General features: G+C 70.2%; 50 protein-coding genes and 1 other RNA gene (1 of these 51 only partly in view). 18 read left to right on the top strand and 33 right to left on the bottom strand.

Features of this window, described 5'->3' with window-relative positions:
- From ACWCRB_RS03575 to ACWCRB_RS03560, 4 genes are all read right to left on the bottom strand, one after another.
- On the bottom strand, positions 1–209 hold the 5' portion of the coding sequence (locus tag ACWCRB_RS03575) for an acyltransferase family protein (protein ID WP_450994429.1). It extends 1,033 nt beyond the left edge of the window; the window shows 209 of its 1,242 coding nt (coding positions 1–209); its start codon is at positions 207–209; the stop codon falls past the left edge of the window.
- Entirely contained in the window at positions 206–2,404 is a 2,199-nt protein-coding gene (locus ACWCRB_RS03570) for a polysaccharide deacetylase family protein (RefSeq protein WP_450994428.1), read from the bottom strand. Before ACWCRB_RS03570 ends, ACWCRB_RS03575 begins: the two co-directional genes overlap by 4 nt.
- A 65-nt stretch (positions 2,405–2,469) precedes the next feature.
- The gene (locus ACWCRB_RS03565) at positions 2,470–3,201 is read right to left on the bottom strand and encodes a hypothetical protein (RefSeq protein ID WP_450994427.1); all 732 of its coding nucleotides are present in this window, start codon (positions 3,199–3,201) and stop codon (positions 2,470–2,472) included.
- Between the two features lie 461 nt (positions 3,202–3,662).
- The gene (locus ACWCRB_RS03560) at positions 3,663–4,655 is read right to left on the bottom strand and encodes a LysR family transcriptional regulator (protein WP_450994426.1); all 993 of its coding nucleotides are present in this window, start codon (positions 4,653–4,655) and stop codon (positions 3,663–3,665) included.
- Positions 4,656–4,738: 83 nt separating this feature from the next.
- Between ACWCRB_RS03560 and ACWCRB_RS03555 the strand changes: the two genes are divergently transcribed.
- The 6 genes from ACWCRB_RS03555 (at position 4,739) to ACWCRB_RS03530 (ending at position 12,600) form a co-directional block, all read left to right on the top strand.
- Entirely contained in the window at positions 4,739–6,088 is a 1,350-nt protein-coding gene (locus ACWCRB_RS03555) for an MFS transporter (protein ID WP_450994425.1), read from the top strand.
- 122 nt (positions 6,089–6,210) lie between these two features.
- Positions 6,211–7,512, top strand: coding sequence for an extracellular solute-binding protein (locus ACWCRB_RS03550; RefSeq protein ID WP_450994424.1), 1,302 nt, complete (start codon positions 6,211–6,213; stop codon positions 7,510–7,512).
- Positions 7,509–8,483 carry a carbohydrate ABC transporter permease gene (locus ACWCRB_RS03545; RefSeq protein WP_450994423.1) on the top strand — a complete coding sequence of 325 codons (975 nt, stop codon included), beginning with the start codon at positions 7,509–7,511 and terminating at the stop codon, positions 8,481–8,483. The genes ACWCRB_RS03550 and ACWCRB_RS03545 overlap by 4 nt, the downstream gene beginning before the upstream one ends.
- A complete protein-coding gene (locus ACWCRB_RS03540) occupies positions 8,480–9,304 on the top strand; it encodes a carbohydrate ABC transporter permease (RefSeq protein WP_450994422.1) in 825 nt (274 codons plus the stop codon). The genes ACWCRB_RS03545 and ACWCRB_RS03540 overlap by 4 nt, the downstream gene beginning before the upstream one ends.
- Positions 9,305–9,328: 24 nt before the next feature.
- Complete coding sequence (gene yicI, locus ACWCRB_RS03535) at positions 9,329–11,587, top strand: alpha-xylosidase (RefSeq protein WP_450994421.1); 2,259 nt, start codon at positions 9,329–9,331, stop codon at positions 11,585–11,587.
- Positions 11,587–12,600 carry a LacI family DNA-binding transcriptional regulator gene (locus tag ACWCRB_RS03530; protein WP_450994420.1) on the top strand — a complete coding sequence of 338 codons (1,014 nt, stop codon included), beginning with the start codon at positions 11,587–11,589 and terminating at the stop codon, positions 12,598–12,600. Before yicI ends, ACWCRB_RS03530 begins: the two co-directional genes overlap by 1 nt.
- An 81-nt stretch (positions 12,601–12,681) precedes the next feature.
- On the opposite strand, the gene ACWCRB_RS03525 is transcribed toward ACWCRB_RS03530, so the two are convergent.
- From ACWCRB_RS03525 to ftsE, 7 genes are all read right to left on the bottom strand, one after another.
- Positions 12,682–13,425, bottom strand: coding sequence for a hypothetical protein (locus ACWCRB_RS03525; RefSeq protein ID WP_450994419.1), 744 nt, complete (start codon positions 13,423–13,425; stop codon positions 12,682–12,684).
- Positions 13,422–17,810, bottom strand: a complete 4,389-nt coding sequence (locus tag ACWCRB_RS03520) for a ricin-type beta-trefoil lectin domain protein (protein ID WP_450994418.1) — start codon at positions 17,808–17,810, stop codon at positions 13,422–13,424. The genes ACWCRB_RS03525 and ACWCRB_RS03520 overlap by 4 nt, the downstream gene beginning before the upstream one ends.
- A 304-nt stretch (positions 17,811–18,114) precedes the next feature.
- Positions 18,115–18,517, bottom strand: a transfer-messenger RNA (tmRNA) gene (gene ssrA, locus ACWCRB_RS03515).
- 128 nt (positions 18,518–18,645) lie between these two features.
- Entirely contained in the window at positions 18,646–19,128 is a 483-nt protein-coding gene (gene smpB, locus ACWCRB_RS03510) for an SsrA-binding protein SmpB (protein ID WP_235478257.1), read from the bottom strand.
- A 57-nt stretch (positions 19,129–19,185) separates the two neighbouring features.
- Positions 19,186–20,364 (bottom strand): S41 family peptidase, encoded by a 1,179-nt coding sequence (locus ACWCRB_RS03505; RefSeq protein ID WP_450994417.1) that lies wholly within the window; start codon positions 20,362–20,364, stop codon positions 19,186–19,188.
- Positions 20,365–20,431: 67 nt separating this feature from the next.
- Complete coding sequence (gene ftsX, locus ACWCRB_RS03500; RefSeq protein ID WP_450994416.1) at positions 20,432–21,352, bottom strand: permease-like cell division protein FtsX; 921 nt, start codon at positions 21,350–21,352, stop codon at positions 20,432–20,434.
- A 27-nt stretch (positions 21,353–21,379) separates the two neighbouring features.
- Positions 21,380–22,069, bottom strand: coding sequence for a cell division ATP-binding protein FtsE (ftsE, locus tag ACWCRB_RS03495; RefSeq protein WP_044472073.1), 690 nt, complete (start codon positions 22,067–22,069; stop codon positions 21,380–21,382).
- Between the two features lie 319 nt (positions 22,070–22,388).
- Between ftsE and ACWCRB_RS03490 the strand changes: the two genes are divergently transcribed.
- A complete protein-coding gene (locus ACWCRB_RS03490) occupies positions 22,389–22,580 on the top strand; it encodes a hypothetical protein (protein WP_235478254.1) in 192 nt (63 codons plus the stop codon).
- 84 nt (positions 22,581–22,664) lie between these two features.
- Here ACWCRB_RS03490 and ACWCRB_RS03485 read toward each other — a convergent pair whose 3' ends face one another.
- The 6 genes from ACWCRB_RS03485 to ACWCRB_RS03460 form a co-directional block, all read right to left on the bottom strand.
- A complete protein-coding gene (locus tag ACWCRB_RS03485) occupies positions 22,665–23,279 on the bottom strand; it encodes an LPXTG cell wall anchor domain-containing protein (protein ID WP_369035612.1) in 615 nt (204 codons plus the stop codon).
- A 301-nt stretch (positions 23,280–23,580) separates the two neighbouring features.
- On the bottom strand, positions 23,581–24,687 hold the full coding sequence (gene prfB / locus ACWCRB_RS03480; protein ID WP_389358201.1) for a peptide chain release factor 2: 1,107 nt from the start codon (positions 24,685–24,687) through the stop codon (positions 23,581–23,583).
- Positions 24,688–24,957: 270 nt separating this feature from the next.
- Positions 24,958–25,713, bottom strand: coding sequence for an SDR family NAD(P)-dependent oxidoreductase (locus ACWCRB_RS03475; protein ID WP_450994415.1), 756 nt, complete (start codon positions 25,711–25,713; stop codon positions 24,958–24,960).
- Entirely contained in the window at positions 25,713–26,234 is a 522-nt protein-coding gene (locus tag ACWCRB_RS03470) for a nuclear transport factor 2 family protein (RefSeq protein ID WP_450994414.1), read from the bottom strand. Before ACWCRB_RS03470 ends, ACWCRB_RS03475 begins: the two co-directional genes overlap by 1 nt.
- Entirely contained in the window at positions 26,231–27,409 is a 1,179-nt protein-coding gene (locus ACWCRB_RS03465; protein WP_450994413.1) for an acyl-CoA dehydrogenase family protein, read from the bottom strand. The genes ACWCRB_RS03470 and ACWCRB_RS03465 overlap by 4 nt, the downstream gene beginning before the upstream one ends.
- Before the next feature lie 20 nt (positions 27,410–27,429).
- Positions 27,430–28,560 carry an acyl-CoA dehydrogenase family protein gene (locus ACWCRB_RS03460; protein WP_450994412.1) on the bottom strand — a complete coding sequence of 377 codons (1,131 nt, stop codon included), beginning with the start codon at positions 28,558–28,560 and terminating at the stop codon, positions 27,430–27,432.
- Positions 28,561–28,716: 156 nt separating this feature from the next.
- On the opposite strand from ACWCRB_RS03460, the gene ACWCRB_RS03455 reads away from it, so the two are divergent.
- A complete protein-coding gene (locus ACWCRB_RS03455) occupies positions 28,717–29,538 on the top strand; it encodes an enoyl-CoA hydratase/isomerase family protein (protein WP_450994411.1) in 822 nt (273 codons plus the stop codon).
- A gap of 37 nt (positions 29,539–29,575) precedes the next feature.
- Positions 29,576–30,076, top strand: a complete 501-nt coding sequence (locus ACWCRB_RS03450) for a MaoC/PaaZ C-terminal domain-containing protein (RefSeq protein WP_450994410.1) — start codon at positions 29,576–29,578, stop codon at positions 30,074–30,076.
- On the opposite strand, the gene ACWCRB_RS03445 is transcribed toward ACWCRB_RS03450, so the two are convergent.
- The 3 genes from ACWCRB_RS03445 to ACWCRB_RS03435 all read right to left on the bottom strand — a co-directional run bounded on the left by ACWCRB_RS03445 (position 30,055) and on the right by ACWCRB_RS03435 (position 34,121).
- On the bottom strand, positions 30,055–31,470 hold the full coding sequence (locus tag ACWCRB_RS03445; RefSeq protein WP_450994409.1) for a family 1 glycosylhydrolase: 1,416 nt from the start codon (positions 31,468–31,470) through the stop codon (positions 30,055–30,057). The genes ACWCRB_RS03450 and ACWCRB_RS03445 overlap by 22 nt on opposite strands.
- Before the next feature lie 165 nt (positions 31,471–31,635).
- On the bottom strand, positions 31,636–33,237 hold the full coding sequence (locus tag ACWCRB_RS03440; RefSeq protein ID WP_450994408.1) for a GMC family oxidoreductase: 1,602 nt from the start codon (positions 33,235–33,237) through the stop codon (positions 31,636–31,638).
- Positions 33,234–34,121, bottom strand: coding sequence for a crotonase/enoyl-CoA hydratase family protein (locus ACWCRB_RS03435; RefSeq protein ID WP_450994407.1), 888 nt, complete (start codon positions 34,119–34,121; stop codon positions 33,234–33,236). The genes ACWCRB_RS03440 and ACWCRB_RS03435 overlap by 4 nt, the downstream gene beginning before the upstream one ends.
- 111 nt (positions 34,122–34,232) lie before the next feature.
- Here ACWCRB_RS03435 and ACWCRB_RS03430 point away from each other — a divergent pair, with 111 nt between their 5' ends.
- The 3 genes from ACWCRB_RS03430 to ACWCRB_RS03420 are packed head-to-tail and all read left to right on the top strand — an operon-like array spanning position 34,233 to position 37,206.
- On the top strand, positions 34,233–35,018 hold the full coding sequence (locus tag ACWCRB_RS03430) for an enoyl-CoA hydratase/isomerase family protein (protein ID WP_450994406.1): 786 nt from the start codon (positions 34,233–34,235) through the stop codon (positions 35,016–35,018).
- Between the two features lie 3 nt (positions 35,019–35,021).
- Positions 35,022–36,155, top strand: coding sequence for an acyl-CoA dehydrogenase family protein (locus tag ACWCRB_RS03425; RefSeq protein ID WP_450994405.1), 1,134 nt, complete (start codon positions 35,022–35,024; stop codon positions 36,153–36,155).
- Between the two features lie 25 nt (positions 36,156–36,180).
- Positions 36,181–37,206 carry a TIGR03617 family F420-dependent LLM class oxidoreductase gene (locus tag ACWCRB_RS03420; RefSeq protein ID WP_450994404.1) on the top strand — a complete coding sequence of 342 codons (1,026 nt, stop codon included), beginning with the start codon at positions 36,181–36,183 and terminating at the stop codon, positions 37,204–37,206.
- 93 nt (positions 37,207–37,299) lie between these two features.
- Here ACWCRB_RS03420 and ACWCRB_RS03415 read toward each other — a convergent pair whose 3' ends face one another.
- From ACWCRB_RS03415 to ACWCRB_RS03390, 6 genes are all read right to left on the bottom strand, one after another.
- A complete protein-coding gene (locus ACWCRB_RS03415) occupies positions 37,300–38,058 on the bottom strand; it encodes a FadR/GntR family transcriptional regulator (protein ID WP_450994403.1) in 759 nt (252 codons plus the stop codon).
- A gap of 5 nt (positions 38,059–38,063) precedes the next feature.
- Complete coding sequence (locus tag ACWCRB_RS03410) at positions 38,064–38,465, bottom strand: Zn-ribbon domain-containing OB-fold protein (protein WP_450994402.1); 402 nt, start codon at positions 38,463–38,465, stop codon at positions 38,064–38,066.
- A complete protein-coding gene (locus ACWCRB_RS03405; protein WP_450994401.1) occupies positions 38,462–39,613 on the bottom strand; it encodes a thiolase family protein in 1,152 nt (383 codons plus the stop codon). The genes ACWCRB_RS03410 and ACWCRB_RS03405 overlap by 4 nt, the downstream gene beginning before the upstream one ends.
- Positions 39,614–39,617: 4 nt before the next feature.
- On the bottom strand, positions 39,618–41,198 hold the full coding sequence (locus ACWCRB_RS03400) for an AMP-binding protein (protein ID WP_450994400.1): 1,581 nt from the start codon (positions 41,196–41,198) through the stop codon (positions 39,618–39,620).
- Between the two features lie 27 nt (positions 41,199–41,225).
- On the bottom strand, positions 41,226–42,716 hold the full coding sequence (locus ACWCRB_RS03395) for an aldehyde dehydrogenase family protein (RefSeq protein WP_450994399.1): 1,491 nt from the start codon (positions 42,714–42,716) through the stop codon (positions 41,226–41,228).
- 107 nt (positions 42,717–42,823) lie between these two features.
- Entirely contained in the window at positions 42,824–43,966 is a 1,143-nt protein-coding gene (locus ACWCRB_RS03390) for an acyl-CoA dehydrogenase family protein (protein WP_450994398.1), read from the bottom strand.
- An 85-nt stretch (positions 43,967–44,051) separates the two neighbouring features.
- On the opposite strand from ACWCRB_RS03390, the gene ACWCRB_RS03385 reads away from it, so the two are divergent.
- From ACWCRB_RS03385 to ACWCRB_RS03360, 6 genes are read left to right on the top strand one after another with little or no spacing between them, the layout of a single operon-like run.
- Positions 44,052–44,807, top strand: coding sequence for an SDR family NAD(P)-dependent oxidoreductase (locus ACWCRB_RS03385; RefSeq protein ID WP_450994397.1), 756 nt, complete (start codon positions 44,052–44,054; stop codon positions 44,805–44,807).
- Position 44,808: 1 nt separating this feature from the next.
- The gene (locus ACWCRB_RS03380; RefSeq protein ID WP_450994396.1) at positions 44,809–45,588 is read left to right on the top strand and encodes an enoyl-CoA hydratase/isomerase family protein; all 780 of its coding nucleotides are present in this window, start codon (positions 44,809–44,811) and stop codon (positions 45,586–45,588) included.
- Positions 45,589–45,619: 31 nt separating this feature from the next.
- Complete coding sequence (locus tag ACWCRB_RS03375; protein WP_450994395.1) at positions 45,620–46,774, top strand: CaiB/BaiF CoA transferase family protein; 1,155 nt, start codon at positions 45,620–45,622, stop codon at positions 46,772–46,774.
- Between the two features lie 26 nt (positions 46,775–46,800).
- A complete protein-coding gene (locus ACWCRB_RS03370) occupies positions 46,801–47,712 on the top strand; it encodes an SDR family NAD(P)-dependent oxidoreductase (protein WP_450994394.1) in 912 nt (303 codons plus the stop codon).
- Entirely contained in the window at positions 47,709–48,221 is a 513-nt protein-coding gene (locus tag ACWCRB_RS03365; RefSeq protein ID WP_450994393.1) for a DoxX family protein, read from the top strand. Before ACWCRB_RS03370 ends, ACWCRB_RS03365 begins: the two co-directional genes overlap by 4 nt.
- A 17-nt stretch (positions 48,222–48,238) precedes the next feature.
- Positions 48,239–49,399: an acyl-CoA dehydrogenase family protein gene (locus tag ACWCRB_RS03360; protein WP_450994392.1), complete on the top strand. Its 1,161-nt coding sequence runs from the start codon at positions 48,239–48,241 to the stop codon at positions 49,397–49,399.
- A gap of 58 nt (positions 49,400–49,457) precedes the next feature.
- On the opposite strand, the gene ACWCRB_RS03355 is transcribed toward ACWCRB_RS03360, so the two are convergent.
- From ACWCRB_RS03355 to ACWCRB_RS03325, 7 genes are read right to left on the bottom strand one after another with little or no spacing between them, the layout of a single operon-like run.
- Positions 49,458–50,579, bottom strand: a complete 1,122-nt coding sequence (locus ACWCRB_RS03355; protein ID WP_450994391.1) for an acyl-CoA dehydrogenase family protein — start codon at positions 50,577–50,579, stop codon at positions 49,458–49,460.
- Positions 50,576–51,796, bottom strand: a complete 1,221-nt coding sequence (locus ACWCRB_RS03350; protein ID WP_450994390.1) for an acyl-CoA dehydrogenase family protein — start codon at positions 51,794–51,796, stop codon at positions 50,576–50,578. Before ACWCRB_RS03350 ends, ACWCRB_RS03355 begins: the two co-directional genes overlap by 4 nt.
- 12 nt (positions 51,797–51,808) lie before the next feature.
- Positions 51,809–52,957: a thiolase family protein gene (locus tag ACWCRB_RS03345; protein WP_450994389.1), complete on the bottom strand. Its 1,149-nt coding sequence runs from the start codon at positions 52,955–52,957 to the stop codon at positions 51,809–51,811.
- On the bottom strand, positions 52,954–53,418 hold the full coding sequence (locus ACWCRB_RS03340; RefSeq protein WP_450994388.1) for a Zn-ribbon domain-containing OB-fold protein: 465 nt from the start codon (positions 53,416–53,418) through the stop codon (positions 52,954–52,956). The genes ACWCRB_RS03345 and ACWCRB_RS03340 overlap by 4 nt, the downstream gene beginning before the upstream one ends.
- A 1-nt stretch (position 53,419) precedes the next feature.
- Entirely contained in the window at positions 53,420–54,331 is a 912-nt protein-coding gene (locus tag ACWCRB_RS03335) for an SDR family oxidoreductase (protein ID WP_450994387.1), read from the bottom strand.
- A 2-nt stretch (positions 54,332–54,333) separates the two neighbouring features.
- Positions 54,334–55,065: a hypothetical protein gene (locus tag ACWCRB_RS03330; protein ID WP_450994386.1), complete on the bottom strand. Its 732-nt coding sequence runs from the start codon at positions 55,063–55,065 to the stop codon at positions 54,334–54,336.
- The gene (locus tag ACWCRB_RS03325) at positions 55,065–56,390 is read right to left on the bottom strand and encodes a phenylacetate--CoA ligase family protein (protein ID WP_450994385.1); all 1,326 of its coding nucleotides are present in this window, start codon (positions 56,388–56,390) and stop codon (positions 55,065–55,067) included. The genes ACWCRB_RS03330 and ACWCRB_RS03325 overlap by 1 nt, the downstream gene beginning before the upstream one ends.
- Positions 56,391–56,539: the final 149 nt, after the last annotated feature.

The following is a 56,539-nucleotide window of genomic DNA, read 5'->3' as shown; positions in this document are numbered from 1 at the left end:
GAGGGGAACAGGATCGTCAGCCACGCCCAGCCGAACAGGTGGTAGACGATCACTCGGACCAGGGCGATGCTGCGGAGCAGGTCCAGGTAGCGGTCGCGGCCGGGCTTCTTCGCCCGGGGTGCGGCGGGCGGTTCGTCCGCCGTCGGCTGGAGCGGGATGTCGTACGTCGGCGAGGACGTCGCGTCCGTCGCCGGGGGTGGCTGGGTCATCCCACGGGCCTCCTGTTGTCGCTGCCGCTCGTCCGGGCGGCCGGTACGGCGTCGGGGGCCGAGCCGACGACCCCGGTGCGCCGCAGCTTCTGCCAGCGCAGCCGGCCGCCGGTGAGGGCGGTGATCCAGGACTGGAGCAGGACGACGTACATGAGCTGGCGGTAGAGGATCTGTTGCAGGGGCAGCGAGATCAGGTGGGTCATCTTCTCGCGGTCGAGGCGGAACGCGTAGGCCGCGCAGATCAGTTGGATGGCCAGGACGCCCAGCCAGGCGAAGACGGTCTTCTCGGTCGGGCCGAACACCAGCCCGTAGAGCAGGAACACGTCGATCAGGGGAGCCAGGAGCGGGGCCACCACCATGAAGAGGGAGACGAAAGGCAGGCCGACGCGGCCGAAGCGGCCCGACGGGCCCCGTTCGACGACGGAGCGGCGGTGCTTCCAGATCGCCTGCATGGTGCCGTACGACCAGCGGTAGCGCTGGGACCAGAGCTGCTGGACGGATTCCGGGGCCTCGGTCCAGGCGCGGGCGTTCTCCGCGTACACGACCCGCCAGCCGTCGCGGTGCAGGGCCATCGTGATGTCGGTGTCCTCGGCGAGCGTGTCGTCGCTCATCCCGCCGACCCGCTTCAGGGCCGAGCGGCGGAACGCGCCCACCGCGCCGGGGATCGTCGGCATGCAGCCCAGGACGTCGTACATACGGCGGTCCAGGTTGAAGCCCATCACGTACTCGATGTGCTGCCAGGCGCCGATCAGGGAGTCCTTGTTGCCGACCTTGGCGTTGCCGGCGACGGCGCCCACGCGCGGGTCGCCGAACGGCTGGACGAGTTCACGGACGGTGCCCGGCTCGAAGACCGTGTCGCCGTCCATCATCACGATCAGGTTGTAACGGGCGTTCGCCACACCCCTGTTGAGGGCGGCGGGCTTGCCCGCGTTGAGCTGGCGGACGACGCGTACGTTCGGCAGGCCCATGTTCTCGACGATGCGGGCCGTGCCGTCGCTCGACCCGTCGTCGATGACGATCACCTCGATGGGATGCTCGCTCCGCATCAGTGACCGCACGGTGGCCTCGATGCACTTGGCCTCGTTGTACGCCGGGACCAGCACCGACACCGGTTCGGTGATCGGCGGGCCCCAGCTGAAGTCGGGGCGGCGGGTGCGGCGGGCGTGCAGGACGGAGAGCAGCAGCATCAGGCCGAACCGGGCGAACACGAGGACGCCGATGATCGCGAGACCGACGACCAGGACGGAGGTGATCCCGTCGGAGGCCCGGACCAGGAAGGTCCACGCCTTGCCCTTGGCCAGTTCGACGCCCGCGACCCGGGTGTGCGCGCTGGGCGCGTCCAGGGCCTCGGTGAGGTTCTGGAGCTCGTACCCCTTCTTCTTCATGTCGGGCAGGAAGCGGTCCAGGGCCTCGACGGTCTGGTGACGGTCGCCGCCGGAGTCGTGCATGAGGACGATCGCGCCCTTGCCGCCCTTGGGGGTGGCCTGGCGGATGATCGCGTCGACGCCCGGCTTGCGCCAGTCCTCGCTGTCCGTGTTGTTGACGACGGTGATGTAGCCGCGCTTGCCGATGTACTCCGTGACCGGCCACGACTTGTTGTCCATCGCGTCGGCGAAGGAGGAGTACGGCGGCCGGAACAGCGACGTACGGATGCCCGCCGCACCGGCGAGCGCCAGCTGGTTCTGGGACAGTTCCCAGTCGATCCGCTTCTTCGACTGGAGGGACAGGTCGGGGTGGTTGAAGGTGTGCAGCCCCACCTCGTGCCCCTCGTCCACCATCCGCCGTACGAGTTCCGGGTAGCGCGAGGCCATGGTGCCCGTGACGAAGAAGACGGCGTGTGCGTCGTACTTCTTCAGGACGTCCAGGACCTTCGGGGTCCACTCGGGGTCCGGGCCGTCGTCGAACGTGAGGACGAGGCGGTGGTCGGGCATCTGCAGGGTGGTGGCCTGGCCGCTTCTGGTGTCGATGACCGGCCCGCCCTCCAGGATCTTCTCCGGCACCCGGTCGGCGGAGGCCTCGGTCTGGATGCGGTGGTCGGCGAGGATTTCGCTGTGCACGTACCCGCGCAGCATCAGCATCGCCATGAGGGCGACCAGGATGAGCGAGGGCAGCAGCAGGCGCATGGGCAGCCGTCGGCGCCGGGCGGCGCCGGGGGCGCCGTTCCGGGCGCCGCGGCGGCGGGTGCGAGATGCCATCAGAGGTTGTTCTCCGGGGACGAGGAGATCAGAACGGAGTCGGCGGTCGGTGGGGCGGAGGGTGGTCAGGCCGTCGTGGTGGCCGACTCCGACGCGGAGACCGGGTCGCCGGCGGAGCCGGTGGCACTCGGTTCGGCCGGGCTCTCGGCGATCGGGGTCGGGTCGGTCGTACCGCCGGCGACCGTGCCGCCGTCCGCGCCGCCGTCCGTGGCCGGGGACTCCGACGGGTCGGGCGAGGGACCGCTGGTCTCCGACGGGCTCGGCTCGGGCGAGTTGGACACCGTCGCGGACGGCTCGGGGTCCGGGTCGCTCGACGTGGTTCCCGGGCCGGGCACGATGGCGCTGGCCGAGGGCTTGGGCTCGACGGACGGGCCGGGGTTCACGGCGCTGGACGAGGCGCCCGGCGTGGTGGCGGTGCTCCCCTGCGACGGCGTGACCCCCGCGCTGACCGACGCCTCCGGGGTCGGTGTGACCCCGGCCGAGTCCGACGGCTGCACCGACTCGGCGGGCAGCGGCGAGGTCTCGACCTGCCCGGCCGGCTGCTCGTCCTGCTGGCCCGGTACCGGCAGCCAGGGCGCGTCCGAGTTGCCGGAGAGAAGGGTGCCGACGATGACGACGGCGTACACGGCGCAGGCGATGCCCACGGCGATGCCTATCCGGCGGTAGCGGCGGCTGCGGCGGCCGGTCTCGTCGACGAAGACGGGGCCGTCACCCGCGCCGGCGTCCGCGCCCTCCTTGGCCTGCCGGACGAGGAGTTCCTCGAGTTGCCGGCCGACGCCGTCGAGCTGGACGGTCACCTCGTGCGGGTCATGGGTGTGACCCGCCTCCGCGGTGTTCTCCCAGGGACGGCTGGAGAGCGACGCGATCGAATCGGTCGGGCCGGTCGGTTCCGCCGGTCCGGTTTCGCCCTGACGCGGCTGGGCATGCGCGCCTCTGCCTCCGGTTCGCCCGGGGCGCGCCGGTGCCCCGGCGTGTCTCTGCCGGGGAACAGGACCGGTGCTGCCCGGAGCGACTCCGGGAAGCTGTTGGGTTCCGGACGTGGCCTCGCTGTCGGCCCACTCCGGTTGGGCGTCTTCACGCCACTTCTTCACACGCACGCACATCCCCCCACGGGAACTTTCGGGGTGCGCGTACGATTCCGGGTTATTCGTACATCCATGTTCGAACCGGACCCCCATCCGGTCCGAGCGCCCCCATTTATCACACTGCACCCGGGCCTCGAATGTAGCGCACATGGAGGTGCCGTGTTTGCCATGTGTTACTTCTGGACCGAAATGATGTTGACATCGGTGGCCGGAATCCAACCGTCAGCAGACCTCCGCAGCCACCCCTCCTCCCTCGAGAGCTGAGCCGCGGCCTGCCGAAGGGCATCGATTCCCGGATGCAACAACCCCCTCCGCCACACCAACGACACGGGCGAGAACGGGACAGGGTCGACCAGGGGTCGCAACACTGTTCGATCCATGGGCGGAAAATCCACCACGACGAGAATCGGATTCCGCATCTTGGCCATGATCCGCTGGAACTCCTCGTCGCCCACAGCGAGCGGAGCGGGTGGCGCGATGTCGATCCCGCGCCCCTCGAAAAGTTGACGTGCGAGATCGGTCCACTCCGGTGTACGAGGGTTTCCCGCACCCGCGTACACGGTCTCCCCCGCCAGCGCGGCCAACGGCACCTCGGACAGCTCCGCCAGCCGGTGGTCCTCGGGCAGGACGACCGCCATCGGCTCGTAGCGCACGGGCTGTTGGTCCAGCTGGGCCCGCAGCACCGGGTCCAGGCCCGCGAACCGTCCGAACGACGCGTCGAGCCGACCCGCGAGCAACTCCCCCGCCGCGAAGGTGAGTCCGCTCTCGAACCGGGCCATCAGCTCGCACTCCGGGGCGAGTTCACGCGCCCGGTGCAGCACCCGGCGCCCGGTCGCCAGCCCCGGCGAGTTCAGATCCACCAGCAGCGGCCGGGCCTCCCTGAACGCGGCCAGCAGCTCGTCGTGGGCGGCCAACACCCGCCGTGCGTACGGCAACAGCCGCTCACCGTCGGCCGACAGCGTCACCCGCCGGGTCGACCGTACGAAGAGATCGGCGCCCAACTCCCGTTCCAGGCGCCGGATGTCACGGCTCAGCGCCTGCTGGGCCACATAGAGGCGGGCGGCGGCCCGGGTGAAGTGCAGCTCCTCGGCGACGGCGACGAAGGCGTGCAGGAGGCGGGGGTCGAGGTGGTGCGGGGCGGAGTGGTGCGGGACAGACGCGGGCATCCGGCGAACTTACAACAGGAGTGCGTGAATGGGCGGGGAACAGGTGTTGGACCCGGTGATCGGCTCGGGCCGACGGTGGACACATGCCGCAGCCAACCCCTCACGACCGCGCTCGTTCGCACTCCCGCCCTCACCCCCGACCACTCGCCACCGTCACCCAGGACACCCTGGTCATCGCCGACTTCGGCCCCCGTACCCGTACGCCCAGGAGGACACCCCGCCCACCCGGCCCGTACCGCCGCCTGTTCACCGTCCCCGGCACCCGCGCCTTCACCGCCGGGAACCTGATCGCTCGCCTCCCCATGGGCATGTTCAGCGTGAGCGCGGTCATCATGATCGCCGGTGCGCGCGGCTCGTACGCCCTCGCCGGTGCCGTCACCGCGACCGGGCTCGCCGCGACCGCCGTGGTCGCCCCCTGGACCGCACGGCTCGTCGACCGGTACGGCCAGGCCCGAATCGCCGTACCCGCCACGGCACTTGCCGCCCTCGGCTCCCTCGCCCTGCTGCTCTGTGTGCACCACGGCGCCCCCGACTGGACCCTCTTCGCCGCGTACGCCGCCACCGCCACGACCCCCAACACGGGCGGCATGTCCCGCGCCCGCTGGGCCCACCTCCTGGACGGCGACGAGAAGGCGCTGCACACCGCCAACTCCTTCGAACAGTCCGCCGACGAACTCTGCTTCATGCTGGGCCCGGTCCTGGCCGCCTTCCTCTGCGGGGCGCTGTTCCCGGAGGCGGGCACGCTGGTCGGGACGGTGCTGATGATGACGGGTGTGCTGCTGTTCGCGGCCCAGCGGTCGACCGAGCCGCCGGTCCGGCCCCGCGTCGAAGGGCTTCACCAGTTCGGTACGTCTCCGCTGCGCGCCCCGGGGATGCGCCCGCTGCTCGCCGTATGCCTGGCCACGGGCGCGGTGTTCGGGTCGATGGAGGTCGTCACGATCGCCTTCGCGGACGAGCGGGGGCACAAGGCGGCCGCCGGTGCCGTACTCGCCCTCCAGGCGGCCGGATCGTGCGCGGCCGGTCTGCTGTACGGGGCGCTGCGGCCGACCGGGCCCGCCGAGCGACGGCACCCCTGGTGTCTGGCCGCGATGACGGTCCTGATGACGTTTCCCCTGCTCGCCGCCGCCCTGACCGGCTCGCTCCTCGTCCTCGCGGGCGCGCTGCTCGTGGCCGGGATGGCCACCGCGCCCACGATGATCACGAACATGACCCTGGTCCAGAGCCGCACCCCCGAGGGCCGCCTGAACGAGGGCATGACCCTCGCGGTGACCGGCCTTCTCGGCGGCATCGCCTGCGGTTCGGCGGCCGGCGGCTGGACGGCGGAGCATGTGTCGGCCACGGCGGGGTACGGCGTTCCGGTCGCGGCGGCTGCGAGCGCGCTGCTGCTGTCACTGACCACGGCCCGCCGAGCCAATTCGCGTATATCCCATTGACTCGGTTGCACGCGGCACATACCTTCGCCCGTCGAAGCGCTTCGACGACCCACGTCGAATCAGTTCGACGCCCCCTGCGTGACGGGTGACCGAGATCCATCCGACTCCCCTGGAGGCACTGGATGTTCACGGCAAGAAGGAATGGCAGGTGCATGATGATAGCGGCGGCGGGCCTGGCCGGGGCCCTGCTGCTGACCTCCTGCGGCGGCTCGGAGAGCGGGTCGTCCGACGGGAAGACCCTCCGCCTCTGGCACTACGAGGGCCCCGACAGCGCGATGGCCGTGGCCTGGAACGCGGCCATCGAGGAGTTCGAGGCAACGCATCCGGGCGTCACGGTGAAGTTCGAGGAGAAGGGCTTCGAACAGATCCAGAAGACGGCCCCGATGGTCCTCAACTCCTCCGACGCGCCCGACCTGATGGAGTACAACAAGGGCAACGCGACGGCGGGGCTGCTCTCCACGCAGGGCCTGCTCACCGATCTCACCGCCGAGGTGACGAAGCGCGGCTGGGACAGGAAGATCGGCGCCGGAGTCCGCACCACCAGCCAGTACGACGCCAACGGCGTCATGGGGACGGGCAGTTGGTACGGCGTGCCCAACTACGCCGAGTACACGATGGTGTTCTACAACAAGGACCTCTTCAAGCAGCACGGGATCGCCGAGCCGACCTCGTTCGACGAACTCACCGCCGCCATGGACAAGTTCGTCGCCGAGGGCATCACCCCGCTGGCAAGCGCCGGCGCCGAATACCCGGCCCAGCAGTACCTGTACCAGCTCGCCCTGTCGAAGGCGGACCGCGCCTGGGTCGACAAGTACGAGCTGTACAAGGGCAGGACGGACTTCCATGACGCCGCCTGGACGTACGGCGCCGAGACCTTCGCCGACTGGGTGAAGGAGGGGTACATCAGCGAGAAGTCCAGCAGCCTCAAGGCTGAGGACGCCGGGGTCTCCTTCATCCAGGGCAAGAGCCCGATCCTCTTCTCCGGCAGCTGGTGGTACGGCCGCTTCAAGAGCGAGGCGACCTTCGACTGGGGCACCTTCCTGTGGCCCGACACCGGCCTCACCCTCGGCTCCGGCGGCAATCTGTGGGTCGTCCCCAAGGGGGCGAAGAACAAGGAACTCGCCTACGACTTCATCGACATCACCCTGTCGAAGAAGATCCAGAACCTGCTCGGCAACAAGGGCGGAGTCCCGGTGGCCGCCGACCCGGCCGCCGTCACCGACCCGCAGGCCAAGTCGCTCATCGCCGACTTCAACACCCTCGCCGACCGGGACGGGCTCGCCTTCTACCCGGACTGGCCGGTCCCCGGCTTCTACGACGTCCTCGTCTCCGAGGTCCAGAAACTGATCACGGGCAGCGCGAAACCGGACGCGGTCCTCGACTCGTTGCAGGAGGCGTACGACAAGGGCGTACCGAAGACATGACGGTCACCGTCGAACGGGCCGGCAGCCGACACGGTCTCACCAACTCCGGGCACCGCCCCCGGAGTTCGCGGCGCCGCAGGGACTCGTACACCCTCTTCCTCCTCCCCGGGGCCCTCGCCTTCCTCGCCGTGATCGTCGTGCCGTTCCTGATGAACACCGGGGTGAGCTTCACCGACTGGCGGGGTGTGGGCAGCCCGGAGTGGTCGGGGCTCGCCAACTACCGGGCGCTGCTGGACGATTCGGAGTTCTGGGCGTCGTTCCGGCACAGCCTGTTCATGGTGGTGGCGATGGCGGCCGTACCGACGGCGCTCGGACTCGTCCTCGCCGCCGCCCTGTTCGACTACGTCGGCAAGCACTTCGGGAGTCGCTGGGCGGCCGTGCTCCGCGCTTGCTTCTACCTCCCACAGGTGCTGCCGATCGCGGTCGCCGGCATCGTCTGGAGCTGGATCCTCGCGCCCGAGAACGGCTCGCTGAACGAGCTGCTGAAAGCCGTCGGGCTCGGCTCCTGGCAGCAGGACTGGCTCGGCGACCCGGACATCGCGCTCTACAGCGTGATGGGCGTGATGGTCTGGGTGCAGCTCGGCTTCCCCCTGGTCGTCTTCATGGCGGGCCTGCAACGCGTCGACCCGCAGCTCTACGAGGCCGCCGAACTGGACGGCGCCGGCTGGTGGCGCCGCTTCCGGCACATCACGGTCCCCCAGATCCGGCCCGAGATCTACGTCGTCCTCACCTGGTGCACGATCGCCGCGCTGAAGGTGTTCGGCGCGGTGTACGTCCTGACGAAGGGCGGCCCGGGCGGCGCGACCAACGTGCCGTCCTACTTCTCCTTCACCACGTTCTTCGAGAAGACCCAGGTCGGCTACGGCGCCGCCGTCTCCACCGTCCTGACGGTGATCATCCTCGCCCTCTCGCTGATCGGCCTGAAACTCCAGACCCGTGCGGAGGACGCCGAGGAAGGAGCCCGTACGTGACGACCGCCCTGCGCCGCTACCCGGTGCTCATCGCCCTCGTCCTCGCGGCCCTGTTCATGGTCGTGCCGTTCCTGATCGTCGCGGTCAACGCCGTGAAGTCGCCCGCCGAGTACTCCGCGAACGGCCCGCTCAGCCTCCCCGAGGGCCTGTACCTCGACGGCGTCAAGGACTTCTGGGAACGGGTCGACTTCGGGCAGAAGCTCGTCAACTCGGTGCTGATCAGCGGTTCGGTGGCGGTCCTGGCGACTGTGCTCTCGGTCCTGAACGCGTACGCGATCGGCATCGGCCGGATCAGGGGCCGCACCTGGGTCCTGGCCTTCTTCGTCCTGGCGAACATGCTGCCGCAGGAGGCGCTGGTCTACCCGGTGTACTACCTGAGCAAGGAAGTCGGCCTGTACGACACCCGACTGAGCGTGATCATCGTCTTCACGGTCGTCCAGGCGGCCTTCGGTACGTACCTCCTCTCCTCCGTCCTCGGCCAGTTCCCCCGGGAGATCATCGAGGCCGCGCGGATCGACGGCGCGAACAAGTGGCAGGTGCTGTGGCGGATCGTCGTCCCGGTCAGCCGCCCCACGCTCGGTGTCCTCCTCGTCTTCTTCTTCATCTGGACCTGGAACGAGTTCCTGCTGCCCCTGGTGATGCTGATCTCCAACGACAACCAGACGGTGTCGGTGGCCCTCGGTGTCCTCCAGGGCCAGCGCCTGATGGACGCCACGATGACCAACGCGGCCGCCCTGCTGGGCGTGTTGCCCGCTGTCGTCTTCTTCCTCGTCTTCCAGCGAACGCTCACTCGCGGCATCGCCGTGGGTGCCGTCAAGTAGTCCAGCAGCAAGGAGACCCCCCACGTGAAGTTCACCGACGGCTACTGGCTGCTGCGCGAGGGCGTCACCGCGGCCCACCCGGTCGAGGTCCTCGACGTGACGGACACCGACGGCACGCTCGACATCCACGCGCCGACCCAGCCCATCCGCCACCGCGGCGACCTGCTGAAGGGACCCGTCGTGACGATCAGCGCGCACGCCCCGATGCCCGACGTCATCGGCGTCACGTTCACGCACTTCCAGGGCGAGCAGCCGCAGAGCCCCCAGTTCGAGGTGCAGAAAGAGGAGTTGACGGCCCACACGGAGTACGACGAGGAACACGCGACCCTGACCTCCGGCACCCTCTCGATCCGGGTCAGCCGCACCACCCCCTGGCACGTCGACTTCCTCGCCCACGGCCGCGTCCTCACCAGCAGCGGGCCCAAGGGCATGGGCATCATGCGGGACGCGACGACCGGGGCCCATTACCTGCGCGAGCAGCTGGGGTTGGGGGTCGGGACCAGCGTCTACGGCCTCGGCGAACGCTTCGGACCGCTGGTCAAGAACGGCCAGGTCGTCGACATGTGGAACGCGGACGGCGGCACGGCAACCGAACAGGCCTACAAGAACGTGCCGTTCTACCTCACGGACGCGGGCTACGGAGTCTTCGTCGACCACCCCGGCCGGGTCTCCTTCGAGGTCGGCTCGGAGGCGGTGTCCCGTGTCCAATTCAGCGCTGAGACACAGCAGTTGACGTACTACGTCATCCACGGCCCGACCCCGAAGGACATCCTCCGCAAGTACACGGCCCTGACCGGCCGTCCGGCGCTGCCACCGCCGTGGTCGTTCGGCCTGTGGCTCTCCACCTCCTTCACCACCTCCTACGACGAGGAGACGGTGACGTCGTTCATCGAGGGCATGCGGGAGCGTGAACTCCCGCTCTCCGTCTTCCACTTCGACTGTTTCTGGATGCGCGAGTTCAACTGGTGCGACTTCCAGTGGGACCCACGGGTGTTCCCCGACCCCGAGGGCATGCTCCAGCGGCTGAAGGCTAAGGGCCTGCACATCAGCGTCTGGATCAACCCGTACATAGCGCAGAGGTCGCCGTTGTTCGCGGAAGGCAAGGCACTTGGCCACCTCCTCCGCAGACCGGACGGAAGTGTCTGGCAGTGGGACCTGTGGCAACCGGGCATGGCCCTGGTCGACTTCACGAGTCCGGCGGCCCGCGACTGGTACGCGTCGAAGCTGGAGGCCGTGCTCGCGCAGGGCGTCGACTGCTTCAAGACCGACTTCGGTGAACGGGTGCCGCTGGACGTGGAGTTCGCCGACGGCTCGGACCCGGAGCGGATGCACAACTACTACACGTACCTCTACAACAGGACCGTCTTCGACGTGCTGCGCAAGCACCGCGGCGAGGGGGAGGCGGTCGTGTTCGCGCGTTCGGCGACGGCCGGCAGCCAGCAGTTCCCGGTCCACTGGGGCGGCGACTGCGAGGCGACGTACGAGTCGATGGCGGAGTCGCTGAGAGGCGGACTGTCGCTCGGCCTCTCCGGCTTCGGCTACTGGAGCCACGACATCGGCGGCTTCGAGGGCACCCCGAGCCCGGCGCTCTTCAAACGCTGGGTGGCCTTCGGCCTCCTCTCCTCCCACAGCCGGCTGCACGGCAGCTCCTCCTACCGGGTGCCGTGGCTGTTCGACGAGGAGGCCGTGGACGTCCTGCGGCTGTTCACCCGGCTGAAGCTCCGCCTCATGCCCTACCTCTACGAGGCCGCCCGCACCGCGAGCGCGGAGGGCGTCCCGATGATGCGCGCGATGGTCCTGGAGTTCCCGGACGACCCCGGATGCGCCTACCTGGAACGGCAGTTCATGCTCGGCCCGGACCTGCTGGTGGCGCCGGTGTTCAGCGACGAGGGGGACGTCTCGTACTACGTCCCGGAGGGCGAGTGGACCCACTTCCTGACCGGCCGGACGGTGACGGGCCCCCGCTGGGTGCGGGAACAGCACGCCTTCGACAGCGTGCCGCTGCTCGTACGCCCCGGTTCGGTGATCCCGGTCGGCGCGGTGGACGACCGCCCCGACTACCCGTACGCCGACGGGGTCACCCTGCACGCGTACGGCCTGGAGCGCGGCGCCCAAGTGACCGTCCCAGTGGGCGACTTGACGTTCACGGTGGTCCGCGAGGGCGACACCCTGCGGGCCTCGTGCAGCGATCCGTCGGCGCCGTGGGGACTGGCGACGGGCGGACGCGAGGTACGGGCGAAGGCGGGCACCGGGTTCCTGACCGTGGAGCTGGGAGGCGAGTGATGGTGAAGATCACCGATGTGGCACGGCATGCCGGGGTCTCCCCGAGCACGGTCTCGTACGCCCTCAGCGGCAAGCGCCCGATCTCCGAGGAGACCCGGCAGCGCGTCGAGCGCTCCATCAAGGAACTCGGCTACCGCCCCCACGCCGGCGCCCGAGCCCTGGCGAGCAGCAGATCCAACGTACTGGCGCTGGTCGTGCCGTTACGGGCGGGCATCCATGTCCCGGTGGTCATGCAGTTCGCGGTGTCGGTGGTGACGGCCGCGCGCCGCCACGACCACGACGTCCTGCTCCTCACCCAGGAGGAGGGCGAGGACGGCCTGCACCGGGTGGCGGACACGGCACTGGTCGACGCGCTGATCGTGATGGACGTCCAACTCGACGACCCCCGGCTGCCGTTGCTGCGCACACTGGACCTCCCGTCGGTCCTGATCGGCCTCCCCTCCGACCCGGCCGGCCTGACCTGCATCGACCTGGACTTCAAGGCGGCGGGCGAACTGTGCGTGGAGCGGCTGGCGGCCCTGGGACACCGGGTGATCGCCCTGATCGGCTCACCGCCCGCCGTGTACGTACGCCGGACCGCGTTCGCCCAGCGCGTGGTCCAGGGGTTCACGGCCGCGGCGGACCGGAGCGGGCTGTCGTCCTCGGTGCACCCCTGCGAGGCGACCCCGGCCGGGGCAAAGGTGGTGGCGGAGCAACTCCTGCGCGAGCACCCGGCGTTGACGGGGGTCGTCGTCCACAACGAGGCGATCCTGGAACCCCTGATGGACGCCTTCGAACAACTCGGCCTACGGGTCCCCGGCGACCTCTCCGTCACCGCGATCTGCCCGGACGACCTGGCCGAGAACCTGCCCGTCCCGGTCACCTCGGTCGCCATACCGTCGGCGGAGGTGGGGGCCCGGGCGGTGGACCTCCTGATGAGGAAACTGAACGGCACGGGCCACACCCCGGAGGCGACCCTGCTGCCGCCCCGCCTGACGGAACGGGCGAGCACGGTGGCTCGGGCGGCGCCCTGAACGCGACGTGGCCGGTGCAGCGGAGGCTCATGAGCCCTCCCCGCCGCACCGGCCACATCCGAAGCGCACCCGCGAGCGCGCCTACACCTGACGGTCCCCTCGCCAGCTGACCGAGGTCAGCGCGGCCAGGCCGCCATGGGCCACTCCCTTGTAGGTCACCGTCCGGTCCGGACCCAGCTCGAGCGCGACGCGCCTCGCCAGCTCCGCCCCTTCGCGGAACAGCCGCTCCCACTCGGCGTCGTACTTGCCGTCGACCCGGTCCCGCAGGTCCAGGTTCAGCGTGCTGTCGATGGTCCGCGCCCACCCGTACAGATCGGCGACCAGACCGTCGGAGAGGGCCAGCGCGGCGGCCGGATCGTCCGGGAAGAAGTCCCCGAACCCCTCCGAGCGCAGCGGACCGAACTTGAACTCACCCTCGACCGTGAGGTCGACCGGGTGCGGAGGCGTGCCATGGCTGTCCCGCTCCCAGTGGAGCCGGTCGCACCCCCAGCACACCCACTTCGCGGTGCTGTGCCGCTCGTCCCAGAACCGGACCGACCAGGCCGGCCCGAGCTGCCGGGCCAGCCGCTGGGCGACCGCCAGCCCCCGCTTGACGTGCCCCCGCAGATCCGGACGGGAGGTGAACCCGCCCGGCGGACGGGACAGGGACCAGGAGCCCAGTGCCTCCGCCAACTCCGCCGGAAGCAGCAGCCGTTCGTCGTCCAGCGGGACGGAGACGGTGAAGGCGCCGAGGTCGTCGTAGGCCCAGGGGTCCTCCGTCCCGTACAGCGGAGACGGTTCGCCCCGCGCCTGCACGAGCAGGTGGCGCGGTTCTTCGAGGGTCATGCGGGGTTGGCTCCGATCACGAATCCGTTGTCGCCCACGCTAACGGCTATCCGCTGGACCTTGCCGTTGAAGGTGACCTCGTAGATCGGCCTGCCGGCCCCCTGGGTGCCGACCCGCACGCCGTCGGTGAGGGCCTTCGACACGATCGCCGGGATGTCCTCGATCCGGACCCCCACGTGCGCGAACTCCCCGGCGTGCCGGTAGACGATGTGGGTCAGGCCCGCCTTGACCGTGCCCTTCTCCAGGAAGGCGATGGGCAGACCGGGCTTGGCGTAGTTGACGATCCAGATCGTGTTCGCCCGGTCGATCTTGACGCCGGCGTCCCTGAGCTTGTCCAGCAGCTTGGTGTCGAGCGAGCCCCGGGCGATCCTGGACCGTTCCGCCACGGAGGTCGCGACCCGCAGTCCCATGCCCGACGCGCGGATGGCTTCGGCGGTGTCGAGGGCGCCCTCCCCGTAGATCTTCTTCAGGTCCGCGAGGATGTCCGCGGCGTTCTCGCCGGTCTTGACGGCGATCTCGACCCGCTCGGCGATCTTGACCGCCTGGGCGAGCTTCGTGAACATCGCCTGCGGTACGAAGAGCGTGGCGGCCCAGGCACAGCTGGACTTGTCACCGTGGTAGCACTTGGCGATGTCGCCCAGCACGATCTCGTACAGGATCGCGCCGGCCGTCTCCCCGAAAAGGGCCTGCCAGCCGATGCGGGTGATGTCCCCGAAGCTGAAGTGGTGGGTCCACTCCTGCTTCTGGTCCTCGAACGACTTCGTTTCGAGGAACACCCAGTCGGCCTTGGGGCAGCCGGTCTCGGTGGCGGGGACATCGGGGTTGGCGCAGTAGTAGTAGCTGACGGTGATGTTGAGGCGCAGCTCGTACGTCACCGTGCAGCCCTGGGGCACGTACTCGCACTGGTTGAGCTGCTTGGCCGGGGCCGCGTCGGTCATCTTGTCGACGACGTAGAAGATGCCCTCGATGCCGGAGCCGGAGCCCTCGGCGACCGACTCGTTGGCTCCCTTGCGCTCCGAGGAGTCCGCGGCCTCCTGCGCCGAGTCCGCGTACTTCTGGGCGTCCTTCGCCGCCTCCTCCGCGAGCGTCGCCTCGGCGTCCGCCCGGTCGGCCGCCGCGCGGGCGTCCTTCGCCGCCTGCTCGGCCGCCGACGCTGCCTGGCGGGCCGCCGCCGCGTCCAGGGCCGCCTGGTCGGCGGAGGCGCGGGCGTCCTTGGCGTAGTTCTCCGCGCGTCCGGCGGCCCGGTCGGCCGCTGCCGCGTCCTCCGTCGCCTGGCGGTCGTACTCGATGGTGCGGGCCAGCGACTGCTGCGCGTCGGCCGCGTACTGTGCGGCCTCCGCCGAGTAACCCATCGCCTCCTTGGCCGACTTGCGGGCCTGCGCCGCGAATCCGGCGGCCTCCGAGGCCAGGACGAGCGCCGCCTTCGCGTCACCCGTCGCCGCGTTCGCGGTGCTCTGCGCCTGGGACGCGACCTTCGCCGCGTTCGCCTCGTGCGCCTCCGCGACCGCCACCTGCTGCTCGGCGATCGTCTTCGTCGACTGGCCGGTCAGGACCGCGAGCCCCGCCGCGGAGTCCGTCGTGACGTACGGCGAGCCGAGCTGGATCGCGTCGTTCGCCGGAGCGGCCACCTGCTGGGCCGAGTTACGGGCGTCCTCCGCCGCCCGCGCGGTCGTGTACGCGTGACCGACGGCGTCCGCCGCACCGGCGACCGCCTTGGCGGCCTCGGCCTTGGCCACGTCGGCGTGGGTCTTCGCCTCGGCCGCGTGCTTCTCAGCCTCGTCGGCGAGTTCGTCCGCCGTACGGGCCGCCTGGGCGGCCACCTGCGAGGCCTTGATGGCGTCGGCCGCGGAGGCCGTCGCCGTCCGGACCGCCGCGTCCGCCCGCAGCTTGGCGGCCTGCGCCGCGTCCGACTCCGAACGGGCCCGCTTGGCCGCCGCCTCGGCACGCGTCGCCGCCGCGTCGGCATCGGCCGCCGCCCGCGTCGCCGCGTTCGCCTCACCACGGGCCGACACCGCCGCCGACTCCGCGTCACTCGCGTGCCGGTCCGCCTCGTCGGCCGCCGCCCGCGACGCGGTCGCCTGGTCGTCGGCGTCGTGCGCCTGGGCGTACGCCTCCTTCGCGTCAGCCTTCGCCCGCGCCGTGTCGGCCCTGCTCTCGGCGTCCCACGCGTCGTCCCGCTTGCCCTTCGCGTTGTCCCGCGCCGCCTCGGCATCCTTACGACGCTCACGCGCCGTCGTCTCGGACGCCTCGGCCCGGCCCTTCGCCTGGTTGGCGTCGGCCGCGTACCCCTCGGCGTTCTGCCGGTGCTGGGCGGCCTCGGCCTGCTTCTGCGCGGCGGTCTCCTTCTCCGCCCTCGCCGTCTGTTCCTCCCGCTCGGCGTTCAGCCGGTGGGCGCGGGCGTCGGCGGCGGCGGCCTTCGCGTCCGCCTCCGCCTTCTGCGTCTCGCCCAGCTTGGCCTTGGCGAGATCCCGGGCGTCCTTGGCGTTCTGCGCCTGTACGGCGGCCGCGTCGGCGGCGGCCTTCGCCTGCTCCCGGGCCTGCTGCGCGGCGGCCGTACGGAACGCCGCCTTCGACGCGGCCGTCTGCGTCACCGCACGCGCGGCGATGGTCGCGCTGTCCCCGGCGGCGGCACGCGTGGCCGCGTCAGCGGTCTCACCGGCCTTCACCAGCGCGTCGAGCGCGGCCGACGACGCCTTCGTGACCTGCGCCTTCTGCAGCCCGACCAGCAGACCTCGGCCCCTGGGGGCACCCGCCTGGTCGGCGATCGTGTACGCGGCCTGCGTGGCCGTGTCCGACGCTGTGGCCGCCTTCTTGGCGGCAGCCGCCTGCGCCTTGATCGACGCGAGCTGACTGGCCGAAGCGGCCCGGGCGGCGGCGATGCCCGCCTTCACCTTGGTGAACTGGGCCGTCGTCGGGTAGTCCAGGCTGTCGGTGCCCTGGTGACCGGACGGCGTGATGTCGAACTTCTGCGGGACGGTGCCCTTGCAGTCCCACATCCGCCCGTCACGGCTGTTGTCGTACGTCGCGAGGTCGAGGCAGTTTCCGGTGCCCGGGTTGAACAGCCGCGTGGTGGCGTGGGTGTCGTACTCCCACTTCTGGGCGGCACTGCTGTTGCACGTCCAGATCTGTACGGCCGTCCCGTTGGCGGTGCCGGAACTCTTCACGTCCAGGCACTTGCCGGAGTTGACGTTGACGAGGGTGTCGTCCTTGATCTGCCACTTCTGCCCGGCGCCGCCGTTGCACGTGTAGATCTGCACGAGCGAACCGTTGGTCTTGCCGGCGCCCGCCACTTCGAGGCACTTGTCGGCGGCGCCGTTCGCGTGGATGACCATCGGGCTGTCGCCGATCCAGCCGGGACCGCCGGCGGACCAGTAGCTCTGCCAGCGGGTGAGGTGGTCGGCGATCCAGGACTGGCCCAGCATCTCGCCGAGCGCCTTGGAGCCGGCCGCGAGCGCCTTCACCGCGTCACGGTTGGCGTTCAGGATCTGGTTGCGGGGCGCGGCCTGCGCGGCGATCTCCTGCTGCCACTCCGCCGACGCGGCGGCCACCTGCTTGCCCAGCACCTTGCTCGGGTCGACCGGACCGCGCCACGCGCACGCCGCGAACCGCGTCTTCAGGTCCTCGACGGCCAGCCGGTACTCGACCGTGCCCGGCTCCGCGGCCGTACGCGGGAACCCACCCGACGCCAGGAACAGCCGCGCGTTGTCCGAACCCGTCGGCTCCAGACTCCAGTTGACCAGACCGTCCCAGGCCTGGTGCTCCGCGTAGGCCCGGTTCCAGTCCGGATCCGAGGCGGACGGGCTCTGCCCGTACAACGGGGTGCCGAGGTCCTTGACGGCCTTCAGCGTGGCCTCGTCGGCCGCCGGTGTCGGGTCCTCGTAGAGGTCGTCCTCGGTCTTCCAGAACTGGTCGTAGATCCACTGCGAGAGACCGGTCTGGCTGTGGAAGCTCTTCTGCTCGCTGCCGGGCAGCCCCGGCGGGTCCTGGAAGTCCGCGACGGACGTGAACCCACCCGGGGTCGGCAGCCCCGTCACCGGCTTCTTCCACTCGGCGAGGCGGGCGTACAGCGCGTCGCCCTCCTTGTCGGCGGCCGCCCTGTCCTGCTGGAACGCCGTCGCGAGCGGAGTGCCGTTCCAGTACTCCCGGTCCGCCGCCGTGTGCAGCTTGTCCGGGGTCTGGTTGAGCGCGTCCTGCGCGGTGGTGAACATGCCCGTACCGCCGATGCGCAGCGCGTCGGCCATCAGGCACTGGTCCTGCCGCAGCTGCTGCGCGGCGGCGCTGTCGAATCCGTCGTAGCTGTCGGCGACGGTGGTCATGGGCGCGGAGTCGTCCGCGTACCGTCCGGCCAGCTCGGGGCGGGCGGCGACCGTGCTCAGAACAGCCATGGAGAGAACGACCGGAACCGCACGCGCGAAGTGTCTTGTCGATCTTCGCAAGAACAAGAAGAACATCCCCCTCGTGAACGAACGCAGGCAGGGGTTACCTGTCCTGCCCGTCCGAAGAGGCAGACATGGCGGCGGTTCCCCCCGTCCGCAGTCTGAATGTGCGCGATGGCGAACGGGTCAGGTCCGCCTGGCGCGACGGTCACCATAGACATGACACAGGTTCAGACGCAAGACACAAAAGGGGAACGCCAAAGGCCCCGCCGCTCGAAAGCGACGGGGCCTTTGGCACTGCATAACATGGGAATTGTGGAGATGGCGGGAATCGAACCCGCGTCCAACGGTGCGGAATCAGGGCTTCTCCGTGTGCAGTTCGCTGTGCTTTTCTCGGCCCCGGCAATCACGCGAACAAGTCGCCGACGGGCCCAGTCACTGTTAGATTTCCCTCTTCACCCCGTGACCGGGATCAAGGTTTAGTCCCCTAGCTGATGCCAGGATCCGGGTCGGGAACACCCCCGGGCTGACACTCCCTTTAGTAAGGAGCAGGCTCGTCGCTACCTGAGATCAGGCGGCGAGGGAGAACTGCTGCTTGGGAGAATCGCTGTTGGAATTGGCGATTATTTTTTTCGGCCTGTGGTTTACGAGATCATGGCCGCTTCCTCGACACGCTTCACCTGCTTCGACAGCCGCTGTCGAAACCGATCATCCCCATGTTGTTTTTTCAATCCTCCGAAGAGGAGTCCCTCCGGAGAGGAACGCGCACCCTCGGTGAGGTGCAGTTGCCATCGTACGTGACCAACGCACGCCGATGCCACCTAATTCCCGGCGCCACCTTGCGCTACGCGTGCTGCTGCTTGCGCCGCACCGCCGAGACCGCCCGGTCCGTCTCGCGCCGGTCCTGCTTCTCCCGCAGCGTCTGCCGCTTGTCGTACTCCTTCTTGCCTCGCGCCAGCGCGATCTCGATCTTCGCCCGGCCGTCCTTGAAGTACAGGGCGAGGGGCACGATCGCGTGACCCGACTCCTGCGACTTGGACTCCAGCTTCTCGATCTCCGCGCGGTGCAGCAGCAGCTTCCGCTTGCGCCGGGCGCTGTGGTTGGTCCAGGTGCCCTGGCTGTACTCCGGCACATGCACGTTGTGCAGCCACGCCTCGTGCCCGTCGAGCTGCACGAAGCCGTCGACGAGCGAGGCCCGCCCCTGACGCAGCGACTTCACCTCGGTACCGGTGAGGACCAGTCCGGCCTCGTAGGTGTCGATGATGGCGTAGTCGTGCCGCGCCTTCTTGTTCTGGGCGATCAGCTTCCGCCCTTTTTCCTTAGCCATAGTGCTGACCATTTTCGCACTAGGGACCCGCTCCCGGGAAAGGGGATTACCAAGGGCCTACGTGGGGTCGCCCAACCCGCTCAGAACGGTCTCCGCCTGCTCCAGTGCCCCCTGGTCGGCGTCGAGGTCGGGCGTGAGGCCCACGCCGTCGACGCCGCGCCCCGACGGGGTGCGGTAGTGGCCGACGGTCAGTTCGGCGACGGAGCCGTCGGGCAGCCGGCTCGGCATCTGCACCGAGCCCTTGCCGAAGGTCCTGGAGCCCACGACGACCGCCCGGCCACGGTCCTGGAGGGCTCCCGTGAGCAGTTCGGCCGCGCTCATCGTGCCGCCGTCGACGAGCGCGACCAGGGGTCTGGTGGTGTCGCCGCCCGGATCGGCGTGCAGGGCGCGCTGCTCGCCGTTGACGTCGTACGTGGCGACGAGGCCGCCGTCGAGGAAGGCGGAGGCGGCGGTGACGGCCTCGTCGACCAGTCCGCCGGAGTTGCCGCGCAGGTCGAGGATGATCCCGGCGTGGGTGGGAGCCTGCCGTACGGCGGTGCGGACCACGTCCCCCACGCCCTTGGTGAAGGCGGCGACCCTGATGACGGTGACCTTGCTGTCGGCGACCTGCCGGACGGTCGCGGAGTCCGTGGAGAGCAGTGCCCGGCGTACGGTCTCGCTCCACGCGCGCGTGCCGCGTTCCAGGCCGAGCCGGACGGTCGTACCGGCGGCGGCGTCCTGTGCGTCACCGCGCAGTAAGGAGACGACCTCGGTGACCGGACGTCCGGCGACCGCCTGGCCGTCCACACTCAGCAGCCGGTCTCCGCTGCGGATCCCGGCGACGGCGGCCGGCGACCCGGACCGCACCTTGGTGACCTCGATACGGCCGTCCCGCGCGCGCCGCGCCCACAGCCCGACGCCCGTGTACTGGCCGTCGAGGGCCTCCTCCAACTCCTCGTACTCCCCCGGGGAGTACACCGCCCCCCAGCGGTCCCCGCTGCGGCTGACGGCGCGCTCGGCGGCCTCCATGGGGGACTTGCCGTCGGCCATGGCCTCGGCAGCGGCGGCGGCGACGTCCTCGTGGTGACCTGCGGGGGCGGCGGCGCGGGCGGTGTCCGGGAGGGCCGGCTTCCGCTCGGCGGGCTCGGGGAACGAGCCGGTGGCCGCACCGGCGACCAGGACACTCGCGAAGAGCAACGTCAGAGCCGCCCCGCGGCCTGCGCGGCGGGGCTGTGCGAACAGGTCACGGCCTGACATGCCGGTGAGTCTAGGACAACGCGAAGGGCCGTACGGTCGGTTGACCGAACGGCCCCCTTGGCATGCGTCACACCTTCAGGTACTTGCGCAACGCGAAGAACGCAGCCAGCGCGGGCATCAGCAGACTCGTCGCGAGGATCAGCGGGAGCTTGGTGAGCACGGCGTCCCAGCCGATGAAGTTGATCAGGTTCAGCTTCTCGGACAGCGCCAGCCCGTGGTCGATGATGAAGTACCGCGCGACGAGCAGGAAGGCGCAGGCCACACCGCCGCCGATCAGCCCGGCGACGGCGGCCTCCATGATGAACGGCGCCTGGATGTAGAACCCTGAGGCACCGACGAGCCGCATGATCCCGGTCTCACGCCGACGGCTGAACGCGGACACACGCACGGTGTTGACGATCAGCATCAGCGCGACGACGAGCATCAGCGCCATCACCGCGCGGGCCGCCCAGTTCATGCCGTTCAGCAGCCCGAACAGGTTGTCAAGGATGCCTTTCTGGTCCTGCACGGACTGCACCCCGTCGCGCCCGTCGAAGGCGGTCGCGATGACCTGGTACTTCTCCGGGTCCTTGAGCTTGATCCGATACGACTCCTGCATCTGGTCCGGGGTGAGCGAACTGGCCAGCGGAGAGTCGCCGAACTGCTCCTTGTAGTGCTTGTAGGCCTCGTCCGCGGACTCGTACGTGACGTTCTGCACGACCGAGTTCATCTTCTCCAGATCGGCGAGGATCTGCTTCTTCTGGTCGCCGGTCACCGCGCCCTTGGCACAGTTCGGGTCGGACTCGGCGTCGCTCTTGTTGCAGAGGAACACCGAGACGTTGACCTTGTCGTACCAGTAGCCCTTCATCGTGCTGACCTGGTCGCTCATCAGGAGCGACCCGCCGAACAGGGCGAGCGACAGGGCGACGGAGACGACGACGGCGAAGGTCATCGTCAGATTGCGACGGAGACCGACACCGATCTCCGACAGTACGAACTGGGCGCGCATGGCGTGCTCAAGCCTTTCGGGGGACTGTCAGTGCTGGTAGCCGTAGACGCCGCGCGCCTGGTCACGGACGAGGCGGCCCTTCTCCAGCTCGATGACGCGCTTGCGCATCTGGTCCACGATGTTCTGGTCGTGCGTCGCCATCACCACGGTCGTGCCCGTCCGGTTGATCCGGTCGAGCAGCTTCATGATGCCGACGGAGGTCTGCGGGTCGAGGTTGCCGGTCGGCTCGTCGGCGATCAGCAGCTTGGGCCGGTTCACGAAGGCCCGGGCGATGGCGACACGCTGCTGCTCACCACCGGACAGCTCACCGGGCATCCGCTCCTCCTTGCCCCCCAGCCCGACAAGATCGAGCACCTGGGGTACGGACTTACGGATCTCACCCTTGGACTTGCCGATGACCTCCTGCGCGAAGGCGACGTTCTCGGCGACCGTCTTGTTCGGCAGCAGCCGGAAGTCCTGGAACACCGTCCCCAGCTGGCGCCGCATCTGCGGCACCTTCCAGTTGGAGAGGCGCGCGAGGTCCTTGCCCAGGACGTGCACCTGACCGTGGCTGGCCCGCTCCTCGCGGAGGATCAGCCGCAGGAAGGTGGACTTTCCGGAGCCGGAGGACCCGACGAGGAAGACGAACTCACCCTTCTCGACCTCCAGGGTGACATCCCTGAGGGCGGGGTGGTTCTGCTTGGGGTAGACCTTGGAGACGCTGTCGAATCGGATCACGGATACACCACAGGCCGTCGGAGACATCGGGGGCGGACGACCGAGACCCTACGCGACCCGGGTGTCCCGGCGCAGGCTCCGGTCACGGTTAGGGAGTGGTTGCGGCTTTTTGTACGGGGCGTAGCCCCGACAAAGGGGCGCGGGGAACTGCGCGACAAGCCACACACAACCGCTGGCCGCGAGACAATACAAGCCACCCTCCCCGGAGCGAACCGCGCGACCTCCGGAGGAACCTGGCACAGTGGAGGCGTAGGCGGGGGAACGGTTGCGTCCCCGCAAGCGTTGTGTAGGGGAAAGCGGCGCAAGGAGGGCAAGGCGCATGACGTACGACCGATTGGTGTGCGCGAACTGCGCGTCGCCCGTGAGCGAGGGACGCTGTCCCGTCTGCCGGGCGAACCGCGAGCGGCTCCAGCAGGAGAACCCGTTCGCCGGACTCAACCCGATGGCGCTGATCGCGCTGCTGGCAATACTGATCGCGGCACTGGCACTGGTGGCGCACCAGACGGCATAGCCGGCCATCAGGCAGCCAGGAACCAAGAACACACGAAGGGCCCGGAGCGACGACGCTCCGGGCCCTTGTGCGTACGTACGACTACTAGGCCGCTGCGCCGCCACGGCCGCCCACGAGGCGCGGGAGGACGCGGAAGGCGATACCGCCGGCAATCATCGTGGCCGCACCGATGATCAGGAAGGTCGTCTCGGCGGCACCGGTCTCGGCGAGCTCGTCGCCCGAACCCTGGGCCGAGGTCTCCGAGCCCGTGTCGGTGAGGGCGGAGGAGCCCTCTTCCTGGGTGGAGGTGTTGGAGCCACCGTCGGGGTCGGCGTTGTTGCCGCCGCCGTCGGTGTCGTCGCCGCCCGTGCCGCTGCCGTCGTCGTCCGTCGGCGTGGCGGTCGGGTCCTCCTCGGTGGGCTCGCTCGGCTCGGTGGAGGGCTCCTCGGGCTCCGAGGGCTCCGGGTCGGCCGTGGTCGGGTCCGGGTTCTCGGGCACGGAGGGCTCGGGGTCGGCCGTGGTGGGCGGCGGGTCCTCGGGCAGGGTCGGAACCCCGGTGTCGGTCGGGGTCGGATCCGGGCTCGGCGTACCGGCACAGACCACGAGCACGCATTCCTCGTCGTCTGCGGAGGCAATGCCCGCGGCGGTGAAGGACGCACCGGCGGCGATCACCGCTCCGGCCGCGATCCGCGCGACCCGGATCCGCGTCTTATTCGTCATATGGCTGCTACCCCCAGTAGCTGAAATCATCAGTGGAGCCGCGCTCGGGGCGGTGATCGACAGGGAGCGCCGTAGGCACTCCCCGGTTCACATGCGCCCCAGAGATACGCATGCCGCGCGTTACCCTTCCGATTTTCCAAGGGAACGTCAAGGTCGTTGCGTACGCAATGTCCGCTTGTTCCTCCGGTGGCACACATCAGACCCTGTGAGTGTGATGTAAAACCCAGACATCCCAAGACACACAGCAACCGCCGTCCAGTGAACGGCGGTTGCTTTGTCGACAAGGAGTTTTCGGCAGACCCTACTTCTCCTGCTGCTTGCGCCAGCGAATCCCGGCTTCGAGGAAACCGTCGATCTCGCCGTTGAACACGGCCTCGGGGTTGCCGACTTCGAACTCCGTCCGCAGGTCCTTGACCATCTGGTACGGGTGCAGGACGTACGAACGCATCTGGTTGCCCCAGGAGTTGCCGCCGTCGCCCTTGAGCGCGTTCATCTTGGCCTGCTCCTCCTGGCGGCGGCGCTCGAGGAGCTTGGCCTGGAGGACGTTCATCGCGGTGGCCTTGTTCTGGATCTGCGACCGCTCGTTCTGGCAGGAGACCACGATGCCGGTGGGGATGTGGGTCAACCGCACCGCGGAGTCGGTGGTGTTGACGCCCTGGCCGCCGGGCCCGGAGGACCGGTAGACATCGACGCGCAGCTCGGACTCGTCGATCTCGATGTGATCGGTCGTCTCCACCACGGGCAGGATCTCGACACCGGCGAAGGAGGTCTGGCGACGCCCCTGGTTGTCGAAGGGCGAGATGCGCACGAGGCGATGCGTGCCCTGCTCGACGGAGAGCGTGCCGTAGGCGTACGGCACCTGAACCGCGAAGGTGGTCGACTTGATGCCGGCCTCCTCCGCGTACGAGGTCTCGTAGACCTCGGTCTTGTAGCCCTTCTGCTCGGCCCACCGCAGGTACATCCGCTGAAGCTTCTCGGCGAAGTCGGCGGCGTCCACGCCACCGGCCTCGGCGCGGATGTTGACGAGGGCCTCACGGGAGTCGTACTCGCCGCTGAGCAGCGTACGGACCTCCATCTCGTCCAGCGCCTTCTTGACGGAGGCCATCTCGGTCTCGGCCTCGGCGCGGGTGTCCGGGTCGTCCTCCTCCTCGGCCATCTCGAAGAGCACGCTCAGATCGTCGATCCGCCCGCGCAGCGCCTCGGCCTTCCTCACCTCCGCCTGGAGGTGGGAGAGCTTGCTGGTGATCTTCTGCGCTTCCTCCGGGTCGTCCCACAGGGACGGCGCTGCCGCCTGCTCCTCGAGCACGGCGACATCTGCCCTCAGCTTGTCGAGGTCCAGGACGGCCTCGATCGACTCCATGGTCGAGGAGAGGGACTTGAGCTCTTCGGATACATCGACGACTGCCACGACACCAGCGTAACGGCTCCACCGAGCGACAGACTTTCCCGGCCACCTGTTGCCCCGGGGGCAGCGTTTCGGCACACCCGAGCAGTATTTTCTCGCCCCCGCCGCCCCTACCCGTCCCATCCTCGGGGGCTCCGCCCCCGAACCCCCGCTCCTCAAACGCCGGACGGGCTGGGTATTTAGCCCCTCCGGCGTTTGAGGAGCGGGGGTTCGGGGGCAGCGCCCCCGAGGATGGGAACGGGTAGGGGCGGCGGGGGCGAAACAAACCCCGCCTCAGCCGATCAGCGTCCGCCCGCCCTCCAACATCAGTGTCGCCCCCGTCAGATACCCCATGTCATCACTCACCAACGCCACCACCGCCCGCCCGATGTCCCTCTCCGGGTCGCCCATCCGCCCCAAGGGAATCCCGGCGATCACACTCCTCGCCTTCTCCGGGTGATCCCCGAAGTACGCCTCCGCCGCCGGACTCAGCGCCGCCGGACAGACGACGTTCACGCGTATCCCGTACACCCCCCACTCCCGAGCAGCCACCCGAGTCAGCCCCCGGACCGCCTCCTTCGCCATCGCGTACGCCGCGAAACTCACCTCACCCTGCACCGCCGCCGACGACCCGAGGTTCACGACACTGCCACGGCTCGCCCGGAGATACGGCAGAGCCGCCTGCATCGCGTGGAACGTGGCCAACGGGCCGCTGCGGTAAGTGAGTTCGACATCGTCGTACGAGGTCTGCTCCAGCCGGCGCTGGACCGAGGACTGCGCATTGTTGACCAGCACGTCCAGCCCGCCGAACTCCCCCACCGTTTCCGCCACCATGCGGTCGACGTCCGCCCGCTCCCCCACATCCCCGACGACGGTGTGCACCCGTCCGCCCCGCCCAGCGATCTCGTCGGCCGCGTCCTTCAGCTTGCCCTCCGTGCGGCCGGTGATCACCACGGACGCTCCCTCGGCGGCCAGCGCCAGCGCGATACCGCGGCCCACGCCCTGCCCTCCGCCGGTGATCAGCGCCGTCTTCCCGGACAACCGTGCCATCACGTCTCCTTCCAGTCCGTCCAGAAAGGCGCCCAGGAAGGGAACGCCTCGGGCAATGCCGGTTTCCCGGCTCCCTCCCAGCCACAGAAGTCCACCGCCTGCGGGCGCTCCGTCACGTCCGCCGCGTACCAGTGCTGTTCGCGGCGGCGGGAGAAGTACCACTCGCCGTCCACACGCGCGTAGTCGTCCAGGTAGCAGATCGCCATCACGATCCACCGGTCCCCCACCTCGTGCTCGGCCCGGCAGTAGACGGCACCTGTCGCCGTGTCCCGGCCGGTGAACTCGACCCGGTGGCCGCAGATCTGGTGCACGGACCGGCGGAAGCCACGCACCAAGGGTTCGATGTGCCGGCGCAGGACCTGCCGTCCGCGGCCGTGACGTCCCATGTCGACGTCGGGGCGGAAGCAGTCGGCCCAGGCGTCGAGGTCCCGGGCGTCTACGGCGAACGCGTAGCGGATGGGCAACTGCTGGATCGCCAGTTGCGACTCGATGCGGTCCAGCCGCTCCTCGACAGTGCTCATGGGCGGGGCTCCTTCGGGAGGCCCAGCAGCTGCTCGCCGATAATGTTGCGCTGGATCTCGCTCGAACCGCCGTAGATCGTCTCCGCGAGGGAGAGCAGGAACGAGCGTTGCCGGGTGTTCAGGCCGTAGTCCTCGCCGACGATCTGTGCAGCCGGGCCTGCCAACTCCATGGCCAGGTGGCCCAGTTGCTGGTGCCGCGTCGACGCGTAAAGCTTCGCCGTGACCGCCTGCGCGCCCGGAGTGCGGCCCGCGGTGAGTTCGGCGAGGGTCCGCAGGTTGGTGGTGCGCATGATGCGTACGGAGATCCAGGCGTCCACGATCCGGCGGCGCAGCATCGGATCGTCGAGCGCGCCCCGGGCCCGGGCGAGGTCGATCAGCGCCTCGGCCTCCCGTTCGAAGGTGAGCTGTTGGGGCAGGAGCGTGGTGCCGCGTTCGATGCCGAGGGTGGCCATCGCCGTGCGCCAGCCCTGGCCGACCTCGCCCACGACCATGTCCGCGCCGGTCCGCGCGTCCGAGAGGAACACCTCGGCGAACTCGTCCTGGCCGGCGAGGTTGCGGATGGGGCGGATCTCCACGCCCGGCTGGTCGGTGGGCAGGAGCAGCAGGGTCAGGCCCTTGTGGCGTACGGATTCCGGGTCGGTGCGGGTGAGGACGTACAGCCAGTCCGCGTGGACGCCGAACGAGGTCCACACCTTCTGTCCGCTCACCACCCACTCGTCGCCGTCTCGTTCCGCCCGAGTGCGGACCGAGGCGAGGTCGGAGCCGGCGCCGGGTTCGCTGAAGCCCTGGCCCCACAGTTCCTCGACGGCGAGGATCGGCGGCAGGAAGCGTTTCCGTTGTGCCTCGCTGCCCATCTGGAGCAGCATCGGGCCGAGCAGGTCGAGGGCGTTGACCGTGGCCCGGTAGGGGGCGTTCGCGCGGGCGTACTCGTACTCGAAGACGATCTCCTCCAGGAGACCGAGGCCTCTGCCCCCGTACTCCTGGGGCCAGCCGACGCCCAGCCACCGGCCGGCGGACAGCTCGCGGTCCCAGGCGAGGCGGACCTCCCAGGCCTCGCCGTCGGTGGGGCCGCCCACGCCCCGGTGCTCGGCGAACTCCCCCACGAGGTGTTCGGCGAGCCAGTCCCGCACCTCGTCGCGGAATTCGCGTACGGCGGGCCCGAAGTCCAGTTCCATGACCTCTCCTCTGCCGGTGATCAGATGCCGAGCCGCGCGGCCAGCAGTTCGCGGTGGTACGACGGTGTGCCGAGCAGCGCCTCGCTGCTCTTGGCCCGTTTGAAGTAGAGGTGGGCGGGGTGTTCCCAGGTGAAGCCGATTCCGCCGTGGACCTGGATGTTGTCGCCGGCCACCCTGGTGAACGCCTCCGAGCAGAAGGCCTGCGCGAGGGCCGCCGCGATCGCGGTCTCCGTCTCGTCGCCCGCGTCCAGCGCCCACAGTCCGCCGTACGCGGCCGAGCGGGCGCACTCGATCTCCATGAGCATGTCGGCGCACTTGTGCTTGATCCCCTGGAACGAGCCGATGGGCCGGCCGTACTGCTCGCGGATCTTCGCGTACTCCACGGCCGCGTCCAGGGCGGCCGCCGCTCCTCCGACCTGTTCGGCGGCCAGCAGGACGGAGGCCGTGGCAAGGGTGTGGGCAAGGCCCGGCCATGCCTCGCCCTCGGTGCCGAGGAGCCGGGCCGGGGTGTCCGTGAACTCCAGCCTGGCCTGTCTGCGGGTCTGGTCGAGGGTGGAGAGGGGGGTGCGGGTGAGGCCCCGCGATTCCGTTTCGGTGGCCTCGACCGCGAAGAGGCTGATCCCGGGCGACTCGGTGCGAGCCGCGACCAGGAGCAGGTCTGCGAGGTGTCCGTCGGGGACGTATGTCTTCGCGCCCGTCAGCCGCCATCCGTCCGTCGTCTCGTGTGCCGTGAGCCGGATGCCCTGCTCGTCCCAGCGGCCACTGTCCTCCGTGAGCGCGAGTGTGGCCACCGTCTCGCCCGAGGCGATGCCCGGGAGCAACTCGGTACGGGCGGTCTCGTCGGCGCAGCGCAGGAGTGCCTCGGCGGCCAGGGCCACGGTGGCGAAGTACGGGCCGCACAGGAGCGCGCGGCCCGCCTCCTCGAAGACGATCCCGAGGTCGACGTAGCCGAAGCCGGAGCCGCCGTACTCCTCCGGTACGGCGAGACCCTGGAGCCCGAGTTCGCCGGCCATCCGCCGCCAGACGACGGGGTCGTGGCCCGTCGGGTCGGCGGCCAGGCGGCGTACCTCCGTCTCGTCGGAGTGCTTGGCGAGGAACGAGCGTACGACCTTGCGGAGTTCGTCCTGTTCCTCGCTGAAGGTGAGATCCATGCCGAGCTTCCCGTCCTTGGTGCGGTGTTCCCCGGTGCAGTGCTTCCCTGTGCGATGTCACATGCGGTGCGATGTCACATGCGGGCTGCTTGCCGCCCATCCCTCGATACAGTTAGATAATTATAGTATCCGCACTGAATACACCAGGAGCGCGACGTGACCGATCCCTACGCCCCGTTCACGAGCCTGACCTTCGAGCGGCCCGCGCCCGGCGTGCTCCAGATCGTGCTCGACGCCCCGAACCTCAACGCCGTGGATCCGCGCATGCACAGCGAGCTGGCCGAGATCTGGCCGGTCGTCGACCGGGACGAACAGACCCGTGCGGTGCTGGTCCAGGGGGCGGGCAGGGCGTTCTCGGCAGGTGGCACCTTCGACTCCATCGAGGCCATGACCGAGGAGTACGCGGTGCGTGCCCGGGTGATGCGCGAGGCCCGGGACATGGTCTACGGCGTGATCAACTGCTCGAAGCCGGTGGTCTCCGCGATCCATGGCCCGGCGGTCGGTGCGGGGCTGGTCATCGGCATGCTGGCGGACATCTCCATCGCCGCCCGTACGGCGAAGATCGTCGACGGGCACACGCGGCTCGGGGTCGCGGCCGGCGACCATGCCGCCATCTGCTGGCCGCTGCTGTGCGGTATGGCCAAGGCCAAGTACTACCTGCTGACCTGCGAGACGCTCACCGGCGAGGAAGCCGAGCGGATCGGGCTGGTGTCGAAATGCGTGGACGACGCGGACGTGCACGCGGAGGGCCTGCGGGTGGCGACCGCCCTGGCCGCCGGGCCGGCCAGCGCCATCAGCTGGACCAAGCGGTCCCTCAACCACTGGTACCGCACCGCGCAGCCGATCTTCGAGGCCTCGCTCGGGCTGGAGTTCTTCGGTTTCGCGGGCCACGAGGTCGTCGAGGGGCTCGCCGCCCACCGCGACAAGCGCACCCCGGACTTCGAGGGCGTGGCCGGCAAGCACCCGCTCGACCTGTGACCACCACCCGCGTCCACCCGTACGAGAGGAACCGTTCATGTCGCCGGAGCAGACCATCACCGAAGTCCCCCCGCTGGTACGGGGGTTGACCTACGAGGAGATGCCGGTGGGTCAGGTCTTCCGGACCGCCCGCCGTACCGTCACGGAGACGGATCTCGTCAACTTCGTCACCTGGGGCGGCTTCAACGAGCCCCTCTTCTGGGACGCCTCGCACGCGGCGGACGGCGGCTACACCGGGCGGCTGGTCCCAGGGGCGCTGACGTACTGCATCGCCGAAGGGCTCGTCCTCCAGACGAACGTGCTGCACGGCACGGGACTTGCCTTCCTGCACATGGAACTCACGGTCCAGGGGCCGGTGTACGTCGGCGACACCCTCTACGCCATCGTCGAAACCACGGGCTCCCGGGCCTCCAGCAGGCCCGGCCGCGGTGTGGTGACCAGCCGGATCGGCGTGCGCAACCAGCGGGACGAGGAAGTGCTCGTCTACACGCCGGTCCGGCTGATCCGGGGCAGGGACTACGAGGCCCCGGCGCCCTGAGCCCGGGGGTCGGCCGGTACCAGACGCAGCCCGGCCGCGCCGCCCGTCTCGGGTGCGGCTGCGTCGGCGAAGGCGCCGTCGTGCAGCCAGTCGGCGGGCATCGGGGGACGCGGCCCGGGCTCGTGGTCCGGGACCGCCATCGCATAGAGGCGGGTGTAGCGGAACTTGGCCTCCAGGTTGTCGAGGACCGACCAGTACTCGTAGCCGCACACGTCCACCCCGGCCGCGACGAGTCCCGACAGCCAGGAGAGCCGGGCGCGGAGCAGGGTCCGGCGGCGGGTGTCGTCGCTGTGTCCGGTGCCGTCGACGAGGTCGAGGTCGCCCATGCCGTTGTCCACGACTGAGAGCGGTGGCAGCAGGTCGCCGTAGAGGTCGTAGAGGCCCGCGACGGCGTCGGCGAGTCCTTCGGGGATGATCGGCCAGCCGTAGGCGGTGGTCTCCACGTCCTCGAAGGGGACGATCGCGAAGCCGAGGCCCATGAGCAGGCGGTTCACCTCGTTGAGGGCGCTGCGGCAGTGCGCGGCCGGGAGCACGCGGGGCAGGTTCTCGGGTGCGGTGACACGGAACGGGGTGTGCCAGGACAGGGCCAGCAGGTCCTGTGCGGTGGCGATGATCTCCAGGTCGCCGGGGCGTACACAGCCGGTGGCCGTCACCGGTGAGATGTCGTCCTCGGTCACCATGTGCTCGCCGAGCAGCAGGGGGTCGAGGAAGAGACGGTTGGTCCAGCTCTCCAGTCGCTCCAGGGCGAGCCTGTCGTAGGGGTCGTCGGTGGCCGCGTAGCCGCCGACGAGGGTGATCGTGGTGCCGATCCGGCCGCTCGCGCCGACGGCCCTGAGGGCCTGGGTGGCGAGGCCGTTGGCGAGCAGGATGTGGTGGACGGCGGACAAGCCCGCGCGGCCGATGCCCCGGCCCGGTGTGTACATTCCGGCCACATGGTCGGCGAGGGTGGGCCCGGCCAGGTCGGTGGAAGTGATCCAGCGTTCCACCCGGTCGCCGAAGCGCCGACCCAGTTCGGCGGCGTACGCGGCGAAGTGCTCGGCGGTGTCGCGGGCGAGCCAGCCGCCCGCCACGTCCAGCCAGGGCGGCAGTGTGCGGTCGAACAGGGTGAGGCTCGGCCGCGTGCCCTGTGCGAGGAGGGAGTCGAGCGCGCGGTCGCAGCGGTCCAGGGCGGCCCGGTCCCAGCCGCCGGGGCCGTCGGGCTGGAGCTGCGGCCAGCCCGCGACCATACGGTGCGTGTCGGCCGCGACGCCGGTCAGGTGCCGGATGTCGTCGGTCCACTGCCGGAAGTGACCGGCCTGCTCGGCGGGGTGCGGCGGTGGGGCCGCGAGAGTGTCAGCGGTGGCGACCCCCCAGTCGACATCGCGGAGGGATTCGTGCAGGAAACCATCGCTCATGGTTACCGTCCAGCGGTGAATGGTTCAGCGCATTCAACTGAATGCCCGCCGGGCGGACGCTAACACTTCACGGAAACTACGACAATGTTTCAGCCAGATCTCGTCGGCCCGTACCGTCGCGCCGGCCCGTGGTCGGGCCGCCCGGGATCACGTCGCCCACAGGACTCAGGCCACCCCGAGGATGAGGTCGGACGCCCGCCAGGCCATGGCCATGATCGGTGCGTTCAGGTTCCCGGAGACCATGGTGGGCATGACCGAGCAGTCCACGACCCGCAGGCCTTCGACGCCGCGTACCCGCAGCTCGGGGTCGACGACGTCGTCCTCGGCCGGGCCCATGGCGCAGGTTCCGACGGCGTGGTAGCCGCAGCGCCCGTGCTCCAGGCCCGCGTCGATGATCTCCTGGTCCTCGTGTACGGCGGGGCCCGGAAGGGTCTCGGCCGTGATCCGGTCGGCGATCGGCCCGGTCTCGAACAGGTCCCGCATCCTGCGGAAGAGGGCGGTGCCCACGGCGCGGTCGTGATCGGTGGCGTAGTAGTTCGGCGTGATCGTGAGGGGTGCTTCGGGGTCGGCCGAGGTGATGTGCAGGCTTCCTTCGGCGGTGGGACGCAGGACGTAGCCGAGGCCCATCACACCGGGCTCGCGCTCGACTCCGGTCTCCTTGCCGGGGACCTCCGGCATCAGGGACACCGGGGCGATCAGCAACTGGGCGTCCGGGCGGGCCAGTTCGGGGCGGGTCTTGAAGAAGGCGATGACGTCGAAGGCGGGGGCGGCCAGCGGTCCACGGCGGGTCGCCAGGTACTTCACTCCCGACAGGCCCTGGCGCAGCGGGGTACTCAGGGCCTTGTTGTAGCCGAGGTCGTCCTTCAACCGGTACTGGATGACGAAACACCGGTGCTCGCGCATCCTGCCGCCGACGTGCGGACTGTCGACCAGGACGTCGACGCCCGCCGACTTCAATGTCTCGGCCGGGCCGATGCCCGAGAGCTGGAGGATCTTGGGCGTGGCGATGCTGCCGGCGGAGAGGATCACCTCGCGTCGGGCCCTCACGGCGACTTCCCGGCCTCCGCTGCGGGTGCTCACGCCGACGGCCCTGCCCTTGTCCGTCAGGACTCTCGTCACGAGGGTGTCCACCGACACGGTGAGATTCGGCCGCTTCGCGACGGGGTGCAGGAAGGCTCGGGCGGCACTGAACCGCTGCCCGTTCCTGATGGTGGCCATGGCGTAGCCGACGCGTTCGTCGTCGCTCGCGTTGAGGTCGTCGGTGCGGCGCCAGCCGAGTGCGGTCCCGGCGGCGATCACCTCCTCGCACAGCGGCTCCGGCCGCCGGGCGGTCGAGATGTGCAACGGGCCGCCCGCGCCCCGGAGTTCGCAGGCACCGAGGGCGTTGTCCTCGATCCGCCGGAAGACCGGCAGCATCGTGTCCCAGCCCCAGCCGGGATTGCCGAGCCGCTCCAGTTCGTCGTAGTCGGCACGGTCACCGCGGTTGTAGACCATGCCGTTGACCGAGCTGGATCCGCCGAGCGTCCTGCCCCGCACCCAGTGTTCGACCCTCCGGGTCGGGCCCACCGGCTCGACCGGGTAGTGCCAGGCGAACCGGGGATCGCCCAGGAGCTTGCCGAAGCCCTTGGGCATCCTGATCAGCGGGGTGCTGTCCCTGCCGCCCGCCTCGATCAGCAGCACGGACGTCCGGGGGTCCTCGGAGAGACGGTTGGCGAGTACGCAACCCGCTGAACCGGCGCCCACCACGATGTAGTCGAACGTCGTCATCGGTCCCCCTGCTCCAGCGACTGCCCGAAGGGCCGGAACTCCTCTTCCTGCCACCAGGGGTAGACCGGCGGCATGTCCTTGCCGACCCGGCCCGGGAAGGCGGGCGGCCGCTTGGCGAGGAACGACTCGACGCCCTCCACGGGGTCGGGGCCGCCGCCGATCTGACTCATGATCCGCGAGTCGAGCCGGTGCGCGGCCATCGGGTGGGGCTCGCCGAGCATCCGCCACATCATCTGGCGGGAGAGGGCGACCGAGATCGCGGAGGTGTTCTCGGCGATCTCCCGGGCCAGTTCGTACGCCGCCGGCAGCAGGTCCTCGGGCGGGTGCACGGAGCGGACCAGGCCGGCGGCGAGGGCTTCGTCGGGGCCGAAGACGCGGCCTGTCGCCACCCATTCCATGGCTCGCTGCATCCCGACGGCCCTGGGCAGGAACCAGCTCGCCGCCGACTCCGGCACGATGCCACGGCGCGCGAAGACGAACCCGAACTTCGCCGAGGTCGACGCCAGCCGGATGTCCATGGGCAGGGTCATACTGGCCCCGACACCCGCCGCCGGGCCGTTGACCGCCGCGATGACCGGCTTCGTACTGGAGAAGATCCGCAGCGCGACCCGGCCGCCGGTGTCCCGGTGCCAGGCGCCGGCCTTGCGGTGGTCGAAGGACGTACCGCCGGAGCTGACATCGGCGCCCGCGCAGAACCCGCGCCCGGCGCCGGTCACCACGACCACCCGTATGTCGTCGTCGGCGTCGGCCGCGTCCAGGACGTCGAGCAGGTCGGCCATCATCCGGGGGTTGAAGGCGTTGAGCCTCTCGGGGCGGTTCAGTGTGACGGTGAGGATCCGGTCCGCCACCTCGGCCCGCACGGTCTCGTACTTCTGCTCCGGCATTCGTGCCCTCCGTCAGCCTCGTCACTTCCACGACCGGTTCCCCGCGAGCTTAATTAGTTATACCATTCAACTCTACTGACTCATTCTGGGATTGCGGCGGTGGGTGTGGACATGGCGGATCTGGTGGTGACGTCCCATGGACCGGTCCGGCTGATCGAGCTGAACCGGCCGGACCAACTCAACTCGATGAGCGAGGAGTTGCACTCCGGTCTCGCGTCGGTCTGGGAGACGGTCGCCGACGATCCCGAGGCACGGGTCATCGTGCTCACCGGGCGCGGGCGGGCGTTCAGTGCGGGCGGCAACTTCGACATCATGACCCGGGTCCAGCGCGACCGGGCCTTCCGGGAGCAGAACGTCGACGAGGCCCGGCGGATCATCACCGGCATGGTCCGCTGCCCGCTGCCGGTGATCGCGGCCGTGAACGGGCCCGCCGTCGGCCTCGGCTGCAGTCTGGCCCTGCTCAGCGACCTCGTACTGATCGCCGACGACGCCTACATCGCCGACCCGCATGTCCAGGTCGGGCTCGTCGCGGGCGACGGCGGAACCCTCGTACTGCCCCTGCTGGTCGGGCTGACCCGGGCGAAGGAGCTGCTGTTCCTCGGCGACCGGGTGAGCGCCGAGGACGCGGTCCGGCTGGGCATCGCCAACCGTGCCGTACCGAAGGACAAGCTCCTGGACGAGGCCATGGACCTCGCCGGACGGCTGGCCGCGCTGCCCACGCAGGCACTGCGCGAGACCAAGCGCGCGGTGAACCTGCATCTGGAGCAGGCGCTCGCGACCGTACTGGAACCGGCGCTGCTCGCCGAGCGGGACAGCATGCACTCACCGGACCACATCGCCGTCGTCGAGAAGATCATCGCGTCCCGTGCCGGTCGCCGAGCCGGTGGGGAGGGCTGAGGCATGGACTTCGCGTTCAGCGAGGAGCAGGCCGAACTGGGGCGCACGGTAAGGGCGTTCCTGGCGGACACCTCGCCGGAGACCGAGGTGCGGCGGCTGATGGAGACCCCGGAGGGCTTCGACCCGGCGCTGTGGCGCCGGATGGGGTCCGAGCTGGGGCTTCAGGGGCTGGCGGTGCCGGAGGAGTACGGCGGTGCCGGGTGCGGGCCGGTCGAAGTGGGCGTGGTCATGGAGGAGACGGGCCGTGCGCTGCTGTGCGCACCGTTCCTGTCCTCTGCGGTGCTCGCCACGACCACGCTGCTGCGCTCCGCCGACGAGGACGCCCGCAAGAGCCTCCTGCCGGGCCTGGCCTCCGGTGAACTCGTCGGGACGCTGGCCCTGACCGAGGACTCCGCCCGCTGGGACGCGGCGGGGGTCGGCCTCACCGCCCGTGAGAGCAGCGGGAGTTGGCTGCTGACCGGGCAGAAGATGTTCGTCCTCGACGGCGCCACCGCCGATGTCGTCCTCACCGTCGCCCGTACCGATGACGGCATCGGCGACGGCATCGGCGTCTTCGTCGTGGACGGCGACGCGGCCGGTCTGACCCGTGAGCCGCTGCCCACGATGGACACGACCCGCAGGCAGGCGCGCCTCGACTATCACGACGTGCCGGCGACCCGGCTGCGTACGCACGGCGACGGCTGGGACCTGGTGGCCGAGGTGCTCGACCGGGCCGCGGTGGCGCTGGCCGCCGAGCAGGTCGGCGTGGCCTCCCGGGCGCTCGACATGGCGGTGGAGTACGCCAAGGTGCGCCACCAGTTCGGGCGGCCCATCGGCTCCTTCCAGGCCGTGAAGCATCTGCTGGCCGGCGTCCTCCTGGAGGTGGAGTCAGCGCGTGCAGCCGCGCACTACGCGCTGCTCGCCGCCCACGACGATGACCCGGAACTGCCCGCCGTGGCGAGCCTGGCCAAGGCCTTCTGCTCCGACGCCTGTCTGCAGGCGACGGCGGAGAACATCCAGGTCCATGGGGGCATCGGCTTCACCTGGGAACACCCGGCCCATCTGTATCTGAAGCGGGCCAAGACATCACAGTTGCTGTTCGGCGATCCGGCGTTCCACCGGGAGCTGCTGGCGCGACGCATCGGCATGAGCGCATGAGCACAGGAACAGGAGAGGGAGCGGCATGAAGGTCGACGGCAAGCTCAATGTCTGGGGCACCGCCGAGGTGGTCGAGGAGGCCCGCCACCACGAGAAGGCCGGCTACGACGGTCTGTGGGCGTCCGAGTCCAAGCACGACCCCTTCCTGCCGCTGGTGCTGGCGGCCGAACACACCGACCGTCTTGAGGTCGGCACCGCCATCGCGGTGGCCTTCGCCCGCTCCCCCATGCAACTCGCGTACACCGCACACGACTTGCAGACCTACGCGGGCGGACGGTTCTCGCTCGGCCTCGGCAGCCAGATCAAACCGCACATCGAGCGGCGCTTCGACATGCCGTGGAGCCGGCCCGCGGCGCGGATGCGGGAGTACGTGAGCGCGCTGCACGCCATCTGGGCCGCCTGGAACGAGGGCGAGAAGCTCGACTTCCGCGGCGACTTCTACTCGCACACCCTGATGTCGCCGTTCTTCTCTCCGCCGCCCGCGCCGGGCGGCCCACCCAAGGTGTTCGTGGCGGCGGTCGGCGAGGCGATGACCCGGGTGGCGGGCGAGGTCGCCGACGGGCTCCTCGCGCACGGCTTCACCACCGAGCGGTATCTGCGGGAGGTGACGCTGCCGACCGTCGGGGCGGGGCTGGCCGCGTCCGGCCGTACGCGCAGCGACTTCTCCGTGTCCCATCTGCTGCTGACCGCGACCGGCCGTACGGAGGAGGAGATGGCCCGCGCGATCGACGGCACCCGGGCCCAGATCGCCTTCTACGGCAGCACTCCCGCCTATCGCGGGGTGCTGGAGCTGCACGGGTGGGGTGAACTCGGGGACGAGTTGCACGCGTTGTCCACGTCCCGGCGGGAGGACAAATGGGAGGTGATGAGTGGGCTTGTCTCTGACGAGGTGCTGCGGACGTTTGCGGTGGTGGCGGAGCCGGAGGGGGTTGCGGGGGAGATTCGGCGGCGGTACGGGGCGTTGGTGGATCGGGTGTCGTTCTATACCGCGTATGAGATCGACGCGGAGGTTTGGGAGCCGATTGTGCGGGAGTTGCGCGAGGGTGGCTGAGGGGCATGTTGAGGCCGTTGGTCATCTGCTGCGCCGTCGTGGCTGGTCGCGCAGTTCCCCGCGCCCCTTTGGGGCGCCCCTTGGGGCGCCCCCTCATCCAAGTAGGTCCAGGACCGTCGTCATGGATCTGTTCTGCAGGAGGTAGTCCTCGGCCTCCTGGAGGTGTACGCGCCACAGTTCCTCGGCGGCCTCCGTGCGGCGGGCGGCCACCAGGTCGACGAGTGCGCCGTGGGCTCGGAAGCCTCGGCGGTTGGCGCGGATGTTTTCGGGGCTGCCGGCGTCGAGGTCTACGTGAGACCAGTTCGCCTGGTCGATGATGTGGCGGACCATGCCGTTGAGGACGCCGAGGGTCTCGTTGCCCGCCAGTTCGACGACGAGGGCGTGGAACTCCATATGGGCGCGGATGAACGCCGACGGGTCGTCCATGAGCGTCTCGGCCTCGGCGACGGCGGCCCGCAGCCGCTCCAGGTCCTCGTCCGTGCGGCGCTCGGCCAGCAGCCCGGCGCACGGGGCCTCGATCACCGTGCGGGCGTCGTACACGTCCTTGAGGGTCGTGCCCCGGTATTCGAGGACGACCCCGGCGTAGCGGGCGGCGACCGTGCCTTCCGGGGTCTGCACGCGTGCCCCGCCCCGGGCGCCCCTGCGTACGCTGATCAGCGACTCCGACTCCAGCACCCGGAACGCCTCGCGCAGCGTGGGCCGGGACACGGCGAACTCCGCCATCAGTGCCGTCTCGGCGGGCAGCGCCTCCCCCTCGGCCAATTCGCCGCGCACGATCTTGCGGCGCAGTTGTGCCGCGACCAGCTCGGCCATCTTGGGGACCCGTACCGGCGTGTTCGCCACTGCGTCCATCTCCTTCAGTCACCCGCGTCCGGTACGAAGTACGGCAGTGCAATCTCGTCGGTGAGCGCCCGGAAGTCCACTCGGACCCGCATCCCAATGGCCACGCTGTTCGGTTCGCCTGCGTCGACGTGGGTCAGCAGCGTGCCTCCGTCGTCCAGGTCGACCACCGCCAGCGCGAAGGGCGTGTCGAACCCGGGACCCGGCGCACGGTGGACGATGGTCACCGAGTAGACGGTCCCCCGGCCCGCGCTCGGCATGTACCGCCAGTCCCGCGCCATGCAGCCCGGGCAGGCCGGCTCGGGCACGAAGAAACGCAGTCCGCAGCTCGGGCAGTGCGGGACGACCAGGTCACCGCGCCGCGCCGCGTCCCAGAAGGGCCGGGACAGCTCCGTGGGGACGGGTACGGGCCGGCTCATCGCATCCTCCCGAGGACGCTCATCTCGTAGTGCTGCGCCCCTGATCCGGCGTTGCCGACGACGGCCAGCTCCGCGCCCTCGACCTGGTGCACGGCGGTGCCGCGCAACTGCCGTACGGCCTCGACGACTTTGAGCGTCATCTGCTGGGTGCCGTTCCACGCGTACGCCAGACAGCCGCCGTCCGGATTGACGGGATGCTTGCCGCCGACAGCGATGGCACCGGAGGCGGCCAACGGCCCGCCCTCGCCCTCCCCGCACAGCCCCAGGGCTTCCAACTGCCGTATGACTTCGAAGGAGTTGGGGTCGTAGAGGGAGAAGACGTCCACGTCGTGGGGGCCGATGCCGGCCATGGCGTAGGCGCGGGTGGCGGCGTCCCGGCCGAGTTGTCCGACCTCCCGGTGCAGGGCCGGGTTGGCATACGCGGCCTGGTGGTACTCCATGCCGCCGCCCAGTACGGCGACGGGCGGGTGCGGGAGGTCTCGGGCGCGTTCGGCGGTCGTGACCACGAGGGCGGCGCCGCCCTCGCCGACGATGCAGCAGTCCAGCAGGTGGAATGGTGTGGCCACCATCCGGGACGCGAGTACGTCGTCGGCGGTGTACGGGCCGCGCCCGTACATCATCGCCTCCGGGTTGGTGGTGCCGTTGTTGCGGATCGTGGCGGCGACCTCGGCGAGCTGGCGGGAGGTCGTCCCGTACTCGTGCATGTGCCGGGCCGCGACCAGCGCGAACTGGGCGACGACATAGCTGCCCCACACATCGGCGAACTCCAGCGGCACCCCGGCCCCGACCGGACCGGCGCCGCGCGCGACCAGCTTGCAGCCGCCGACGACAACGGTGTCCGCGAAGCCGGCCTGGACGGCTGCCGCCGCCTTCAGCAGCCCCCGGGAGCCCGCGTTGTCGAGCATCGAGTCACTGGTCCAGCGCAGATCCCGGCCGAGCATGCGCGCCCAGGAGCTGCCCTCGCCGGGTACGCCGCCGGGGCCGGGCCAGTCGACCTGGGCGCCGTCGACGTCCGCCGGGGTGAGTCCGGCGTCCGCGATCGCACCGCTCACCGCTTCGAGGGCGAGGTCCATGGCGTCGCGGTCGGGGAGGGTCAGCGCCTGCTCGGTGGCGTGGACGCCGACGACGACGGGCTGGCGGCCGTTCACGGCATCACCGTCCCGCGCCGAGCGTGTCGCCGCCGGGATAGCCGCCACCGCCGAAGCGTTCGTCGAGCGTCTCGTAGTCCTTGGCGTAGTCCTTCGTACGCGGCAGCGCGTCGACGAACTCCACCGTCTTCGGCTTCTTGTACGAGGCGATCCGCGCCCGGCAGTGCTCGATGACGTCCGCCGCCGTGACCCCGCCACCGGTGTCCGGGTGGAGCACCACGACGGCCTTGACGTCCTGGGCCCAGCGCTCGTTGGGGACGCCGATCACGGCGGCCTCCTTCACCCCGGGGTGCGACTCGATGCAGTTCTCGACCTCGGCGGGGAAGATGTTCTCGGCCGCCGACTTGAGCATGCGGGTCGTCGTCCCGAGGAAGCTGATCGTGCCGTCGGGCTCGCGCCGCCCGAGGTCGGTGGTGTGCCACCAACCGTGGCGGAAGCGCTCCTCGTTGATCTCCGGCCGGTTCCAGTAGCCGAGGTGCACGAGGTCGCCGCGGACGCAGATCTCGCCGGCCTCGCCGACCGCGCACTCCTCGCCGGTGCCGTTCAGGATGCGTACGGCGGTGAAGGGGCCGGGGCGTCCCGCGTTGCCGGTGCCCGTGCCGCCGTAGGCACCGGTCACGGCGAAGCCGGTCACCTCGGTCTGCCCGTAGCCTCGGCCCTCGCCGCCGCCGTTGCGGGTGAAGCGGCTGGTGTCGGTGGGCACTGTGCCCTGCCAGAGAGGCGCGGCCACGCTCGCGCGGAGGTGGGAAAGGTCATGGCCCGCCTCCCTGTTGAGGGCGACCAGCTGCGCGATCGTCGGCGGCATCAGATAGGCGTGGGTGCACTGCTCGGCCGCCAGCAGCGGGAGCAGTTCCTCGGCGACCACACGGCGGACGATCACGTTCTTGCCGCCGTGGACGAAGGCGGGGACACCCCAGAACTGGTAGTTGCCGATGTGGAACATGGGGCCGGCGCCGAGGAAGGCCGTCTCGGTGCCGATGTCGCCCATCCAGGCGGCGCTCACGCCCATGGCGAGCAGATTGCGGTGCGAGAGCATCGAGCCGGACTGGCGTCCGGTGATCGCGGCGGTGTAGATGACGAGGAGCGCGGAGTCCGGGTCGACGTCGGCGACGACCGGCTCCTCGGGCGTGCCGGAGGCCAGGAAGGCTTCGTACGAGTCCGGTCCCTCGGTGTCGTGCCGGAGCCACAACGCCCGGTGGTCGCTGCCCAGTTCGGCCCGCGCCTTGCCGACCGTCTCGCCGATCTCCTCGTCCTGCCAGACGACGACCTTCGGGTCGAAGTCCTCGACCGCGAAGGCCATTTCGGGCGCGGCCCAGCGCCAGTAGCCGGGGCAGACCATGGCGCCGATCTTCGCGGCGGCGCCGAGCAGCTCCCAGATCCGGAAGGAGTTCTGGCCAAGCCACAGGACGCGGTCACCGGCGCCGACGCCCGCGTCCGCGAGGGCGTGTGCGAGCCGGTTGGTGCGCTCGTCCAACTGCGGCCAGGTGAGCCGGACTTCGCCGTCGACGAGGGCGGTGCCGTCGGGGAAGGACCTTCGGTGTTCACGGATGAGGTCGCCGAACGTCAGGCGGCGGGCTGGGTGCATGCCTTGGCTCCAGAAAGTGAGGGTTCGTCAGGCACGGCCGATGCCGACGCCCTTGACGTTGATGAACTCGTCCAGACCCGCCTTGCCGCCTTCCCGGCCGAACCCGCTGAGGCCCACGCCACCGAAGGGCGTCGCGGGCGAAGTGATCGGGTTCGGGCCCGGGTTGACGTAGACCGTGCCTGCCTTCAGGCGTGGCACCAGGCGGTTGACGCGCGCGATGTCACGGGACTGGATGTAGGCGGACAGGCCGTACTCGGTGTCGTTGGCGAGGGCGACGGCCTCGTCCTCCGTGTCGAAGGGGGTGATGGCCAGGACCGGGCCGAAGATCTCCTGCTGGGCGAGGTCGCTGCGGTTGTCGACATCCGCGAAGACGGTCGGGGAGACGAAGTAGCCGTCGGCGTCGATGCGTTCACCGCCGAAGACGAGCCGGCCCGCGCCGCCTGCGACCGCCTTGTCGATCATTCCCTGGACGCGGTCGCGGGCGGCCTCGTTGATGAGGGGTCCGATGTACGTCGTCGGGTCGAGCGGGTCGCCGACAGGCAGGTGGGCCACGACACCGGTGACGCGCGCGACGACCTCGTCGTAGATCGGGCGCTCGACGAGCAGGCGGGTCGGCAGCGCGCAGCCCTGCCCGGTGTTACTCATGGCGAAGGCCGCGCAGTACGGGACGACGGTGTCCAGGTCGGTGTCGGCGAAGAGCAGGTTGGCGGACTTGCCGCCGAGTTCGAACACGACGGGCTTGAGGGTCTGTGCTGCGTCGGCCATGATGCGGCGGGCGGTGGCGGGACCGCCGGTGAAGGAGATCTTGTCGACGCCGGGGTGTTTGACCAGGGCCGATCCGGCATCTCCGAGTCCGGTGACGACGTTGACGACGCCCTCGGGGAGGCCGGCCTCACGGGCCAGGTCGGCGAAGAGCAGCGCGGAGAACGGTGTGGACTCGGCCGGTTTGATGACGACGGTGTTCCCGGCGGCGAGCGACGGCGGGACCTTCATCGCCAGTGACAGGGCGGGCGAGTTCCAGGTGATGATGTGGCCGATGACGCCGTACGGCTCGGCGATGGTGTACTCGACGTTCTCGTGCGGGCTGTAGGCCGCGCCGACCATGCCCTCGATCTTGTCGGCCCAGCCCGCGTAGTACTCGGTCCACTCGGCGACGTACGGGCCGACGTTGTCCGCCCAGCCGCCGACGCACACACCGTTCTCCAGCGGGCAGATGGCCGCGAAGTCGGGGATGTGGTCGCGGAGGAGCTGGGCGAAGCGGGTGAGGAGCCGGCGGCGCTCGGCGGGGCGCATGGTGCCCCACACCTCGAAGGCCTGGCGTGCGGCGGCGACCGCCTGGTCCACCTCCGTGGGGCCCGCGAGCGGGATGTGCGCCTGGACGAGGCCGGTCGCAGGGTTGCGGTGCTCGTGGAATCCACCGCTCGCGTCGGTGACGTCCTTGCCGCCGATGACGAGCCGGGGCCGCGGCAGGTCTCGCTCGGCTCTCTCCTGGTGCAGCTTCACATCGACCGTGACCACGGTGCCTCCTGGAGCCCGCTGCCCTCACATCCGTACAGCTTAAATAGATAACCTATTTAGCCGAACCAATCAATGCCCCGCACGGCCCCCCTCGCGCAGCCCCCCTGTCACAGTCCCAGCGACCGCCCGATGATCTCCTGCATGATCTCCGAGGTCCCGCCGAACACCCGCTGCACACGGCTGTCCCGCCAGATGCGGGCGATCTCGTACTCGTTGACGTAGCCGTAGCCGCCGAAGAGCTGCATACAGCGGTCGATGACCTCCCAGCCGGTCTCCGAGGTCCAGTACTTGGCCGCGGCGGCCTCCTCGGGCGTCAACTCGCCCTGGAACAAGGCCATGATGCAGCCGTCGATGTAGACCCGGGCGACGCTCAGCTTCGCCCTGATGTCGGCGAGGGCGAACCTGTTGGCCTGGAACTGTCCGATCGGCTGACCGAAGGCGGTACGGGTCCTGGCGTACTCCAGGGCCAGTTCGTAGGCCCGTTCAGCCGCCGCGAGGGAGGAGACGGCGATGGCGAGGCGCTCGGTGGGGAGGTTGCCCATCATGTGGTAGAAACCGCGGCCCTCCTGTCCGATGAGATTCTCGGCGGGGACGCGGACCTCGCGGAAGAAGAGTTCGGCGGTGTCCTGGGCCTTCATCCCGACCTTGTCGAGCTTGCGCCCACGCTCGAAGCCCTCGGCGCCGCGCTCGACGACGATCAGACTGATGCCCTTGTGGCCGGCGTCCGGGTCGGTCTTGCAGGCGACGATGACCAGGTCGGCCAGGATGCCGTTGGTGATGAAGGTCTTGGAGCCGTCGATCACCCACTCGTCGCCGTCCCGGCGGGCGGTGGTGCGGATCCCCTTGAGGTCGGATCCGGCGGACGGCTCCGACAGCGCGAGCGCGCAGATCGTCTCGCCGCTGATCACCCCGGGCAGCCAACGAGCCTTCTGCTCCGGGCTGGTGAGGTGCATGAGGTAGGGCGGGAGGACGTCGTTCTGCAGGCCGAGCCCGATGCCGACCGAGCTGGTGGCCGCCATCTCCTCCGCCATGATCGCGTTGTAGCGGAAGTCCCAGATCCCCTGACCGCCGTACTCCTCCGGGAACTGCCAGCCGATGAGCCCGGCCTTGCCCGCCGCCGCCCAGGCGGCACGGCTCACCTGTCCGTCCCGCTCCCACTGTTCGGTGTGCGGGACGCATTCCCGCAGGTAGAAGGTGCGGGCGGTGTCCCGGAACTGCTCGTGTTCCGCGGTGAAGATCGTCCGGCGCATACTCGACTCCACTCAGGCATCTCGCTTATTTAGCTGAAGTAGTTATACGATAGCGCTGTATCGGGGACTGGGCGAGGGAGGGCGCGTGAGCGTACGGGACAAGGTGGCACTCGTCACCGGAGCGGGACGCGGTATCGGCGAGGCGATCGCCGAGGCGCTGGCCGCCGCCGGAGCCTCGGTCGCGGTCTGTGACCTGGATGCCGAGGCGGCGGGGAAGGTCGCGGCCCGGCTCGCCGAGCGGTACGGAGTGCGGGCCACCGGAGTCGGCGCGGACATCTCCGACAGCGCGGCCGTACGGGCCGCCGTCGAGCGGGTGGCCGTCGAGCTGGGTCCCGTGGACGTCCTGGTCAACAACGCGGCCATCGACGTCATCGGGCGGTTCGTCGACAGTACCGAGGACACCTGGGACCGGATCATCGCCGTCAATCTGCGCGGCACGATCACGGTGACCCGGGCCGTGCTCGACCCGATGATCGAGCGCGGCGGCGGCCGGATCGTCCATATCGCCTCGGACGCCGGCCGGGTCGGCTCCTCCGGCGAGGCCGTGTACTCCGCGACCAAGGGCGGGGTCATCGCCTTCGGCAAGGCGCTCGCCCGTGAGGTCGCCCGGCACGGCATCACCGTGAACAGTGTCTGCCCGGGTCCGACCGAGACCGCGCTGCTCGGGCAGGTCGCCGAGTACAGCCAGAAGATGTACGACGCGACCGTGCGGGCCATCCCGCTGCGCCGTGTCGCCCAGCCGGGCGAGATCGCCGGTGTGGTGGCCTTCCTCGCGTCCGACGACGCCGCCTATATGACCGGGCAGACGCTCTCGGTCAGCGGCGGCCTCACGATGGTCTGAGGTGAGCACCGTGCTGCGTGTCGAACTCCGCGACAGACTCGCCGTGTTGACCCTCGACCGGCCCCGGCAGCTCAACGCCATCGGCTCGGAGACCGTGGAGCGGCTGGAGCAAGCCCTCGACGCCGTACGCGACAACGACGACGTACGCGCCCTCGTGGTGACCGGCGCGGGGCGGGCCTTCTCGGCCGGTGCCGACCTCGGGGAGATCGAGTCGTTCACCTCGCCCGGGCAGTTCCGGGCCTTCGTGGGCCGGCTGACGGAGGCGTTCGCGCTGCTCGACGAGTTCCCCAAGCCTTCCGTGGCGGCCGTGCACGGGTTCGCGTTCGGCGGTGGTCTGGAGCTGGCGCTCGCCTGCGATCTGCGCGTGGTGGAGCGGGGTGCCCGGCTCGGGCTGCCGGAGATGAAGCTCGGCGTCCTGCCGGGTGCGGGCGGGACCCAGCGGCTGCCACGGCTCCTGCCGCCGGCGATCGCGAAGCAGATGATCCTCACCGGCGAACCGATCGACGCGGAGCGGGCTCACGCGCTCGGGCTGGTCAACGAACTGGCCGAGCCCGGTGAGGTGTTGAGCGTCGCCGAGGCACTGGCCGCCACGCTGGCCGCCGGTGCTCCGCTGGCACTCGCGGCGGGCAAGCGGCTGATCGGGCACGGGCTCGGCATGGATCTGGAGGCGGCGATCGCGTACGAGCGCGAGACCGTCTCGGTGCTGTTCTCCACCGAGGACCGGGCCGAGGGACTCAAGGCCTTCCGGGAGCACCGACCCGGCGACTTCCGCGGTGTGTAGCAGGCGTACCGGAGAGACAGGGAGGTGGGTCGTGCGGCCACTGGAAGGCATTGCCGTCGTCGAGCTGGGCATGTGGGTGGCGGCTCCGGCCGCGGCCACCATGCTCGCGGACTGGGGCGCGGACGTGGTGAAGGTCGAGGCGCCGACCGGGGATCCCAACCGGTACACGCTCCGGCATGTCGGTCAGGACATCGACAGCGCACCGCCGTTCGAAACCGACAACCGGGGCAAGCGCGGGATCGTTCTCGACCTGCGCGCCGAGGACGGCAAGGACGCGCTGGAGCGGCTGCTGGAGCGCGCCGACGTCTTCGTCACCAACCTGCGCCCCGGCGCCCTGGAGCGACTGGGCCTCGGGCCGGACGAACTGCGGGCCCGCCACCCCCGCCTGGTCGTCGGCACGTTGACCGGATATGGCTGGACGGGCGCCGAGCGCGACCGGGCCGGGTACGACGTCTCCGCCTTCTGGGCCCGCCCCGGCATCGCCGCGATGCTCAACCCGGCCGGTGAGCCACCGCCCGGTATCCGGCCCGGCCTCGGCGACCGTACGGCCGCGTCGAACCTGGTCGCGGGGGTGCTGGCCGCGCTGCTGCGCCGGGAACGCACCGGCGAGGGCGGTGTGGTCGACGTGTCCCTGCTGCGTTCCGGGGCGTACGCCAACGGCAACGACCTCGCCCTGCAGAACTTCTTCGGCAAGCGCGGCCGTACCCGTCCCCGCACCGAACACGAGTCCCCGCTCTACAACAGCTACCGGACGGCCGACGACCGCTGGTTCTGGCTCGTCGGTCTGGAGGGCAACCGGCACTGGCCCGGAGTCGTCAAGGCACTCGGCCGCGCCGACCTGGAGACGGACGAACGGTTCGCGACCGGCAAGGCCCGGCGTGGCCATGTACGCGAGCTGATCGCCGAGTTCGACGCGGAGTTCGCGCGGCGGACGCTGGCCGAGTGGGCGGAGCGGTTCGACGCCGAGGGCGTGTGGTGGGCGCCCGTACAGACGCTGGCGGAGGTGGCGGCCGATCCGCAGGCGGAGGCCGTCGGGGCGTTCGTCGAGCAGCCCGGCATGGGTGACGCGCCGCCACTGCGGACGGTCGCGACTCCCGTCAGTTTCTGGGGAGTCGACGACAAACCCCGCGCCGGCGCGCCGACCCTCGGTGAGCACACCGACGACGTACTCCGCGAACTTCACTGACATCCCCTTACAGCAGGAGGCAGGACGTGGGCATCCTCGACGACAAGGTCGCCATCGTCACCGGCGGTGGCAGAGGCCTGGGCCGGGCGCACTGTCTGGCACTCGCCGAGGCCGGCGCGACCGTGGTCGTGAACGACCTAGGCTCGGGCGTACACGGCGAGCGGACCGGCGACTCCCCCGCCGACGAGGTCGTCGCCGAGATCACCAAGCTCGGCGGGCGGGCGGTCGCCAACTATGCCTCGGTGACGGACTGGGCGGCCACCCAGGCGATGGTGGCGGACACCGTCACGGAGTTCGGCCGCCTCGACATCGTCGTGAACAACGCGGGGATCGTGCGCGACCGGATGCTGTTCTCGATGAGCGAGGCCGAGTTCGACGCCGTGATCGCGGTGCATCTGAAGGGCACGTTCGCGCTCACCCGGCACGCCTGCGCGTACTGGCGGGAGGCGTCGAAGCGGGGTGAGCGGGTCGCCGGGCGCGTGATCAACACGACGTCCGGGACCGGCCTGTTCGGCAACCAGGGACAGTCCAACTACGGTGCCGCGAAGGCCGGTACGGCCGGACTCACCGTCCTCACCGCCCTGGAGATGCGCCGGTACGGTGTCACCGCGAACGCCATCTCACCCATCGCGGCGACCCGGATGACGGACGGACTGGCCGTCGGCGAATCCCTTCAGGCCTCCGCCGATTTCGACCCGCGCGATCCCGCCAACGCCTCCGGGGTCGTCGTCTATCTGGCCTCCGACAGCTCGGCCTGGCTGACCGGCCAGGTCCTGCGCATCGAGGGCAACCGGCTCAACCGGCTGGAGGGCTGGACGGTCGCGGGGGTCCACCCGAGCGAGTCCGGCAAGGCCCTCACGTACGACGAACTGGTCGACGCCGTACCGCAGTTGTACGGCGTCGCGCCCGCCGGACGAGCTACAGGGGTCGGCCAGTGAGGGGCCACGACACCGCCGCTCTCGTGCTGCGCGCGACGCTCGGCCCGATGCTCGTCGCGCACGGCTGGAACAAGGTCGCCGGGCCGGGCGGCCTCAAGGGCACCACGGGCTGGTTCGAGGCACTCGGCCTGCGACCGGCCGAGGTGCACGCCCGGATGGCCGCCGGGACGGAACTGGCGGCCGGGGTGGGCATCACCCTGGGCGCGGCGGGGCCGCTTCCCGCCGCGGCGGCCGTCGGCCTGATGACCGTGGCCGCGCGGACCGACCACCGCGGCAAGGGCTTCTTCGTCTTCAAGGGCGGCTGGGAGTACGCCGGTGTGGTGGGCGGCGCGGCCGTCGCACTCGCCGCCCTGGGCAACGGACGGTACTCGCTGGACGGGCTGCTGCGGCGCCAACGCACTGGTGTAGGGCCCGCGTTGCTGGCCGCCGGAATCGGCACGGTGAGCGCGGCGGCACTGCTGGCGGTCTGCTACCGGCCCGACGAGAAGCCCAACGAGACAGACAAGTGATGGGCAAGGGAGACCACATGGACGCGGATGACTTCACCGCGGTGCTGTCCGAGGTCCGGCGCTTCGTCCGGGACCGCGTCGTGCCGCTGGAGGAGGAGATCGACGAGAAGGACGAGATGCCCGCGGACATCCGCGAGGCGGCGAAGAAGATGGGCCTGTTCGGCTTCGCGCTGCCCGAGGAGTACGGCGGTCTGGGCCTGTCGATGTACGAGGAGGCCCAGTTGATGTTCGAGCTGGGCTACACGACCCCGTCGCTGCGCTCGATGTTCGGCACCAACAACGGCATCGCGGGCCATGTCCTGATGGTCGGCGGCACCGAGGAACAGAAGGCCGACTGGCTGCCGAGGATCGCCTCGGGCGAAGTCCTGGCGTCGTTCGCGCTGACCGAGCCCGAGGCGGGATCCGACCCGTCGACGCTGACGACCCGGGCCCGCCGGGACGGCGACGACTGGGTGATCAACGGGGCCAAGCGGTACATCACCAACGCGCCGCTCGCCGACGTCTTCATGGTCTTCGCCCGCACCGACCCGGACGCCCCTCGCACCCGTGGCATCTCGACCTTCCTGGTACCGGCAGGCACTCCGGGCCTCACCGTGGCTCCCAAGGACCACAAGATGGGCCAGTTCGGGGCCTGGACGGCGGACGTGTACTTCGACGACGTCCGGGTCCCGGCCGAGGCGCTGGTCGGCGGTGAGGAGCAGGGCCTCAACCGGGGCTTCGGCACCGCGATGGGCTGCATCGCGCACGGCAGGGTGCACATCTCCGCGCTGATGGTCGGCATGGCCGAGCGCCTGGTCGACGAGTCGGTGGCGTACGCGAGCACCCGCAGGCAGTCCGGGAAGCTCATCGGCTCCTTCCAGCTCGTCCAGGGTCTGATCGCGGATGCGCAGACCGACTACTACGCCGGCCGCGCCACGGTCCTGGAGGCCGCACGCGCCTTCGACGCCGGAACGGACACCAAGATCGGCCCGTCCTGCACGAAGTACTTCGCCAGCGAGATGGTGTGCCGGGTCGCGGACCGTGCGGTGCAGGTCCACGGCGGCGCGGGCTATATGCGCGGGGTCGCCGTCGAACGCTTCTACCGCGACGCCCGGCTGTTCCGGATCTACGAGGGCACCAGCCAGATCCAACAGGTGATCATCGCGAAGGCACTGCTGGGCGAGGCCGCGCGCGGCTGAGCAGAACGACAGCTGAGGGCCCCGGGGAATCCCCGGGGCCCTCAGCTGTCTGTGGCCGTCAGATACCGAGCCGGTCCAGCAGTCGTTCGCCGTACACCGCCGGGCCGCCGAACAGCAGCTGCGAGGACTTGGCCCGGCGGAAGTACAGATGGGCCGGGTGCTCCCAGGTGAAGCCGATGCCGCCGTGGACCTGGATGTTCTCCATCGCGGCGAACATGTACGCCCGTGAGCAGCACGCGTGTGCCACCGCCGCGGCGACCGGGAAATCCTCGGCGCCCTCGGCCGCCAGCCGCGCCGCCTCCCTGGACGCCGCCTCCGCCAGTTCCACCTGGACGAGCATGTCGGCGCACTTGTGCTTGACGGCCTGGAAGGAGCCGATCGGCCGGCCGAACTGGTGCCGGGTACGGGCGTGTTCGGCGCTCGTCTCCAGGCACCGGCGCGCTCCACCCGCCTGCTCGGCGGCCAGCCCGACCGTGGCGATGTCGAGGACCTTGGCCATGATCCGTCCGCCCGCCCCTTCCGGGCCGACGAGCGTCGCCGGGACGGCGTCGAAGGTCAGCCGGGCCATGGCCCGGGTGGCGTCCAGGGTCTCCATCGCCTCGGCCGTTACGTCGGCGGAGGCCCGCTCCACCGTGAAGAACGACGGACCGGCGACGGTACGGGCGACCACGACGACCAGGTCGGCCGTCGTACCGTCAATGACGAAGGACTTGCGGCCGCTCAGCCGCCAGCCTCCGTCTCCGTTCCCGTCCGGTACCGCGCGGGCGGTGATCAGGGCCGGGTCCCAGGAGCCGTCGTCCTCGGCGACCGCGAGGGTCGCGGTGGTCTGCCCGGCCGCGATGCCGGGGAGATGACGCGCGCAGGCCGCCTTGTCGCCGGAGGCCAACAGGGCTTGGGCCGCGAGGACGACCGTCGCGAAGAAGGGTGAGCAGAGCAGGGCGCGGCCCATCTCCTCCAGGACGACGCCGAGTTCGACCGGGCCGAAGCCGTCGCCGCCGTACTCCTCCGGGATCACCAGGCCAGGCAGCCGCAGTTGGTCGGCCGCCTGGGCCCACACGTCGAGGTCGAAACGCGGCTCGCTCTCCATGAGCTTGCGCACGGCCTCCTCGGGTGACTTGACCGCCAGGAACTCCCGTACAGAGGCCCGGAGTTCCATCAGTTCCCGCTCGTCGGCGCTCATGCGCGTGCCTCCTTCGGCAGACCGAGGACCCGTTCCGCGAGGATGTTCTTCATGATCTCCTCGGTACCGCCGAGGATGCGCAACGCCGGGGTGGCGAGGAGGAGTTCGGACCAGGCGTACGTCCCCCATCTGCCGGTGTCGGCGACGATGCGGGGGCCGAGACAGTCCGCGACGAAGTGGGCGGCCCTGGTGAGGTTCTGACCGTACATCAGCTTGGCGACGGACCTCTCGGGCCCGGGCGCGATGCCCGCCCGCAGGGTGCGCTGGGCGCGGGCGTTGAGGTAGCCGGTGGCCAGCGCGTCGACGAGGAGGTCGGCGAGACGGGCACGCAGAGCGCGGTCGTCCCAGGTCCAGGTGGCGCGCATGAGCGCGGAGAGGTGGTCCGGGGAGAGGGCGGCGGCGACCGGGCCCGCGCCCTCGCTGCCGACCGTGTCGCGCTCGTTCATCAGGGTGGTCAGGGCGACGCTCCAACCGCCGTCGACCTCGCCGAGGCGGTGGTCGTCGGGGATGCGTACGTCGGTGAGGAAGACCTCGTTGAAGTCGGCGCCGCCGGTCATCTGCCGCAGCGGCCGGACCTCGACGCCGGGGGCGTCCATGGGGACCAGGAAGGCCGTGATGCCTCGGTGCTTGGACGCGTCCGGGTTCGTGCGGGTCAGGGCGAGGCCGATCTCGCTGTGCTGGGCGACCGAGGTCCACACCTTCTGCCCGTTCAGCACCCAGTCGTCGCCCTCCCGGACGGCCCTGGTCGCCACGCTCGCCAGGTCGGAGCCCGCGCCGGGCTCGCTGAACAGCTGGCAGGCGATGGCGTCCCCGCGGTACATCGCGGGCAACCAGCGCTCCCTGATGTGCGGTTGGGCGTGGGCCAGGATCGTCGGCCCGATCATGCCGAGTCCGATCACACTCAGTACGCCGGTGTCGGCGACGTCGTACTCCGACTCGACGGCGTCGTAGAGCAGGTCGTGGACGGGGGTCAGGCCCCGGCCGCCGTACTCCACGGGTCCGGTGATCCAGCCGAAGCCGTTCTCGTACCGGATGCGCTGCCACTCGCGCGCCCGCCACACGGACTCCCGTTCCTCGTCCGGCGGAAGGCTGCTGAAGTACGCCATCGAGTCGTCGCCCTCGCCCCAGGTGAGGGCGGTGCGGTCGGGGGTCTTCGCCGCGTGGGCGTCGAGGAAGCGGCGCACCTCGGCGGCGAAGTCCTGCATGTCCTGGTCCATGAGCGTGTTCCCTCAGGTCGAGAGGATCGTCACCGCCGACGCGCCGGGCGCGCCGTACAGGTGGGTGTAGCCGACGCGGGGCGTGCCGGGGATCTGGCGCGGGCCCGCCGTGCCCCGCAGCTGGAGGACGATCTCGTGGATCTGCCGCAGCCCGGACGCGCCGATCGGCTCGCCGTTGCCGAGCAGGCCGCCGTCGGTGTTGACCGGGAGCCGGCCGCCGATCTCGGTGGCGCCCTCGGCGACGAGCCGCTCCTGCTCGCCGTCCTTGCAGAGGCCGTTCTCGGCCATGTGGATGATCTCCGACCCGGCGTCGGTGTCCTGGAGCTGGGCGACGTCCACGTCCTCGGGACCGATGCCCGCGAGTTCGTACGCCGCCCGGGACGCGTCCACGGTCGGGCTCTCGACGGCCTCTCCGACCGGGAACGACGGGCTCTGCACCTCGAAGGCGCCGAGCCTGCGGCTGCGCAGGGCGGTGGAGCGGACCCGTACGGGCTTCCCCGTGTACTTGTGTGCCTGGTCGGCCCGGCACAGCACCAGGGCCGCCGCGCCCTCGTTCGGGCCGCAGTACATGAACTGGCGGAGGGGGTAGTTGAGGACCGGGGAGGCGAGGATCTCCTCGGGTGTGAGGGGTGTACGGCGCCAGGCCTTCTCGTTCCCGGCCGCGTTGCGGAAGTTCTTCGAGGCCACGCGGGCGAGCGTCTCGTGGGAGATGCCGTGGTCGTGCATATAGCGGTTGATCTTCATGCCGAAGAAGTGGGTGGTGAGGAAGAGCCCCGTCTGTCCGTACCAGGAGGGGATGCCCGCCACGGACGGATCGGCGGCGAACGCGCCGCGCGGGTGCTTGTCGAGGCCGATCGCGATCGTCAGGTCATGCTCGCCGGTCTCGATGGCACGGGCGGCCAGCGCCACCGCCGTACCGGCCGTCGCGCAGCCGTTGAACACGCCGCGCAGCGGGATGCCGGTGAGACCGAGCCGCCCGACGATGGCGTCCGGGTTGGCGACCTCGTAGCTGCCGATGTAACCGCCCTGGATCTGCGGCCAGTTGACGCCCGCGTCGGCGAGCGCGAGCCGTACCGCGTCCGCGCCCATGTCCAGCGCGGGCTTCCCGGCGAACCGGCCGAAGGGGTGGAGCCCCACGCCGATGATGACGGCCTCGGTCACGATGTCTCCTCCTCGGACTGGGCGGACTCCTCGACGGGGGTGAACGCGAACGCCATGACCTCGGCGCCGTCGTCCCGCACGGTGTACGGCACGAGGGTGAGCCGCATCTCCTGTCCGATCCGGAGCTTCTCCGGGTCGGGTTCGGTGAGGCGGGCCTCGACCAGCAGTTCGCCGGGGAGTTCGATGTAGCCGACCGAGTAGGGCTCGAAGGTCTCGGGGCCGTCGTAGGGCGGGGACGGCGGGCGGAAGTCCTGCGTCGTGTACGTCCACAGCGTGCCGCGGTCGGCGAGCAGCCGCTCCTTCGACTCCGTGCTCGCGCAGCGGACGCAGTCGGCGGCCGCCGGGAAGCTCACCAGGCCGCACGCCGTGCACTCGGAACCGATCAGCCGAAGGGGCGCGGAGTCATCGGGCGGCCAGGTGAACAGGCCCTCGGCCACCGGCCGTTGGGTCGTCGATGTCATCTCACGCCCCGTTCCGGTTGCCCAGGGCGTCGGCGTTCGGTGCCGCCTTGGCCACCAGGTTCGGGACGACCGAGGACAACTCCTCCGGTGTCCACCGCGACTCGGCGCTCGCGGCGGGGCCGTTGACCCAGCCCTCCAGTACGGTGATCCGGTTGCCGACGACGCCGAACACCCGGCCGGTCACCTCGCGCGAGGCGGCCGAGCCCAGCCACACGACGAGCGGCGAGATGGCCTCGGGGGTGAGGTCCTCCGCCTCGGCGGCCCGTTTCATCATCTCGATGTCCTCGGTCAGCCGGGTGAGCGCGGTCGGCGCGATGGCGTTCACCGTCACGCCGTAGCGGGCGAGTTCGGCGGCGGCGATGAGGGTGAGGCTTGCGATGCCGGCCTTCGCGGAGCCGTAGTTGGACTGTCCGGGGTTGCCGAAGATGCCGGACGGGGAGGTCGTGTTGATGACCCGGGCGTCGTTGTCGTGACCGGCCTTGGCGCGTTCCCTCCAGTACGCGGCCGCGTGGTGCAGGGTGGCGAAACCGCCCTTGAGATGGACGGCGAGCACGCTGTCCCAGTCCCGCTCGGTCATCGACACGATCATCCGGTCGCGCAGAATGCCCGCGTTGTTGACCAGCACGTCCAGGCCGCCGTAGGTGTCCACAGCTTGCTGGACAAGGCTGGCCGCGCCCTCCCAGGTGGAGATGTCGTCCGTGTTGGCCACGGCCTCGCCGCCGGCCGCGACGATCTCGTCCACCACGGTCTGGGCGGGTCCGGCCGAGGCGCCCGCCCCGTCGCGCGAGCCGCCCAGGTCGTTGACCACGACCTTCGCCCCGTGCGCGGCGAACGCCAGGGCGTGCGCCCGGCCGATCCCGTTGCCGGCGCCCGTGACGACCACGACCCGGCCGTCGACCACTCCTTCTGACATCCTCAACTCCTCGATGAATGCGGCCAGTTCGCCTCGGCGAGCAGAACCCGGGGGTTCTCGCTGCCGCAGGCGCACCGGCCGGTGACGACACGACCCGCGATGCCGAGCGGGGTCTCGGACAGCGGCGAGACACGCCCCTCCCCCGCCGCCACGGACAGCTGCCCGTCCCGCTCGCCGACCCGCCATTCGGCGGCGTTGACGTGCGCGCCGGCCCGCTCGGGGCACTCCAGCGCGAGGGCGGGTCCGACGGCAGAGATCAGGGCGGCGGGCACTCCCGCCCCGCGCAGCAGCGGTACGGCGGCGGGCCGGGCCAGGACGACGGACGTCGACCGGAACAGTTCGCCGATGTCGGCGCCGCCGGCCAGCCCCTCCAGGGTCTCGGCGGACAGCCCGATGACCGCGTGCGGGGCGAGTTCACGGTGGAAGACGGAGGTACGGCGGTGGTCCCACCCCATCGCCTCGGCGATGCCGTAGGTCACCTTCAGGGTGCGCAGGGCGCCGATCACCGCGTGGCCCCAGAAACCCTCGAAGCCGGAGGTGGTCAGCAGCGCCCGCTGTCCCGCGGCGAGGCCGTGCTCGCGGAGCCGTTCGGTGACCCACTCGGTGTCCCGGGCAAGTTCGGCCCAGGTCAGCTCCATGTCCGTCATACCGTCGGCGGCGGGGAAGCGTACGAGGTAGGCGAGTTCGGGGCGGTCGAGTTCCCTGGCGCGGGCCAGGGTGTCGGCGCGGGCCATCAACTCTTCACCACCCGGGGGAACTTGGCGACGCTGGTCATGGTCTTCAAGAGGTCCTCCTCGGTGCGCATGTCAAGGACCGGTTTGACGCCGGTCCGCTCGCGCACGGCCTCGCTGAGCCGGCCGGCCAGGGCGTCGACATCGCCGGTGAGTGCGGGGTCGTAGCCGACGCGCAGCCGCAGTTCGTCGACCTCGCGGCGGTCCCGGACGATCTGGAAGACTCCGGCGACCGTCTCCGGTTGGTCCTCCACGGCCTGCCAGACGTCCCGCAGGACGACGGAACGCCCGTGGACCAGCGTCTCGTCGCCGCGCCGCCCGGCCACCCACATCCGGGCGTGCGTCCGTCCGCAGCCACAGGTGTCCCGGGAGAGGCGGACGAGGTCCTCGCTGCGGTAACGGATCAGGGGCGCCGCCCTGTTGTCCAGGTCGGTGGCGACCAGCTCACCGAGGTCGCCCTCCGGGGCGTCGTTCCATCCGCCGTGTTCGTCGACCTCGACGCACTCGGCGAAGACGGTGTCCTCCCAGAGGTGGAAGCCGTCGTGCTCACGGCACTCCCAGGCGGTGCCGGTGTCGGCGGCGCTGGTGTACTCGTAGACGTCGATGCCCCAGTCGTCGCGGATCCGCTCGCGCATCTTCCGGCTGAGCGGCTGCCCGGCGCAGGAGGCACCCTTGAGGGAGGAGAACGCCTCCTTCAGGTCCGTCTTCTCGGCCAGGTGCTCCAGCTCCACCATCTGCGGATACATCATCTGGAGGTAGGCGGGCCGGTAGGTGCGCAGTGCCTCGACGACCTCGTGCATCCGCCCGATCCAGGTGTCGACCTCGATGACCACGGCGCCCAGCGCCTGATATCCGGGGTCCATGAGGTTGCGGAAGGTGCCCGGCGGGCTCAGCACCCGGTCCCCCGGGCGCAGGCCGAGTTCCCACAGGTCACGCACCTGCGCGGTCACCAGGGGCGGGGCGTCCTGCCAGATCTCGGCGAAGAACTCCGGGTCGCCGGTGGTGCCCGAGCTGGAGGAGACCGAGGTCAGCTCCTCGACCGGGACACAGAGCAGACCGCCGAAGGGGTCGCCGGTGCGGGCCCGGTAGGCGCGCACCATGTCCTTGGTGATGAACGGCACCCGTTCCCGGAAGTCGTCCAGGGTCCGGATGTCACGCGGATGTGCCCCGTGCGCGTCCCAGAGTTCGCGGTAGAAGGCCGAGTTGCCGTAGGCGTACTCGACGAGTTCCAGGACCCGTTCCTCCTGCCGCGCCCGCAGTTCTTCGCGGGGCATGGTCTCCACCTGGGGCTCGAAGTACCTGTCCCCGGTGTCCCTGTCACCGACCATGGCGCCTCCTCGCGGCTCAGTGCCCAGATCTTCCAGCTATCAGCGCAATCAGTCAACCAATTCGACGGATTCAAGGCCAGACCTCGCGCTCCGCCGATCTATATAGTTAACTATTAGAACTCATTAAGCCAACAGGAGGGCGCCGTGAA

The sequence above is a fragment of the Streptomyces sp. NPDC002156 genome, from assembly GCF_053593675.1.
The sequence above is the reverse complement of the archived record's forward strand: the minus strand, read 5'-3'. Positions and strand labels throughout refer to the sequence as shown.

Bases quoted from the DNA above. Each gene is read 5' to 3' on its own strand.
- ACWCRB_RS03340 (WP_450994388.1), bottom strand. From the start codon at position 53,418: ATGACATCGACGACCCAACGGCCGGTGGCCGAGGGCCTGTTCACCTGG.
- ACWCRB_RS03420 (WP_450994404.1), top strand. From the start codon at position 36,181: ATGAAGGTCGACGGCAAGCTCAATGTCTGGGGCACCGCCGAGGTGGTC.
- ACWCRB_RS03475 (WP_450994415.1), bottom strand. From the start codon at position 25,713: ATGGCACGGTTGTCCGGGAAGACGGCGCTGATCACCGGCGGAGGGCAG.
- ACWCRB_RS03525 (WP_450994419.1), bottom strand. From the start codon at position 13,425: ATGACCCTCGAAGAACCGCGCCACCTGCTCGTGCAGGCGCGGGGCGAA.
- ACWCRB_RS03545 (WP_450994423.1), top strand. From the start codon at position 7,509: ATGACGGTCACCGTCGAACGGGCCGGCAGCCGACACGGTCTCACCAAC.
- ACWCRB_RS03440 (WP_450994408.1), bottom strand. From the start codon at position 33,237: ATGACGACGTTCGACTACATCGTGGTGGGCGCCGGTTCAGCGGGTTGC.
- ACWCRB_RS03355 (WP_450994391.1), bottom strand. From the start codon at position 50,579: ATGAGCGCCGACGAGCGGGAACTGATGGAACTCCGGGCCTCTGTACGG.
- ACWCRB_RS03435 (WP_450994407.1), bottom strand. From the start codon at position 34,121: ATGCCGGAGCAGAAGTACGAGACCGTGCGGGCCGAGGTGGCGGACCGG.
- ACWCRB_RS03570 (WP_450994428.1), bottom strand. From the start codon at position 2,404: ATGGCATCTCGCACCCGCCGCCGCGGCGCCCGGAACGGCGCCCCCGGC.
- ACWCRB_RS03360 (WP_450994392.1), top strand. From the start codon at position 48,239: ATGGACGCGGATGACTTCACCGCGGTGCTGTCCGAGGTCCGGCGCTTC.
- ACWCRB_RS03470 (WP_450994414.1), bottom strand. From the start codon at position 26,234: ATGAGCACTGTCGAGGAGCGGCTGGACCGCATCGAGTCGCAACTGGCG.
- ACWCRB_RS03390 (WP_450994398.1), bottom strand. From the start codon at position 43,966: ATGCGCCGGACGATCTTCACCGCGGAACACGAGCAGTTCCGGGACACC.
- ACWCRB_RS03330 (WP_450994386.1), bottom strand. From the start codon at position 55,065: ATGGCCCGCGCCGACACCCTGGCCCGCGCCAGGGAACTCGACCGCCCC.
- ACWCRB_RS03450 (WP_450994410.1), top strand. From the start codon at position 29,576: ATGTCGCCGGAGCAGACCATCACCGAAGTCCCCCCGCTGGTACGGGGG.
- smpB (WP_235478257.1), bottom strand. From the start codon at position 19,128: ATGGCTAAGGAAAAAGGGCGGAAGCTGATCGCCCAGAACAAGAAGGCG.
- ACWCRB_RS03350 (WP_450994390.1), bottom strand. From the start codon at position 51,796: ATGGACCAGGACATGCAGGACTTCGCCGCCGAGGTGCGCCGCTTCCTC.
- ACWCRB_RS03410 (WP_450994402.1), bottom strand. From the start codon at position 38,465: ATGAGCCGGCCCGTACCCGTCCCCACGGAGCTGTCCCGGCCCTTCTGG.
- ACWCRB_RS03325 (WP_450994385.1), bottom strand. From the start codon at position 56,390: ATGGTCGGTGACAGGGACACCGGGGACAGGTACTTCGAGCCCCAGGTG.
- ACWCRB_RS03560 (WP_450994426.1), bottom strand. From the start codon at position 4,655: ATGCCCGCGTCTGTCCCGCACCACTCCGCCCCGCACCACCTCGACCCC.
- ftsX (WP_450994416.1), bottom strand. From the start codon at position 21,352: ATGCGCGCCCAGTTCGTACTGTCGGAGATCGGTGTCGGTCTCCGTCGC.
- ACWCRB_RS03505 (WP_450994417.1), bottom strand. From the start codon at position 20,364: ATGTCAGGCCGTGACCTGTTCGCACAGCCCCGCCGCGCAGGCCGCGGG.
- ACWCRB_RS03460 (WP_450994412.1), bottom strand. From the start codon at position 28,560: ATGGATCTCACCTTCAGCGAGGAACAGGACGAACTCCGCAAGGTCGTA.
- ACWCRB_RS03490 (WP_235478254.1), top strand. From the start codon at position 22,389: ATGACGTACGACCGATTGGTGTGCGCGAACTGCGCGTCGCCCGTGAGC.
- ACWCRB_RS03520 (WP_450994418.1), bottom strand. From the start codon at position 17,810: ATGGCTGTTCTGAGCACGGTCGCCGCCCGCCCCGAGCTGGCCGGACGG.
- ACWCRB_RS03550 (WP_450994424.1), top strand. From the start codon at position 6,211: ATGTTCACGGCAAGAAGGAATGGCAGGTGCATGATGATAGCGGCGGCG.
- ACWCRB_RS03555 (WP_450994425.1), top strand. From the start codon at position 4,739: ATGCCGCAGCCAACCCCTCACGACCGCGCTCGTTCGCACTCCCGCCCT.
- ACWCRB_RS03425 (WP_450994405.1), top strand. From the start codon at position 35,022: ATGGACTTCGCGTTCAGCGAGGAGCAGGCCGAACTGGGGCGCACGGTA.
- ACWCRB_RS03445 (WP_450994409.1), bottom strand. From the start codon at position 31,470: ATGAGCGATGGTTTCCTGCACGAATCCCTCCGCGATGTCGACTGGGGG.
- ACWCRB_RS03430 (WP_450994406.1), top strand. From the start codon at position 34,233: ATGGCGGATCTGGTGGTGACGTCCCATGGACCGGTCCGGCTGATCGAG.
- ACWCRB_RS03530 (WP_450994420.1), top strand. From the start codon at position 11,587: ATGGTGAAGATCACCGATGTGGCACGGCATGCCGGGGTCTCCCCGAGC.
- ACWCRB_RS03485 (WP_369035612.1), bottom strand. From the start codon at position 23,279: ATGACGAATAAGACGCGGATCCGGGTCGCGCGGATCGCGGCCGGAGCG.
- ACWCRB_RS03400 (WP_450994400.1), bottom strand. From the start codon at position 41,198: ATGCACCCAGCCCGCCGCCTGACGTTCGGCGACCTCATCCGTGAACAC.
- ACWCRB_RS03415 (WP_450994403.1), bottom strand. From the start codon at position 38,058: ATGGACGCAGTGGCGAACACGCCGGTACGGGTCCCCAAGATGGCCGAG.
- ACWCRB_RS03335 (WP_450994387.1), bottom strand. From the start codon at position 54,331: ATGTCAGAAGGAGTGGTCGACGGCCGGGTCGTGGTCGTCACGGGCGCC.
- ACWCRB_RS03465 (WP_450994413.1), bottom strand. From the start codon at position 27,409: ATGGAACTGGACTTCGGGCCCGCCGTACGCGAATTCCGCGACGAGGTG.